The sequence below is a fragment of the Clostridium kluyveri DSM 555 genome, from assembly GCF_000016505.1.
In the GTDB taxonomy this organism is placed as follows: Bacteria; Bacillota; Clostridia; order Clostridiales; family Clostridiaceae; genus Clostridium_B; species Clostridium_B kluyveri.
In genome coordinates, this window is record NC_009706.1 from 3,167,942 (window position 1) to 3,225,612 (window position 57,671).

General features: G+C 31.1%; 53 protein-coding genes, 1 other RNA gene and 1 pseudogene (1 of these 55 cut by a window edge). 9 read left to right on the forward strand and 46 right to left on the reverse strand.

Features of this window, described 5'->3' with window-relative positions; translation table 11 throughout:
- Window positions 1-516: 516 nt before the first annotated feature.
- Window positions 517-1,566, reverse strand: coding sequence for a cell wall-binding repeat-containing protein (locus CKL_RS15120; RefSeq protein WP_012103451.1), 1,050 nt, complete (start codon window positions 1,564-1,566; stop codon window positions 517-519).
- Window positions 1,567-1,764: 198 nt separating this feature from the next.
- On the opposite strand from CKL_RS15120, the gene CKL_RS15125 reads away from it, so the two are divergent.
- Window positions 1,765-2,205, forward strand: a complete 441-nt coding sequence (locus CKL_RS15125) for a cell wall hydrolase (protein ID WP_012103452.1) — start codon at window positions 1,765-1,767, stop codon at window positions 2,203-2,205.
- A gap of 73 nt (window positions 2,206-2,278) precedes the next feature.
- A complete protein-coding gene (locus tag CKL_RS15130) occupies window positions 2,279-2,698 on the forward strand; it encodes a hypothetical protein (RefSeq protein ID WP_012103453.1) in 420 nt (139 codons plus the stop codon).
- 73 nt (window positions 2,699-2,771) lie between these two features.
- On the opposite strand, the gene CKL_RS15135 is transcribed toward CKL_RS15130, so the two are convergent.
- Window positions 2,772-3,671, reverse strand: a complete 900-nt coding sequence (locus CKL_RS15135; protein WP_012103454.1) for a tRNA 2-thiocytidine(32) synthetase TtcA — start codon at window positions 3,669-3,671, stop codon at window positions 2,772-2,774.
- Between the two features lie 79 nt (window positions 3,672-3,750).
- Window positions 3,751-4,716 (reverse strand): sensor histidine kinase, encoded by a 966-nt coding sequence (locus CKL_RS15140; protein WP_012103455.1) that lies wholly within the window; start codon window positions 4,714-4,716, stop codon window positions 3,751-3,753.
- A gap of 1,654 nt (window positions 4,717-6,370) precedes the next feature.
- On the opposite strand from CKL_RS15140, the gene CKL_RS15155 reads away from it, so the two are divergent.
- From CKL_RS15155 to CKL_RS15165, 4 genes are all read left to right on the forward strand, one after another.
- Window positions 6,371-6,796 (forward strand): hypothetical protein, encoded by a 426-nt coding sequence (locus tag CKL_RS15155; RefSeq protein WP_242649431.1) that lies wholly within the window; start codon window positions 6,371-6,373, stop codon window positions 6,794-6,796.
- Entirely contained in the window at window positions 6,783-7,439 is a 657-nt protein-coding gene (locus CKL_RS15160) for an accessory gene regulator ArgB-like protein (protein WP_012103459.1), read from the forward strand. The genes CKL_RS15155 and CKL_RS15160 overlap by 14 nt, the downstream gene beginning before the upstream one ends.
- Window positions 7,440-7,444: 5 nt before the next feature.
- Window positions 7,445-7,579 carry a cyclic lactone autoinducer peptide gene (locus CKL_RS20035; protein WP_081427999.1) on the forward strand — a complete coding sequence of 45 codons (135 nt, stop codon included), beginning with the start codon at window positions 7,445-7,447 and terminating at the stop codon, window positions 7,577-7,579.
- A 107-nt stretch (window positions 7,580-7,686) separates the two neighbouring features.
- A complete protein-coding gene (locus CKL_RS15165; protein ID WP_012103460.1) occupies window positions 7,687-9,540 on the forward strand; it encodes an ATP-binding protein in 1,854 nt (617 codons plus the stop codon).
- A gap of 42 nt (window positions 9,541-9,582) precedes the next feature.
- Here the strand turns inward: CKL_RS15165 and CKL_RS15170 are convergent, their stop codons facing one another.
- The 6 genes from CKL_RS15170 to trhA form a co-directional block, all read right to left on the reverse strand.
- Entirely contained in the window at window positions 9,583-11,295 is a 1,713-nt protein-coding gene (locus tag CKL_RS15170) for a methyl-accepting chemotaxis protein (RefSeq protein WP_012103461.1), read from the reverse strand.
- 250 nt (window positions 11,296-11,545) lie between these two features.
- Window positions 11,546-12,922, reverse strand: a complete 1,377-nt coding sequence (gabT, locus tag CKL_RS15175) for a 4-aminobutyrate--2-oxoglutarate transaminase (protein WP_012103462.1) — start codon at window positions 12,920-12,922, stop codon at window positions 11,546-11,548.
- Between the two features lie 146 nt (window positions 12,923-13,068).
- On the reverse strand, window positions 13,069-14,301 hold the full coding sequence (locus CKL_RS15180) for a PucR family transcriptional regulator (protein WP_012103463.1): 1,233 nt from the start codon (window positions 14,299-14,301) through the stop codon (window positions 13,069-13,071).
- Between the two features lie 289 nt (window positions 14,302-14,590).
- Window positions 14,591-15,145, reverse strand: a complete 555-nt coding sequence (locus CKL_RS15185) for a protein kinase (RefSeq protein WP_012103464.1) — start codon at window positions 15,143-15,145, stop codon at window positions 14,591-14,593.
- 256 nt (window positions 15,146-15,401) lie between these two features.
- Entirely contained in the window at window positions 15,402-15,962 is a 561-nt protein-coding gene (locus CKL_RS15190) for an MEDS domain-containing protein (RefSeq protein ID WP_012103465.1), read from the reverse strand.
- A gap of 210 nt (window positions 15,963-16,172) precedes the next feature.
- A complete protein-coding gene (trhA, locus tag CKL_RS15195) occupies window positions 16,173-16,820 on the reverse strand; it encodes a PAQR family membrane homeostasis protein TrhA (protein WP_012103466.1) in 648 nt (215 codons plus the stop codon).
- Between the two features lie 206 nt (window positions 16,821-17,026).
- On the opposite strand from trhA, the gene CKL_RS15200 reads away from it, so the two are divergent.
- A complete protein-coding gene (locus CKL_RS15200; protein WP_012103467.1) occupies window positions 17,027-17,698 on the forward strand; it encodes a DUF6483 family protein in 672 nt (223 codons plus the stop codon).
- A gap of 17 nt (window positions 17,699-17,715) precedes the next feature.
- Here the strand turns inward: CKL_RS15200 and CKL_RS15205 are convergent, their stop codons facing one another.
- The 29 genes and pseudogenes from CKL_RS15205 to hflX all read right to left on the reverse strand — a co-directional run bounded on the left by CKL_RS15205 (window position 17,716) and on the right by hflX (window position 46,817).
- Window positions 17,716-18,672: a DMT family transporter gene (locus CKL_RS15205; protein WP_012103468.1), complete on the reverse strand. Its 957-nt coding sequence runs from the start codon at window positions 18,670-18,672 to the stop codon at window positions 17,716-17,718.
- Window positions 18,673-18,732: 60 nt separating this feature from the next.
- Window positions 18,733-18,909, reverse strand: a non-coding RNA gene (ssrS, locus tag CKL_RS20040) — 6S RNA.
- 124 nt (window positions 18,910-19,033) lie between these two features.
- Window positions 19,034-20,806, reverse strand: coding sequence for an aspartate--tRNA ligase (gene aspS, locus CKL_RS15210; protein WP_012103469.1), 1,773 nt, complete (start codon window positions 20,804-20,806; stop codon window positions 19,034-19,036).
- An 86-nt stretch (window positions 20,807-20,892) separates the two neighbouring features.
- Window positions 20,893-22,143 carry a histidine--tRNA ligase gene (gene hisS, locus CKL_RS15215; RefSeq protein ID WP_012103470.1) on the reverse strand — a complete coding sequence of 417 codons (1,251 nt, stop codon included), beginning with the start codon at window positions 22,141-22,143 and terminating at the stop codon, window positions 20,893-20,895.
- Window positions 22,144-22,179: 36 nt separating this feature from the next.
- Window positions 22,180-23,628, reverse strand: coding sequence for a coproporphyrinogen III oxidase (locus CKL_RS15220; RefSeq protein WP_012103471.1), 1,449 nt, complete (start codon window positions 23,626-23,628; stop codon window positions 22,180-22,182).
- Between the two features lie 42 nt (window positions 23,629-23,670).
- Window positions 23,671-24,270 carry an MBL fold metallo-hydrolase gene (locus tag CKL_RS15225; protein ID WP_012103472.1) on the reverse strand — a complete coding sequence of 200 codons (600 nt, stop codon included), beginning with the start codon at window positions 24,268-24,270 and terminating at the stop codon, window positions 23,671-23,673.
- A gap of 81 nt (window positions 24,271-24,351) precedes the next feature.
- On the reverse strand, window positions 24,352-24,801 hold the full coding sequence (dtd, locus tag CKL_RS15230; RefSeq protein WP_012103473.1) for a D-aminoacyl-tRNA deacylase: 450 nt from the start codon (window positions 24,799-24,801) through the stop codon (window positions 24,352-24,354).
- A gap of 74 nt (window positions 24,802-24,875) precedes the next feature.
- A complete protein-coding gene (locus tag CKL_RS15235) occupies window positions 24,876-27,056 on the reverse strand; it encodes a RelA/SpoT family protein (protein WP_012103474.1) in 2,181 nt (726 codons plus the stop codon).
- 99 nt (window positions 27,057-27,155) lie between these two features.
- A complete protein-coding gene (locus CKL_RS15240) occupies window positions 27,156-27,674 on the reverse strand; it encodes an adenine phosphoribosyltransferase (RefSeq protein ID WP_012103475.1) in 519 nt (172 codons plus the stop codon).
- A gap of 186 nt (window positions 27,675-27,860) precedes the next feature.
- A complete protein-coding gene (locus tag CKL_RS15245; protein ID WP_012103476.1) occupies window positions 27,861-29,024 on the reverse strand; it encodes an RNA-guided endonuclease InsQ/TnpB family protein in 1,164 nt (387 codons plus the stop codon).
- Window positions 29,017-29,310 (reverse strand): annotated as a pseudogene (locus tag CKL_RS15250) (recombinase family protein); the annotation flags it as partial. The gene CKL_RS15245 and the pseudogene CKL_RS15250, both read right to left, overlap by 8 nt.
- Before the next feature lie 53 nt (window positions 29,311-29,363).
- Window positions 29,364-30,215 (reverse strand): DHH family phosphoesterase, encoded by an 852-nt coding sequence (locus CKL_RS15255; RefSeq protein ID WP_012103478.1) that lies wholly within the window; start codon window positions 30,213-30,215, stop codon window positions 29,364-29,366.
- Window positions 30,216-30,381: 166 nt separating this feature from the next.
- Complete coding sequence (secF, locus tag CKL_RS15260; RefSeq protein WP_012103479.1) at window positions 30,382-31,266, reverse strand: protein translocase subunit SecF; 885 nt, start codon at window positions 31,264-31,266, stop codon at window positions 30,382-30,384.
- A 1-nt stretch (window position 31,267) separates the two neighbouring features.
- Window positions 31,268-32,542, reverse strand: a complete 1,275-nt coding sequence (gene secD / locus CKL_RS15265; RefSeq protein WP_012103480.1) for a protein translocase subunit SecD — start codon at window positions 32,540-32,542, stop codon at window positions 31,268-31,270.
- Between the two features lie 149 nt (window positions 32,543-32,691).
- Window positions 32,692-34,062 carry a thioether cross-link-forming SCIFF peptide maturase gene (scfB, locus tag CKL_RS15270; protein ID WP_012103481.1) on the reverse strand — a complete coding sequence of 457 codons (1,371 nt, stop codon included), beginning with the start codon at window positions 34,060-34,062 and terminating at the stop codon, window positions 32,692-32,694.
- A gap of 77 nt (window positions 34,063-34,139) precedes the next feature.
- Window positions 34,140-34,277: a six-cysteine ranthipeptide SCIFF gene (scfA, locus tag CKL_RS15275; RefSeq protein WP_012103482.1), complete on the reverse strand. Its 138-nt coding sequence runs from the start codon at window positions 34,275-34,277 to the stop codon at window positions 34,140-34,142.
- Window positions 34,278-34,418: 141 nt separating this feature from the next.
- Entirely contained in the window at window positions 34,419-34,805 is a 387-nt protein-coding gene (locus CKL_RS15280; protein ID WP_012620866.1) for a TIGR04086 family membrane protein, read from the reverse strand.
- Window positions 34,806-34,860: 55 nt separating this feature from the next.
- Window positions 34,861-35,160 carry a preprotein translocase subunit YajC gene (gene yajC, locus CKL_RS15285; RefSeq protein WP_012103484.1) on the reverse strand — a complete coding sequence of 100 codons (300 nt, stop codon included), beginning with the start codon at window positions 35,158-35,160 and terminating at the stop codon, window positions 34,861-34,863.
- 52 nt (window positions 35,161-35,212) lie between these two features.
- Complete coding sequence (gene tgt / locus CKL_RS15290) at window positions 35,213-36,343, reverse strand: tRNA guanosine(34) transglycosylase Tgt (protein ID WP_012103485.1); 1,131 nt, start codon at window positions 36,341-36,343, stop codon at window positions 35,213-35,215.
- 14 nt (window positions 36,344-36,357) lie between these two features.
- Window positions 36,358-37,383 (reverse strand): tRNA preQ1(34) S-adenosylmethionine ribosyltransferase-isomerase QueA, encoded by a 1,026-nt coding sequence (gene queA / locus CKL_RS15295; RefSeq protein ID WP_012103486.1) that lies wholly within the window; start codon window positions 37,381-37,383, stop codon window positions 36,358-36,360.
- 49 nt (window positions 37,384-37,432) lie between these two features.
- Entirely contained in the window at window positions 37,433-38,485 is a 1,053-nt protein-coding gene (ruvB, locus tag CKL_RS15300; protein ID WP_012103487.1) for a Holliday junction branch migration DNA helicase RuvB, read from the reverse strand.
- Window positions 38,486-38,499: 14 nt separating this feature from the next.
- Window positions 38,500-39,090, reverse strand: coding sequence for a Holliday junction branch migration protein RuvA (gene ruvA / locus CKL_RS15305; protein WP_012103488.1), 591 nt, complete (start codon window positions 39,088-39,090; stop codon window positions 38,500-38,502).
- A gap of 172 nt (window positions 39,091-39,262) precedes the next feature.
- Complete coding sequence (locus CKL_RS15310) at window positions 39,263-39,859, reverse strand: hypothetical protein (protein WP_012103489.1); 597 nt, start codon at window positions 39,857-39,859, stop codon at window positions 39,263-39,265.
- A 53-nt stretch (window positions 39,860-39,912) separates the two neighbouring features.
- Entirely contained in the window at window positions 39,913-40,737 is an 825-nt protein-coding gene (locus tag CKL_RS15315) for a ComEC/Rec2 family competence protein (RefSeq protein WP_012103490.1), read from the reverse strand.
- A gap of 142 nt (window positions 40,738-40,879) precedes the next feature.
- Window positions 40,880-41,620 (reverse strand): YebC/PmpR family DNA-binding transcriptional regulator, encoded by a 741-nt coding sequence (locus CKL_RS15320; RefSeq protein ID WP_012103491.1) that lies wholly within the window; start codon window positions 41,618-41,620, stop codon window positions 40,880-40,882.
- Window positions 41,621-41,709: 89 nt separating this feature from the next.
- Entirely contained in the window at window positions 41,710-42,351 is a 642-nt protein-coding gene (locus CKL_RS15325; protein WP_041700852.1) for a YigZ family protein, read from the reverse strand.
- Window positions 42,352-42,469: 118 nt separating this feature from the next.
- Window positions 42,470-43,888 (reverse strand): aminotransferase-like domain-containing protein, encoded by a 1,419-nt coding sequence (locus CKL_RS15330; protein WP_012103493.1) that lies wholly within the window; start codon window positions 43,886-43,888, stop codon window positions 42,470-42,472.
- An 85-nt stretch (window positions 43,889-43,973) separates the two neighbouring features.
- Window positions 43,974-44,870 carry a nucleotidyltransferase domain-containing protein gene (locus CKL_RS15335; RefSeq protein ID WP_012103494.1) on the reverse strand — a complete coding sequence of 299 codons (897 nt, stop codon included), beginning with the start codon at window positions 44,868-44,870 and terminating at the stop codon, window positions 43,974-43,976.
- 168 nt (window positions 44,871-45,038) lie between these two features.
- A complete protein-coding gene (hflX, locus tag CKL_RS15340) occupies window positions 45,039-46,817 on the reverse strand; it encodes a GTPase HflX (RefSeq protein ID WP_012103495.1) in 1,779 nt (592 codons plus the stop codon).
- Window positions 46,818-47,029: 212 nt separating this feature from the next.
- Here hflX and CKL_RS15345 point away from each other — a divergent pair, with 212 nt between their 5' ends.
- Complete coding sequence (locus CKL_RS15345) at window positions 47,030-49,381, forward strand: transglycosylase domain-containing protein (protein WP_012103496.1); 2,352 nt, start codon at window positions 47,030-47,032, stop codon at window positions 49,379-49,381.
- A 136-nt stretch (window positions 49,382-49,517) separates the two neighbouring features.
- Here the strand turns inward: CKL_RS15345 and sigF are convergent, their stop codons facing one another.
- The 5 genes from sigF to CKL_RS15370 form a co-directional block, all read right to left on the reverse strand.
- A complete protein-coding gene (gene sigF / locus CKL_RS15350) occupies window positions 49,518-50,273 on the reverse strand; it encodes an RNA polymerase sporulation sigma factor SigF (protein ID WP_012103497.1) in 756 nt (251 codons plus the stop codon).
- 9 nt (window positions 50,274-50,282) lie between these two features.
- Entirely contained in the window at window positions 50,283-50,711 is a 429-nt protein-coding gene (gene spoIIAB, locus CKL_RS15355; RefSeq protein WP_012103498.1) for an anti-sigma F factor, read from the reverse strand.
- A gap of 14 nt (window positions 50,712-50,725) precedes the next feature.
- Window positions 50,726-51,061, reverse strand: coding sequence for an anti-sigma F factor antagonist (spoIIAA, locus tag CKL_RS15360; RefSeq protein WP_012103499.1), 336 nt, complete (start codon window positions 51,059-51,061; stop codon window positions 50,726-50,728).
- A gap of 593 nt (window positions 51,062-51,654) precedes the next feature.
- Window positions 51,655-52,482, reverse strand: a complete 828-nt coding sequence (gene speE / locus CKL_RS15365; protein ID WP_012103500.1) for a polyamine aminopropyltransferase — start codon at window positions 52,480-52,482, stop codon at window positions 51,655-51,657.
- A gap of 151 nt (window positions 52,483-52,633) precedes the next feature.
- Complete coding sequence (locus CKL_RS15370) at window positions 52,634-54,397, reverse strand: Eco57I restriction-modification methylase domain-containing protein (RefSeq protein WP_012103501.1); 1,764 nt, start codon at window positions 54,395-54,397, stop codon at window positions 52,634-52,636.
- A 145-nt stretch (window positions 54,398-54,542) separates the two neighbouring features.
- On the opposite strand from CKL_RS15370, the gene pdaA reads away from it, so the two are divergent.
- A complete protein-coding gene (pdaA, locus tag CKL_RS15375) occupies window positions 54,543-55,424 on the forward strand; it encodes a delta-lactam-biosynthetic de-N-acetylase (RefSeq protein WP_012103502.1) in 882 nt (293 codons plus the stop codon).
- 84 nt (window positions 55,425-55,508) lie between these two features.
- On the opposite strand, the gene CKL_RS15380 is transcribed toward pdaA, so the two are convergent.
- The 3 genes from CKL_RS15380 to CKL_RS15390 form a co-directional block, all read right to left on the reverse strand.
- Window positions 55,509-56,231 (reverse strand): WecB/TagA/CpsF family glycosyltransferase, encoded by a 723-nt coding sequence (locus CKL_RS15380; protein ID WP_012103503.1) that lies wholly within the window; start codon window positions 56,229-56,231, stop codon window positions 55,509-55,511.
- A gap of 1 nt (window position 56,232) precedes the next feature.
- The gene (locus CKL_RS15385) at window positions 56,233-56,886 is read right to left on the reverse strand and encodes a sugar transferase (protein ID WP_012103504.1); all 654 of its coding nucleotides are present in this window, start codon (window positions 56,884-56,886) and stop codon (window positions 56,233-56,235) included.
- A 71-nt stretch (window positions 56,887-56,957) separates the two neighbouring features.
- Window positions 56,958-57,671: the 3' portion of an acyltransferase gene (locus CKL_RS15390; RefSeq protein ID WP_242649432.1), read on the reverse strand. The gene runs 261 nt beyond the window's last position; 714 of the gene's 975 nt are visible here — the last part of the coding sequence; the start codon falls outside the window, past its right edge; the stop codon is at window positions 56,958-56,960.

The following is a 57,671-nucleotide window of genomic DNA, read 5'->3' on the forward strand; positions in this document are numbered from 1 at the left end:
ATTTAATAAAAAATTATTAAATATATATAATATATATTTTATAATATATACTTTCTTAAAATGTATGTCCAAGTACTATAAGTATATACACATACCTATGTACAATTTTAAATTTATATACTTAATACTTATACTGCTTGGTCAACATTTATGAAACAAAAATCATTATACCATGTAATTAACAATATATGCTACCAATTACATGCAATTTTAAGCTAATTTTTATAAAGATTTAACGTTTTTACGCTATTTCTAACAATTCATTCCTTATTATAGCATAATAAATCCATAATTTCTACAGTTTATATACTATGATAAATAATTTATTAATTAGAATTTGTAATCTACAATCCAATTATACAACAACATTTCTAATTTTTCCATACCTTAATTAATAGTAATTTAAGGCCCTATAAGAAATATATTCCTAAATATACTGCCTAAAAATAAAAGGCATAATTTAATTATACTTGGACTAATGATATATTATTCTACATAATGTGTAAAAATCCTCTTTTATTCAATGCCTATAATTTCTAAATCATCATTATTTTTAAGCACTGCTTCTATTTCTGAAGAAACAGAGGAAGTTCCACCTACTATTATTATATTGGAATCATCAGTTGCATTTGATAATATGTAACTATTAGCATTAGTTACCTGTGTACTTCCCGCACCTACTCCTGTAAGTACAAGTGGTGAACCAGTCTTGGCTGCAGCTGCTGATGCTACCAGTGCATCTGCAAATTGATCCTGGGTTGATCCTCCTGCGGCTACATATATATTTGTAAAGTCCAGTCCCCCATTTTCTTTAAAATAATTCAGCACTGCAATGTTGGTTGCAAATCTATCTGCAGTATCATTGGTTACTTTAGTTCCACCTACAGAGGCTACTACAGACTGGGGAAGTACTCCTTCTCCACCAACCGCTTGTATTGCCAGACTCTTTGAGGTTATTACATCTTTAACTACAGATGCTACCTCTTTTGTGGAAGCAAATAATACGGGATATCCTTTTTGCGCTGCAATGGAAGCCACGGAAAGGGAATCTGCATATCCATCCTGTCCATTTACCAGCATGGCAGTTTTTTGATTGCTCATTTCAAGTACTCTTTCAGCTACTTCTGCATTAGTACCCATTCTAGTGGTATCCGTAGTTCCTGCTATACGTTCTACTTCATAATTGTCCTCTAATGTATTTTCTATGTCTTCAGATACTACTCCTGTACCTCCTACTATGTATATCTTGGTGGCACCTAAACTTTTTATAGTTGAAGCAACTTCTGTTTCCAATGTTTGTCCATGAGTCAGAAGTATAGGTGCATTGAGCTGTTTTGCAAGCGGTGTTGCACTTACTGCATCTGCGTAGCCATATCCATTTACAAGTATTACATTATCACATTTGTTAAATAAATCTAATGCAACTTGGTTTGCAGTACCTATTCTTCCCCCATCACCTCCATCTGTTCTCTTTACTGCCGCTGCATACACGCTGCCACTTCCAATTGCTGCCGACAAAACCAATGCAGTTAGCATGGAACTTAAAAATCTTTTCTTATTTGCCATCAGTTTACCTCTCCTCCAATTAATTATTAAATATACATTATTTTTATTATATAACAATACTGCTTTTTTTTACAGACAATATACAATTTTTATACCGGATCTTTATTCCAGTTTTTCCTTTTGCCTATAAATAGTTGTAACTTTTTAAGTTTTTATAAATAAAATAATATTGTAAGCAAAATTAACGAGGTGAAATCTATGGCATTCTCAGACAGAGAACTTCTGGCGAGAATTATAAAATGCGAAGCAGGAGGAGAAGGAGACGTTGGTATGAGAGCTGTTGCAACTACCATTATGAATAGAGTACGTGTTCCTTATGGAGAATATCATAGAATAGGCCAGGGAGATATAAGACGAATACTTTATCAGGAAGGCCAGTTTGACTGCATGCGCTCACAAATCAGAGGAGTGACTAATCCCCAAACCATATGGTCAAATCCACCAGATCAAGTACATTATGACATAGCCGACTGGGCACTGGCAGGTAACAGACTATTTAATATAGGTTATTCCCTCTGGTATTTCAACCCCTATGCCCCCTGCCCCTGGCTTTTTCCATTTAACGGCGTAGGCTCTTTTCAGGTAAAAATACTGCAGCATTGTTTTTACAATCCAACGGAACTTTATGCACAAACTTAAACAGTTCACGATGCACAATGCACTATTAACCTTTAACTCTTAACTGATTAATAATAAATATGGAGGTATTTTAATGATTTCAAATTACCCTGAATACTTTAGAACTATGCCTATGACTCCTGAATTCACACCAGAAATGTGTGAGGAAATATCAGAAGATGATTTTATACAAGATACATTGAAAAATGGTGAGCTAAGACAAACTACACCTACACCTGCACCAACACCAACACCAGCGCCCACCACTTTTGAAATGGCTCCCGGTGCTCCTGTAACTCAAGATACAGATTTTGTTCAAGGGTACTTAAGAACACAAATAGGAAAAAGAGTAAGGGCAACCTTCCTTCTCGGCACCGGAACTCTACAGGATCGTACTGGTATTTTAGAAAGTGTGGGCATAAGCTATATAATACTTAGAAATGAAGAGACAAATACCAAAGAGATGGCAGACATATATTCTATAAAATTCGTAGTCATATTTGATAATCCATAAAGTGATCCTTAGTTTTGAGTTTGCAAATTGGGATAAAAACATTTAGACCAGCATTTATTTTTCTGCTGGTCTATTAACTATCTTTTATTATATCTTCAACATTTTCTTTTTCTTCATCATAGAATTCCAGATAAGAATGTAATTGCCCATTCTTCTTCCAGGCCAATATCCCATCCAAATTCACATTTTGCGCCGCATGAAAAATTGATTTGTCTATATCTTTAAAATTAACTTTCATTTTTTCTATCATATCTTTAACCTCATATCGTTTACTGCTGGTTTTTCCAGCGGCAACTATACATCCGCAATTTAGAGGGGATATCCCCGCATTTTTCATAAAGGCTTTAACATTGCTTTCCTCCACAAAATAAAGGGGTCTTATAAGCTCTATATTCTTAAAATTTTTAGATTTCAACTTTGGCAGCATAGTTTTAAAGCTCCCCCCATAAAACAAATTTAAAAGAGTTGTTTCTATTACATCATTGAAGTGGTGGCCCAGTGCAAGTTTGCTGCACCCAAGCTGCTGTGCCTTGGAATACAATGCTCCCCTTCTCATCTTGGCACAAATATAGCAGGGATAATCCTTTGCAATATTGTCTACCACATTAAAGATATGAGATTCAAAAACATGTAGAGGAATATTTAAATAATTGCAGTTTTCTATTAAAAGATTTCTATTGCTTTCATGATAGCCTGGATCCATTGCAATAAATTCTATATGAAAATTTACCTTCCAGTGCCTTTTAAGTTCCTGAAATAGCTTAGCCATGAGCATGCTGTCTTTACCGCCGGACACCGCTACCCCAACTCTGTCTCCCTCTTCTACCAGATTAAATTCACTAATAGCCCTTACAAATTTTGACCATATGCGTTTTCTATATCTTTTTGTAATACTGTGTTCTATTTCTTTTAATGGTTTTCTCTCATGAAAAGAAGTCTGTATTTTATATCCTGTTCCTTTTATTTCATCCATGCTATCACTCCGTTCTTTACCAGAACATTATAGCATTTATAATCGGTAATTTAAATCTGTTTTTCCCTGTAATAATAATTTAAATTTTAAAATACACATCTGCAAATTCCATATTAATCTGATCCATTTTATTTTTACAGGTGATTTCCCCACCATTTGTACAATCAATTTTGTCTGTATAATTCTCTTCTATAATTTTTACAGGAAGCCTTACGGTAAATTCACTACCCCCGCCCCTGCTACTTTTTACGCTAATTTCTCCTCCATGAAGACATACAAAGGATTTTGCCAGATAAAGACCTATACCGCTTCCTTGGTTTTCTTCCACAGTACTACCTGCTTGTCCAAATCTTTCAAATATAACCTTTAGTTTATCCTCCGGTATTCCTATTCCAGTATCTTTTACTACAATATATACATTTTCATCATCACATTGAACATTTACATATATTTTTCCTTCTGGTGGAGTAAATTTTACTGCATTAGATAGTAAATTCAAAATTATTCTCTCCATTTTATCTGAGTCTACAGCCATTATCTTTTCTTCCACGTTTGTATCAAAAATCAATTCTATACCTTTACTTTCTACATAAGGTACCAATGATAACGCAATATCTTCAACTATACTCACAACATTTTCATTGTGACAGTTTAATCTTATAAACCCGGAATCCAGTTTGCTTATATCCAATAAATTGTTTATAAGCTTCATCAGCCTGTAACAGTTTTCCTTCATTATCTTAAGATACTCATCTCGCTTATTAATACATTTCTGGTCTTCACAGCTTTTACACGCAGCCAGCACCTGTATCGCAGCAAAAATAACATTTAAGGGTGTCTTTAACTCATGGGATATGTCAGATATAAATTCTGTAATATTTTTATTAAGTTTTTGACTTTCATTTAGAAGTTCAGTATTTCTTTCCACATCACTTTTAAGTTTTTGAACCTGTTTCTCTAAGGTCATGCCGCAAAAAACACTTGTTCTTGAGGAATCCTCCAATAATTTTTCATTGATTCTACCTTGCTCACTAAAACTATTCATATTTTCACACCCATTTCCGTATCAATAATTATGTTTTTATAATTATATTAATAGTTATGCTATTATAGAACTTTTTGTAAGAACTATATTAACCCGACAACTAAATATAAGTAATTAGGCAATAATTAAACTGAATTTAATCTTTTAGAAAACACTTTTAAAATCACTATTCCAGAACAATACAATAAAACTTTACATCCACTGATAATTATACCATTTATACAATTAAAAATAAATATTTCAAAAGAATATTTTTCATTTTTTAAATGTTATGTATAAAATTAACATGAAATAAAAAGGTCATTATTCTCTATATAGATATAATTATGAAAATTCAAAAACTGCATTATTCAATTAAATACTTTTAGAATTTTAAGAAGGATTTTTTTTTTTTTGTAGAATCTATATATAACATAAGATGAAATAAATGTAGAATTTGTAGAAAATTATAGATTAATATTGCAATACTTTAATATTCGTAGAGGAAAGGACATATAAATTATGCTTAAACTTCACTGGATAGAAATTTTTTTAAGAAATATTCCTGAAACTTTTTTAATAACTTGGGGTATATGTGTAGTAAGTAAAACATATTTTAATTTAAAAAAATATATTATATCAACTGTTGGACTGAGCTTATGTATTTTTTTTATAAGAAGGCTTCCCATATATTGGGGTATTCATACATTCATCTCTATAATTTTAATAATAAGTATTATGTTTATCCAGGGTATTCCCCTAATCACTTCTTCGTATGGAACACTGCTTATGTTTCTTACCCTCAGTTTAAGTGAAGTTCTGAATATTTTAATGCTAATTGTATTTAATATTGAAATAAATTTGGTATATATGGATTCCATCACGGACTCCATCAGAAAATGTCTGCTTGGAATTCCCTCTCTTATTATAATGTTTTTATTTATTACATTAATTGACTATTTTAAAAATCAGCATAATTAATAATTTTAATTAAAATAAATAATAGTCTTAAAAATATATGATGAAAGGACGCAATAATTATGTTCAAACTTCACTGGATAGAGATTCTCCTCAGGGGCATTCCTGAGAGTTTTTTAATGTTAGCAGGAGTATGTGTAATAGCTAAAAAATCTTTACCTATAAAAAATTATATTATCTCAAGTATCTCGCTGAGCCTTTGCATTTTTTTTATAAGAAGACTTCCTGTTTACTGGGGTATTCATACATTAATTGTCATTGTTCTAACAATAAGTCTTCTAGTTATTCAAGGCATGCCCTTGATTTCTTCCTCATATGGCACATTGTGTATGCTTTTAATACTTAGTGGAAGTGAGGTTCTAAATATATTAATACTAAATATTTTTCATATCAAAACGACTTTATTATATGTGGATTCTATCGGTGCTTCTATTAAAAAATGTTTACTGGGAATGCCATCTCTTATTATGGTATTTTTATTTATACTGGTAATTTATCATTTTAAAAACAAACATATTAATTTATCAAAAATTTGATTTTCTTTTTAAAATATTAAAAATTTCATTTATTTTAATATTTTAAGAAGGAATTTTACTTTTTATGTAGAATTTTCACATATATAATAAGAAATATGGAAAGGATCTAATATATGTTAAAACTTCATTGGATAGAACTTTTTTTAAGGAGTATTCCTGAGATGTTTTTAGTCATTTGGGGAATAACTATACTAGCTAAGAAAGCTTTCAGTATAAAAAAATATATACTTTTAGGTATTATAATGGGTGTAATTGCCTTTTTTACAAGAAATCTTCCCATATATTTTGGAGTTCATACTATAATTATACTTATTTTTACTATAATTATTATGATAATTGCAGGAATACCTATAATTACTTCCATATATAGTACACTAATTATGTCCTTAATACTTTCATTAAGTGAATTTCTAAATATATTCGTACTAAATTTTTTTAACATAGATACAAGTATCGATATTGTTAACATTAATCCTATAAAAAAATGTCTACTTGGTATTCCTTCACTGATAATTTTATTTTTAGTAATTATTATCCTTCATTATATATTAAAAAGGGGAGAAAAAATAAAAAATGTATCTGACTGAAAAATTGGCAGCTTTCTTAGGTAAAAAGGCTACAATACTTTTGACTATAGACAAGGATAGAGAACAAATTATAGTATACGGTGCAATTAACCTAATTCAGACTATATTCTCTATTTTATGGATTGTGATTGCAGGATTTATTTTAGGAGTACTTTATGAAGCACTTATATTTTCCACTACAGCAAGTATTTTAAGAAAATATTCTGGAGGTGTACATGCTTCTTCTCCCAATAGATGTATTATAATAGGCACTGTTTTATCCTCTGCTGTAGGGCTTGTAATTGATAAATTTTCCTATGATATTTCTCTTACGAACACTATAGCTATGGGTATATTTTTCATAACAGCTTCATTTATAATAGTTATTCTAAAAGCTCCTGTAGACAGCATTAAAAAACCCATTACAAATACAAACATGAAAAAAAAGTTCAAAAAAAATTCTATTATTACATTAATAGTATTTTCTATAGTTATAGTAATTTTATCTACACTTTATGAAACAACCCTTAAACCTTATTACTTGAAAATTATACACAGCATTATTTTGGGTATTTTATGGCAGTCTATTACTCTGACAAAGATGGGCACAACAATCTTTGAAAAGGTTGATTTTATTTTAAAATCTACAACTGAAAGGAGTTAATATCAATGAAAAGTAAAATTATAAGAATATTTTTATCCTTGTGTGTATTAATGTGTACACTAATGGCTTTTACAGTCTCTGCTTCAGCATGTTTTTGGAGTTTTTATCAACCAGAAGAACCCGAGTGCTTGAGAAAATAAAAAATCTAAGCACACTTTTAAGTAAAAATTACTGATTTATGAAATTGGTAATTTTTACTTTTCAGAAACCGATATAAATATAATTTATGTGATAGGAGGACTTATCTATGAAGCCTGTTACAAAAGATATGTCTGTTATGTTATCCATGATAAAAATAGCCATAATAATATTTATTGCAGTTATTATATACATCAATTTGCCCAATTATTGGATATATTTATATATAAAAGAAAATATTAATTTCAGTTTATACACTACAGCTTTTCTATCAGGTATTCTGGCGCTAATTTGCATAATGTGGCTTATAATTAACACTAAAATAGAACGCTCCTCAAATGTGTTCAGAAAATCCTGGCTCATAGAGACAATACTTTTTACATTATTGATTTCTCTGCCCATATACATGTCTAATTCTTACGAAAATGAATATAAATACCTGTTTTTACTTTTAATAATAGCTTCAGTAATACAATATGGCTCCCGATATGGAATTATAACTGCTTTTTTTTCTTCCTTTTTTATACTGGGGGTGGATTTATTATATGCTCCCACTATAAATGATATAAATGTATACTTTCAAAAGGATTTGATACTGGTTGGAATATTCATATTTATATCCTGGATACTGGGTTACTACATGGATATAGAAGCCGAAAATAATAGAAATAAGGACAATAAATTGGACTTGTTAAACTGCAAATTGAAAGAACAGAATATAAAAAGAAAAAATATTGAATTTTCACTGTTTAAAAATGAAATGTGTTTTCATATGCTGTTTGAGGACTCCGTAAACTCCATTATAGTTCATGACAATGGAAGAATAATCTATGCAAATCAAAGTGCTTCCAGACTTCTAGGATGTGAAGACCCTTTAAAATTAAATGATAAGTCATTATATGATCACTATAGAGATGAAGATATTTCCTCCATCAGAAAAAAATATATAAATATCATAGATGAAAAACTATCTAAAATTGTAAATGAAGAAAATATACTGAACTGTAAAGGTAATACTATTTCTGTGAAAAATACTTCTTCATTTTTTATTTATGATGGCAAACCTGTTATACTGACTTTTCTGCTGGACTTAACCTCTCAAAAACAAATGGAAAGCTTAAAAAATACTGCTGAGAAAAATTTAAAATTATTAAATGAAACTAAAGAGTTCAACACTCTTATAATGGACTTTTTCATAAATATGTCCCATGAATTCAAAACGCCTATTAATGTTATATTTGTGGCTATTCAAACTATGGATATATATTTAAATAAATATGACAGTGAGGATATGAAAAAATGTAAATCTTATTTAAAAACCATGAAACAAAATTGTCTAAGACTTATAAGGTTAATAAATAATATAACAGATATAACCAGGGTAGACTCTGGATTCATTAGCCTTAATAAAAAAAACATGGACATAGTAAGTGTGGTAGAAGATATCACTCAATCCGTGGCTTCTCATATTGACTCTAAAAATATAGAGTTAATATTTGATACAAATACGGAAGAAAAAATTATGGCTTTTGATCCTAACAAAATGGAACGTATAATGCTTAATCTGCTTTCCAATGCCTTTAAATATACAAATTCTCAGGGCACTATATATGTAAACGTAGAGGACAGGGGGGACACTGTACTAATTACTGTAGAAGACGATGGAGATGGAATTCCCGAAGATAAACTTCAAGTTATATTTGAGCGTTTTGGTCAGGCCAATCGTTCCCTGTCCAGGGAACATGAGGGAAGCGGAGTAGGTTTATATCTTGTAAAATCTTTTGTAACCATGCACAATGGAAAAATAGAAGTTACCAGCGTACAGGGAAGGGGAAGTAAATTTTCCATAGAATTACCTGTGGAGATAATTGATAAAAATGAATTCGAAAATAACACACCATTTAAAACCAGTGTGGAAAAAATAGATATAGAGTTTTCTGATATATACTCCCTTACAAAATAGAAGAGTTTGCAGGTTTAATAAAAACCACAAACTCTTCTCTAATTAAATTTTAAATTTTTGCACCATTTCATTTAACCGTTGGGCCAGCTCTGCCTGACTTTGTGCGGTCATTGATACCTGACCTACAGCTTTTGTAGTTTCATCAATACCATTTTGTATTATCTCTGTATTCTCCCATGATTTTTGTGCAGTAGAGGCCATGCTTTGTGACGCCTCACTTACCTGGCCTATGGTGGCAGCCAGCTCTCCTGACATGGATGCCAGTTCCTCTGACATTTTGCTCACAAAATCAGAATCATTATAATATTCTACGCCCATACCTGCAAATGTCTCAAATTGTGGATTTACCTTTTCATTTATAAAGTCCAATATTTCCTCACTGCTTTTTGAAATATTTTTAAAAGCTTCCTGAACTTTTACTATAGTATCCTGAATGCCTACAACAGCTTCTGAAGACTGTTCGGCAAGTTTTCCAACCTCCTCTGCCACTACAGCAAAGCCTTTTCCATGTTCTCCTGCCCTTGCAGCTTCTATAGCTGCATTAAGAGCCAATAGGTTTGTCTGTTCTGCTATGCTTCCTATAGTATCTGCCATTTGTCTTATATCTTCCACCACTTTACCATCTTCAATGGCCTTTAAGGTATTTTGTTTTTTCTCTTCATATATTTTCTCTGTGTATTCCATGGCTGTTTTTCCTGTATTTTTTACATTATCTGCTCTTTCCTTGGCATGAATGGAATTATTGCTTCCCTCCATAGCCTTTTGTGACAATTCATTTACACTTGAGTCCACTTCCTCTATAGAAGCAGTTATCTGCTCAGATGCTGCACTGGTTTCCTGTATACTGTTTGCCACAGTTTTTAGTGAATTGTCTATACTCTGGGCCTTAGATGAAAGCTCCTCTGCAGTTGCAGATAACTGCTGACTGGAACTGCTCATATTTTCAGAGTCTTCCATAATATTTTTTACTAAATCCACTATATTTTTTTGTGCCTTGTTAAGGGATAAAGCAACTTGTCCAAATTCATCTTTTCTTGTTATATTGGTGTTTGAAGAAAAATCAAAATTTGAAAATTTATCTACCAATTCTTTAATTTTTAAAATAGGTTTGTTAATATTATTTGATGTAAGAATTCCAAGAATTATGGATAAAGCCGCACTGGCTAAAATTATTACAATCAAAAATATAAAAGAAGATTTATATTGGGCAATTCCATCGTCATAGTCTGTTCCAGCTGCCTTTACTTTTAAATCTATGTATTGATCAAGTACAGAAAACATTTTCGTTCTATAAGTTTCTGTTTGTCCAAATTGTGTTCTGCCATTTTCATAATCTCCCTGTTGTATGAACTTTATGTAATTTTCTCTGGCATTTCTCCACCCATCCAAATACTGCTGAAATTGTGTATACAACTCCTTGTCTTTATCATTTGTTATGGTAGATTTATAGTCAGATACAAGTTTTTCATCTTCTGTCTTTAACTTGCTAACATTACTAACAACATCATCCAAACTGCTTTTGTTAATTGGATCTAGAATAACAAGCATATCTGATCTGGCTTCCATTAGATTTGTCTTCAATTCCTGGAGAATGTTTGTACTTTTCAAATTTACATTATACATGTTGCTTAAGCTGGTATTTACTTTTCCTATTTTATTTATAGATATAATTCCCACCAAACATGTAAATAGTGTTATTACGATAAAGGACAACATTAATTTTTTAAAAATCTTTAAATCCGAGAACCAATTCATGATAAAAATCTCCTTTACATATTTTATTTTAAATTATTATAGCATATTAGTATTTAAACTTATAACTTAAATTTATAAAATTTTTTAATATAAAGTAATTCATGGGTTCAGGTAGAGTTTGCTGTAGAGAATCTATTTTAATATAATTTTTTACAAAAATAAATCGGTAGGCTATTATACCTACCAATTTATTATATATTATATAGAGTTTTTTAGATAGCAGTTTTTAATATACAGTTAATGACTTTAATTAGACTATACTTTTATATTCCAACTGATTTATTACTCCCAATTCACTTTCTATTGCCTCTTCAATTACATCAATACCATATTTCAATTGTTCCTGAGTTATTACAAGAGGTGGCAAAAATCTTATTACATTACTTAATAATCCTGCATTTAAAACTATTACTCCTCTTTTAAAACAATATTGTGTAATTTTTTTAACCAGCTCTGCATAGGGTTCCTTTGTGCTTCTGTCCTTTACAAATTCTATTCCTATCATCGCCCCAAGGCCTCTTATGTCCCCTATTACATCATATTTTTCTCTCATGTGCTGAAACCTTGCTGTAATGTATTTTCCAATTTCAAAGGCCCTGCCACAGAGATTGTCCTTATCTATCTTCTCTATAACCTTAAGAGCTGCCACACATCCCAGGGGACTTCCAGAATATGTGCCTCCAATCCCACCAACACAGGCAGCATCCATAATTTCTGCCTTTCCTACGACTGCACTTAATGGGAATCCATTTGCAATTGATTTTGACATGGTTATGATATCTGCCTCAACTCTAAAGTGTTCGTGTGCAAACAGCTTTCCAGTTCTCCCAAAGCCGGCTTGTACTTCGTCGATAATAAATACTATATCATTTTCATTACATATTTGCTGAATAACTTTAAAATACTCTTTTGGAGGTACTATAAATCCACCTTCCCCCTGTATAGGTTCTGCTATTAAACAAGCTATTTCATCTCTGGAATTCACAGTCTTTAGCATACTTCTAAGTTTTTCAGCACAGGCTATACCACATTCTGGATATTTGCATCCAAGAGCACATCTGTAACAATAAGCTCCTTCTGTTTTATAAGTTTGTGCAGCAAATGGTCCAAATCCATCTTTATATGGCTTGTATTTGCTTGTTATGGACATGGTCATGTTAGTCCTTCCGTGAAAAGAACCCCATAGGGAGATTACACCGGTTTTTTTAGTATAGGCTCTGGCTATTTTAATGGCATTTTCAACTGCTTCTGCCCCGCTATTTGCAAACATAGCCTTTTTTTCATAACTGCCTGGAGTAATTTCCACAAGTTTTTCTGCCAGAGTGATGTATGGTTCATACATGTTTACATGGAAACATGGATGTATATATTTGTCAAGTTGAGCCTTTACAGCTTCTACTACTCCCTCATCTCTATGACCTACATTTTGAACTCCTATGGCTCCTGCAAAATCAACGAATACATTTCCATCTATATCTTTTATAAGTGCACCTTTAGCCTCTTCTACAAATATTGGTGAACTACATCCTACTCCTTTGGCCACATATTGTTCTCTTTTTTTTATAAGTTCCTTAGATTTAGGTCCTGGTATTTCAGTTATAATTTTTGCATTTTTTTCCTCAATCATTTTAACGCCCCCATACACATTTCATGATAAATTAATATATTTAAGCCTGTAATTTATTTATTTAACAAATATATTATATACAATTTAACACATTATCACCAATATTCATATGTATAAAAAGGACAATTATATAACACAGCATTTGTTTACTTCATACAGGACAAAAAATTCTTTATTTTAAAAGCCATATCAAATCTAAATAAATGCTCCATATTTCTAAGATTACAGTTCAATATCTCCTCTATTCTTTTAATTCTATATTTTAGAGTATTCTTATGAATAAAAAGTTCCTCCGCAGTGTGTATTAAATTACAATTTTCATTAATATAAACCTTCAAAGTTTCAACCAGACTTGTAGAATTTTTACTATCGTATTCCATAAGTTCTCCTAATATTTCTCTAAGAAGTCTTTTCATTTCATCCTTTTTGCTCATATCAAACAATAATCTGTACATACCCATATCCTTATAGCTGCATACTTTATTTTTATTTCCTCCTAAAATTTTCAAGGCATTTTGTGCCTTATTCACACTGTCTTTAAGTTCTTCAAGTCTTGTCCAAAAGCTTCCTATTCCAATACTTATTTTAAGTTCCTCTATTTTTGAATTTATATTACTTAGAATTTCTTCTGCAATTGAATTTATTTTATCTCTTTCATATTTTTCCACAGGAAACATGATTACAATAAAAGTATCTTCAATTATATTAATGGATTTTTTATTTAGCCTATTCATTATATTGACTATAATCTCTTCAATCTGCTGTCTTGTCCTGGTTTCAAGTTCTTCATTCCACACTCCCCCCTGTTTAACGAAACTTATAAAATTATCTACATATAATACCATTGAACAATAAGTCTTTCCCGGATTGTATTTATAAAATTTAGATTTATTTACTTCATCTTCATCATAGTTTAAATCTCCAAAAATAATGTTTTTTATGAAACTATTCATTGACTCCTGTTCCATTTTATTCATAAAAATTGCCTTACATATACTTTGACTTATATCTATGAGCCTTACTTCAAAGGGCAATTCAAATATTGGAAAATCAAGATGATCTGCAAGTTCTATTATGTTTTTGGGAGTACTTGGAATATAAGGACCTACATTTATAACAAGTCCTGCTATGTTTTTGGAATTTAAATCTTCAATTAACTTATAAAGAATATTTATATCGTCCTTTATAAGTATTCCAGTTATTAAAATCAGTTCTCCTCCCTTTAACCAGCGTATATATCCTGGATTTTCCATAAAATGCACCCATTTTATAATCCTTCCCATACCTCTTTTTCCTGCTACCACTTTCAACTTATTTGCATAGGGTAATGCCCTTATATTCTCGCAATCTATTATCATAGTTTCATCATACACCTCCATATCATTCCTAACATATTTTAAAAGAACGCCCTTATTTTGAAATTTTCAAAATAAAGGCGTCTAAATAAATTTTCGAGATATATTATGAGTTATATTATCTAGAAGAGATATGTCATAACAATAAATTAAATACATTATTAAATTTATTATTATTCATTAATAATATTACCATTTTATTAAAATGTCAATAATCATTCTGATAATTTACTTATAATTTATTGAATTGTTATGTTAATCAGCATTTAAAAGGAGCTTACAATGGCTAAATAACATTGTAAGCTCTCTTCTTTTATATTACTCTATGGGAATAAACTCCAAAGTCCATATCAGGTCTCTCTTCATTCAATATTTTTATAAATTCTTGTAATAGCCCCATTTTTTTTAACTTTCTTAAAAAAGATTTTGGATAAGGTATATCCTGAACATAGCTTTTTCTTGGATCTATTAACATAAGTGATCCATCTTCTTGAACAAATAGATGAGGAAATCTCATTTCCAGCTTTGTAAAACCTAGCTTCTTCATATCATCAATAAGCTCTATCACTCTTATAACAAAGGACCTACTTAAACCATGCCTTATAAGATAATCTTTTACATTAGTTCCCCCCACGTATTCTCTAATCATATAATACTTGTCCATTTCATAAGCCTTGGGAAAGTGAGGACTTCCTTCTACAGATTTTAATATATCAAATTCACGTTTACAGCTGTGTGAACTATTGAATACTTTTAAAACTTTTTTGTCTGGCATTAAATATACTTGTCCACTATGCCCTCTCCCTAAATACTTGCAAGATCTTAAATCGACTGGGATACCTTCATAATGGTCCTGTAAATTTTTCACAATAACACCTCCTTTGTTTTTATGTAATATAAAAACAAAGGATTTAAAATACCATTAATATATACTATTACAACATGTTTATTATGTTACTATATTTATTTTTAGAATATTAAGTATCTTATACATAATTTTCATCATTTATGGTTAAACTTATAATGCCTTGATAATAAATAGTTCCCATATGTAATAACTCCATAGATTTAATCAATTTTATTTGAAATTCTCACTTAAAATAATCCTAGTTGTTCAACTAGGATTATTTTGAATGAGAGAGTCCACGGCAATTTTGCAGATTTCCATTATAGAGTCTATGGGAATGAACTCTATAGGATTCCAAGATAACCTCGTCATCTATTATATATTTGTGCTTTAAATAATCTTCGAAATCATATAGACTCATAAAAGAAGCCTTTAATCCCAAGATTATATACAGTATAGATTTATTAAAGTCCATAAAATATTCCCGGGAACTGCTTAAAATCATATAATCTGCCTGTATGATAAACCTGACTCCTGAATAACCATTTTCAACAATTTCATCTATATGCTTTGAAAGCTTTGCTCTTATTTCATTTAGCTTCAGTTTGTTATAACAGCTAATAATCTTATGTATACGAAAATTTTCTACATAACTAAATCCATATATATCTGATAAATAGCTTGCTAATTCATTGTATACCTCAGGAGCCATGCACACATATATTTTTTCATTTTTATCAATACCATCTTTAATATAGTTATACATATTCAAAACTAAATGCTGTAATCCAAAATAGTAAAAAGAAGAATTAAATCCAAAAATATTATTTTTATCCATAATTTTACCCTCTATAAATATAAATTTAATTTATACTTAAATATATTCTATACTATAGCTGCATACTCCTTTTAATATTTAGTAAATTTTTTTTATTTATGTGAATTTCATTATATTATCCAAAATAATTATATATTTTTTTCATATAGATGCCATAAATTCTATTTATTGCAATAAAAAATTCTTATGTTCTGTAAAACTTTGGCTTAATTAATTGGGAAATAAATATAAAAGTATGCAAAAGAAATGGCATGAGGTTCCCGCTATAACAAAAAGATGCCATATAGCATGATTGTAGGGTATTTTATTAAACATATATAAAAGAGCACCCAATGTATATATAATTCCTCCTGAGACCAAAAGAACTATTGCTGCTGTGGATAGCTTTACCAAAAGTATTTTTATGGCAAAAATTATTATCCAGCCCATAAATATATATATCAGTGTGGATACAACATCGTATTTACCTACCCAAAATACCTTCATTATTATTCCAAGCAACGCCATAATCCATACTATCCAAAATATTAGCCAACCCACAGAATCTCTTAAAATTGTCAGGGTAAAAGGAGTATAGGTTCCGGCTATTAAAAGATAAATGGAAGAATGGTCAATTATTCTAAAAACCCTTTTAGCTTTTGGGTTGGTTATGCTGTGATATAAGGTGGAGCCAAGATATAGTATAAACATGGAGATTCCATAAATTGTATAACTTATCACATACCATTTATCGCCCATCTTACTTGAAAATACGATTAAGAGAACCATCCCTGCTATAGATAAAAGTGCAGCTATACCATGAGTTATGGCATTTGCTATTTCCTCTCCTTTTGTATATAATTTAACTTCATTATACAAATGAAATCACTCCTTTAAAATTTAATATGTATATTATTATATGTAGTTTTGTAAACTATATGTACTATATACAATATTATCACATGAAATATTTACATTCAATACCTATTATTGATTTTCATCATATATTTATAGTAAATAAATTGTTTTTTTAGTATAATGTATGTATTAATATAGGTTTTGTGAAGATTTCAGGAGGTCTAATCATGTTAAAAAGAAGCATAACAGATGAATTAATTAAAAAATTTGAAGAATTGTTAGAACAGATAATTTATAATAAAAAAAATAAAAACTATACAAAAGCCCTGGACTTGATAGATGATGCCTTTAAGTATATATTCAGACTTAGTATAAAATTTTTCAATTCTTTTTCTACAGAAAACTTGCTTGAAATAATAAAAAGTGATGGAACCATAAATGCAGATAAATATATAATGATGGGCAAATTATTAAAAGAAGAAGGGGATATTTTAGAAAATCAGCATAAAGAACAGGATGCTTTTTACATATATGAAAAATCTTTAAATCTTTTTTTAAATGCCTTTTTAATTAAAAATGATCACTGTGATTTAGAAAACCATTTTTCAGATATTGACCCCATTATAATTAAGGTTTCCCCTTATAAACTATCCCGGGATATTGAAAATAGGCTGATAGAGTATTACTTGAAAGTTGGCAGCTTTGATAAGGCGGAGGATACATTATATGAAATACTAAAAGACAGTGATTTTTCTAGAGAGTGTTTAAAAAATGCTGTAAAATTTTATGAAACCCTACTTTTAAAAAGCGAAAATGAACTGAATAGAGGTAACCTACCCCGGGAAGAAATAATTGAATCACTGAATTCTTTAAATGAAAAATTATTAAAAAATGAATGATTGAAGCCCTTTAGGTTTCAATCATTTATTTTAACTTTATCTTCAATACCATTCTTTTTTTCCGTAAATGTAAATGTCATAAGTGAACCAGCTAATATAAATAACACCCCTATTATGGTATTAGCGGGCATACTCTCTCCTAGCAATATTAATGCAAGAATAGGAGCAAGAGCCGGCTTTATAAAAAATACTATAGATGCAGTGGACGCAGAGGTATTATCCATTGCAAGAAAATAAAATAGATATCCAAGTCCTGTAACAACTACACCTAAATATATTATAATGAATATATTCGAATGGGTTATGCCCTGAAATACCGGAATATCTGAAAGAATACGAAAACTGCTGTTTGAAACTGCATTTTTAAATATTGAAAGCTTAGAAATGCCTATTAAAATCAACATTATTATGTCTCCTACCAGGAATGTCATACAGTTCATAACTATACTTCCATATCGTGAAGATTTCATTTTACCTATTACACTATATATTGAAAATGTAAGGGCAGCTATTACACATAATATTATTCCTTTAACATCTCCACCCTGTGATGCTTGGAAGGGATTTAAAATGCATACTATTCCAATCAAACTTAACACCAGAGAAAAAATAGTGGACTTCTTTAAATCTTCTTTTAAGATAAAATAAGCAAAAGGAATTGTAAATACAGGATTTGTACTAAATATTATAGCAACAGTAGAAGCTTTTGTGTAGACTATGGCAAGTTGAAAAAAAGACATACTAATTACAACACATAAAAGTCCCGTTATAATAAAATACCCAAAATCTTTTCTATTTAATTTTATGCCTTTATTTTTAAGTACTTTAATGGTAGGTGGTAACAATATAAGTCCGCCTATTAAAAATCTTAAAAAATTCAGCTGAAATGGATTTATAACGTCAGCAATTACTTTACCTGCTATCTCCATAGTACTGAAGGTTATAGCAGCTAAAATAATATATAGATATCCCACTTTGTCATCTCCCTTATATTGTTTATGTAATTAAAAGTAAACATTTTTAATTAAAAAAATTAAAACCCCACCATGCCGCAGAATAAGTTATATTGAACCCGCTCTTAACAGGTGGGCATCTCCTTTTTGCTTCTTGTGCTCAAAATAAATTGAGTTTCATTCCACAAAAAGAGTGGGATTCCCTTTTATGAAATGTTCAGCCAACATTAACTCGTTCCCCGTACACAGTAGGAATATTAAAACTTTTTTATTAAATTTAAAATTACAACAAAAGTTATTTTATAATACTATTATACTACATTTTTTTAAATTTATCTTTAGTATAATCATATAATTTAACTTTAAATTAAAAAATATTTGATTATTTTACTTCTATTCCTAGATCCTTCAGCTGAGATTTATCCACTGAATTTGGTGCTTCTGTTAAAGGACAAAATGCATTTTGGTTTTTAGGAAAAGCTATAACATCTTTTATATTATCAGTACCCGCTAAAAACATTATCATTCTGTCAAATCCATAAGCAAGTCCTCCATGAGGTGGTGGTCCAAATTTAAGGGCTTCCAGAAAATATCCAAATTTATTCCAGGCAGTGTCTTTTGAAATGCCAATTGCCCCAAACATTTTTTCCTGAAGCTTAGTATCATGTATCCTTATACTTCCTCCACCCAGTTCTTCTCCATTTAACACTATATCATATGCCTTTGCTCTTACCTTTTCCGGATTACTTTCTAAATACTGTATGTCTTCATCCATAGGCATGACAAAAGGATGATGTTCTGCCTGATATCTATTCTCCTCTTCATTATAAGATAAAAGAGGAAATTCCGTTATCCATACGAATTTAAAATCATTATTTCCTTCCAATATACCCGTTTGTTTAGCCATGTGAATTCTGAGGGCACCCAAGCTTTCAAATACAACTTTATTTTTATCCGCTACTATAAGTATTAGATCTCCCTCTGCTGCTTCCATTTTATTTAATATATTCTGGGTATCTTCCTCTGTTAGAAACTTTGATATGGAACATTTGATTCCTTCCTTTTTATAGGCCATCCATATAAGTCCTGATGCGCCATAGGTCTTCACAAATTCAACTAACTTATCTAGTTGTTTTCTGCCAAGAGCAGCAGAACCGGTAACTTTTATGGCCCTTACAGAGCCTCCATTTTCCAGTGCATTTTGGAATACTTTAAAATCCACGCCTTTAACAACTTCACTTATATCATTTATTTCCATGCCAAACCTTAGATCCGGCTTATCACTGCCGTACTTATCCATAGCAGTTTTATAGGTCATTCTTTCTATAGGAAGCTTTACATCCACATCCAGTATCTGTTTAAATACCCTTTGAATAAGTCTCTCATTTAAATCCATTACTTCTTCCTGATCTACAAAGGAAATCTCCATGTCTACCTGGGTGAATTCAGGCTGTCTGTTAGCTCTTAAATCCTCATCCCTGAAACACTTTGCTATTTGAAAATATCTGTCATACCCAGAAACCATTAAAAGCTGTTTAAATAACTGTGGGGATTGAGGAAGTGCATAATATTTCCCCTTATAATTTCTGCTGGGTACGAGATAATCTCTGGCACCTTCTGGTGTACTTTTCCCAAGTATAGGAGTTTCTATTTCTAAAAATCCCTGTTCATCTAGAAAATCTCTTATGACTTTTGCAGTTTTATGTCTTAACATAAATATTCTCTGCATATCCGGTCTTCTTAAATCAAGATATCTATACTTAAGTCTTATATTTTCAGCTGCATCTAAATTTTCTTTTATGTATATCGGAGGAGTTTCAGACTCTGAAAATATTTTTATATATTCTCCTTTTAATTCTACCATCCCCGTTGGAATTTCCATATTAGGAGATTCCCTTTTTACAATGGTCCCTACTGCAGCTATACAGTATTCTGACTTTACACTATCTGATTTTTCAAAGGCCTCCTTATTTATTGCTTCCCCGAATACTATTTGAAGTATTCCTGTCCTATCTCTTAAGTCTACGAATACAAGACCTCCCAAATTTCTCTTTCTCTGAACCCAGCCCATAACAGTAATTTTATCCCCTATATTTGCTTCTGTTAACCCCCCGCACATACAGGTTCTCTTAAGTGTTTTCAATTCTTCTCCCATAATTATATCTCCATTATATACTTAAGCATATAAAAGATTTTCAACTCCTATCCTAATTATTATTTGAATATTTCAAGTTTTACAAACTACATTCTGGTTAAATTTAAAATTGCACTTAAATCTCCCAAACTGATTTCAAACTGCTGCCCGTCTTCCATCCTCTTGAATTTGGCAATACCAGATTCAATTTCATTTTCACCCAGTATAACTGTAAACCTTGCATTTATCTTATTGGCATATTTCATTTCTGCCTTTACACTTCTATTCATATGGTCATATTCACATCTTACATTTTTTTCTCTTAATTTATTTGTCAGCGTTAAAGCCTTTATTCTAGCCTTGTCTCCAATAATTCCTATATATAAATCTATATAGGGAAGTTTGGGTATTTCTATACCATTTTCACTGAGCGTAAGAAGTGTTCTTTCTATTCCCATGCCAAATCCCACTGCAGGCATTTTAGGTCCTCCAACTTCTTCTATAAGATAATCATATCTTCCCCCGCCGCATATGGTTATATTCTTATTGATTATTTCAAATACGGTTTTACTATAATAATCAAGTCCTCTCACTATTAGGGGATTTATTTTATATCCTATTCCAAGACCTTCAAGATACATCTTGAGACTTTCAAAATGCTCCCTGCACTCATCACACAAGTGGTGAAGCATCAAAGGTGCATCTTTAACTATTTCCCTGCAGCTTTTCTCCTTGCAATCCAATATTCTCATAGGGTTTTTATGGAATCTGGTTTTACAGGTATCACAGATATTGTCATATTGCTTAGACAAAAAAGTCTTCAATATATCATTATATTCCTTCCTGCACTTGGAACAACCTATACTGTTTATATTGAGTTCTATTCCGTCTACCCCAAGCTCCTCATAAATTCTCATGGCAAGACTTATTACTTCTGCATCCAGTGAAGCTTCTCTGGAACCAAAAGCTTCTATGCCAAACTGATGATGTTCTCTAAGCCTTCCCTTTTGAACATTTTCATATCTTAAAACTGGCGTAAAATAAAATAATTTTGTGGGCTGTGCCTCATTGTACAAACTGCCTTCCACAAAGGCCCTTACTGCAGGAGATGTACCTTCTGGTTTTAAAGTAAGGCTCCTTCCTGCCCTGTCTAGAAATGTATACATTTCTTTTTGTACTACATCAGTAGTTTCCCCTACTCCCCTTTGAAAAAGTTCTGTATATTCAAATACAGGCGTCCTTATTTCTCTATATCCATAAGAATCTGCTATATTTTTGAATTTATCTTCTAAATAGTGCCATTTATAAGACTCCGTAGGTAATATATCTTTTGTACCTTTGGGTGCTTGTATAGCCATAATGATTTACTTCCTTCCTAAATTTTTTTTGTTTGACTATGAAATTGGAAAGTTTCCATAAAGAGTGTTTAAAAGCATTATCTTTTTCTTTACCATTTCCTCTGTTCTATTTACATATTCTTTTACATCCTTTATATTTCCATGTCTTTCTAATCTGTTTTCCTCTAAAAATACTACTTTGGTAACAGCATCAGCTCCACAGCCTATTATAGTCTGCCTCTCTTCAACCATTTCTATATTATAGAGTCCAAAATTATACCTTGCAGCGTACCCTATATTCTCCATATTACCCACCATGTTTTTTTGTCTGTATAAATAATAAGGTTCCATATTTAAAGCTTCAGCAGCCCTGGCTGTTCTTTCATACATAAGATTTAATTCCACTGCATCTGGAGTTAAATATTTTGTATTATTTATCATATTTTCATAAAGTTTAGATCCTCTTTTAACAGACATGCCATGTACTGTCAAGCTATCTGGAGAAAGTTTTTCTATTTCAGTGCAAGTTTTGTCTATATGCTCAATCCCTTCTCCGGGAAGTCCCACAATTATATCCATATTTATATTGTCAAACCCACACTCTCTTGCCATATGAAATTTTTCTTTTATATCCTCTACCCTATGATTTCTCCCAATAAATTCGAGAGTACTGTCATTCATGGTTTGCGGGTTTATACTTATCCTGTTCACCCCATATTTTTTCATGGTTTTCAATTTATTTAAAGTCATACTGTCAGGCCTGCCGCACTCTACATTAAACTCTTTTATTCTATGTCCATATACAAAATTATCATATATTTCACAGATTATTTTTTTGAATTTTTCATCATCAACAGAAGTAGGGGTACCTCCTCCAAAATATATACATTCTATATTCAATTTATTTTTTTTAATATAGCTTGAAATCTGCCTTATTTCATAGATCAAACTTTCAATATAAGGTTCTACTAAATCCTTAAAATTTTCAATAGGATTGGAAGTAAAAGAACAGTAAAGACATCTGGTAGGACAAAAGGGCATTCCCACATATACACTTATATTCCTGCTGTGTGTATTCACCAGGTCTTTTTCCTTTGCTGCTACATTTATGCAAAGCTCTGCTTTGCGTCTTTCACAACAAAAATGATTACGAAAGTATTCAACTATACCTTCGTAATTTTCCCCTTTCTCTATAAGTTCCAGTGCTATTTTACTTGGCCTTATGCCAATCAAAGTTCCCCAGGGCAATTTTTTGCAGGTTCTATCACTAAAATATAGAAATATTATCTTTCTTATATTTTCCTTTTCTTTCAAACAGCTTTCAAATTTACCTTCATAAACTTCATTATCATGTTTTATTATAACTCTATCTATTAATATTTCTATATTAAAATCCCAATTATCCTTTTCTACAAAAATTATATTTGAAAATTCATAGAATAAATTTATTATTTGAAAAATATGATATCTATACCTCTCACAATTTAATTTAACCTTCACTTCCATCTCAGCAGCCCCTCCACCTATGAATGATTGGACCTAGAATAATTACAGAAAAGGATTATGCATCTTTTCCTCCCCTACAAAGGTCTTAGGTCCATGGCCTGATAACACTACAGTTTCATTTGGTAAAACTATAATTTTAGTTTTTATACTATCTATAATTGTTTCAAAATCTCCCCCTGGAAAATCAGTTCTTCCAATGGAGCCTTGAAACAGTGTATCTCCTGAAAATACTACTTTATCTGTTAAAAAGCTTACACCCCCCGGAGTATGCCCTGGTGTATAAATAGCCTTTAACTTTATATCTCCGATTTCAAATATCTGATTGTCTTTAATATAAAGTGGAGCCTCATTTCCTATATTTCCATATACAAAAGCTCCCTGCTGCACCATTTTATAATCCTTCTCACTTATTGCTACAGGGGCATTATATTTATTTTTCAATTCTACTACGGCACCTGTATGGTCTATATGTCCATGGGTCAGCAGTATATATTTCACTTTACATTTTGAATCCTCCACAGCTTTTATTATCTGCGGGGCATCTCCACCTGGATCAATTACCGCACACTGCAAGCTGCCCTCATCTATTAATATATAGCAATTAGTCCCATAAGATCCCACAACCAAACTTTTTATTTTCATAAATATACCTCCCTAAAATATTAGTTAGTGTAAAGTTTTCTACACTACTTGTTAAATTTTAATTAGTAACATATAATTCTATTAAAAAATTTTCTCACTGTCTACCATAATAGTTACCGGACCGTCATTTTCTATGGAAACCAGCATATCTGCTCCAAATTCTCCTGTTTGAACATTATGGACTGAATCTTTACACTGATCTATAAATTCATTGTAGACGCTCCTTGCCTTTTCTCCCCCTAAAGCTTTTATAAAGCTGGGTCTTCTGCCTTTTCTGCAATCTCCGTATAATGTGAATTGAGAAATTATAAGTAACTCTCCTTGAACATCCAGAAGAGATTTATTGAGCTTTCCCTCTTCATCTTCAAATATTCTGAGATTTAATATCTTATCTTTCATATAGGATATATCTTCTTTTTTATCTTCTACAGATATACCCAAAAGTACATTTAACCCTTTTCCTATTTCACCTATAATTTTTCCATCCACTTCAACTTTAGATCTTTTTACCCTTTGAACCACTGCTCGCATGTATAACACTCCCTTTAAGCTATCCTCAAATCAACAACAAAAGTATTATTTATTTGAAAGCAGCCAATTAATGATCAATTTTTTGTCCTATAAGCATAAATAATACCCTTTATTTTTCTAAACTTCTTTATTACCTCTTTAATATCTTCTCTATTTAATATTTTTAATTTTATATTGATAATAGATACTCCATTTTTAGGAGGTTTGGTATTTACAGCATACAACGTAGCCTTGCTCTGACTTATAATTTCTACTATTTCAGCTAGAAGTCTTTCTCTATTTTCCGCTTTTATTTGAATTTCTGTAATATATTCTGTCCCTTTAGGATTTCCCCAACTCACTTCTATCAATTTAGTGTCCTTATTTTTTAGAGGCAACTGCATATTTTTACAATCTCTTCTATGGATAGATACCCCCCTGCCTTTGGTTATATATCCTATTATAGAATCTCCAGGTACTGCATTGCAACATTTTGCAAATCTTACCAGTACATTGGTCTCTCCTTTTACAATCACTCCCGGAGATTTTTTGATTTTTTTATCTGTAGATTTATCCGCATATTTATTAAGCTTATCTTCCAGTTTACTCCAGTCCTCCCCACCTGGTTTGGAGATTTTTATATACATTTCCTTCATTTTCAGAACAACAGTGGATGGATTTATAGCACCAATTCCCACGGAAGCATAAAGATCATCTACAGAATTTATATTGTACTTTTTAAGTACAACCTCTATAATCTCTCCCTTTGCAATCTCACCAAAGTTATACCCCTGCTTTTTTGTTTCTCTTTCTAAAAGTTCTTTGCCTTTTACTATATTTTCTTCCCTTCTGGCTTTTTTAAACCAGGATCTTATTTTGCTCTTTGCCTGATTACTCTTAACTATATTCAGCCAGTCAATACTTGGTCCTTTGGGGGTATTTGACACAAATACCTCTACAATTTCTCCTGTTTTAAGATGATAGTCTAGTGGAACCATTTTTCCACTGACTTTTGCCCCTACACAACTGTTTCCTATATCAGTGTGTATTTTATAGGCAAAATCTATGGGAGTAGCTTCATAGGGCAAATTTATAACAGTACCCTTTGGTGTAAATACAAATACCTCATCTGAAAATAAATCTATTTTAAATCTTTCCATAAATTCTTCTGCATCTGAAGTCTCCCTTTGCCATTCCAGCATTTCCCTAAGCCATGTAAGCTTTTTATCTATATCCTCTGCAGTGTCAGCCCCTTCCTTATATTTCCAATGGGCTGCTATACCGTATTCTGCAGTTTTATGCATTTCAAAGGTTCTTATCTGTATTTCAAAAGGTTTCCCTTGAGGCCCTATAACAGTAGTATGCAAAGATTGATACATATTTGCCTTTGGCATGGCTATATAATCTTTAAACCTTCCAGGTACAGGCTTATATATAGTGTGTGCTATACCAAGGGCAGCATAACAATCTTTCATCGTACTTACTAAAATCCTTACTGCTGTTAAATCAAAAATTTGATCTATTGTTTTATTTTTCTTTACCATTTTTCTATATATGCTGTAAAAATGTTTGGGTCTTCCTTCAATATCCGTATTTATACCTGCTTTTTGCATATTTTCTCTTAACTTTTTTATTATCTGTTCTATATACTTTTCTCTTTCTACTCTTTTTTCTGAAATTTTTCTAACTATAAAATAATATTCATTTTGATTAATATACCTAAAGGCCAGATCTTCAAGTTCCCATTTGATTTTAGACATACCCAGTCTATAAGCTAGGGGAGCATATATATCAAAGGTTTCTTTTGCTTTTTCTTTTTGTTTTTTAACAGGTAGAAACTTTAGTGTCCTCATATTATGAAGTCTATCTGCAAGCTTTATAAGTATAACCCTAATATCATCTGACATGGCAAGAAGCATTTTCCTTACATTGTCTGCCTGCTGCTCTTCTTTTGTTTTATATTCTATTTTTCCAAGTTTTGTAACACCTTCTACTAAGTTTGCAACTTCCACACTAAATTCTCTACTTACATCTTCCCTGCTAAATTCAGTATCCTCTACTATATCATGAAGCAATCCTGCTACTATAGTACTTGTATCCATTCCCATTTCTGCCAGTATGCAAGCTACTTCTACAGGATGCATTATATAGGGCTCACCAGATTCTCTTTTTTGCTTTTTATGAGCTTCATCTGCAAAATAATATGCTTTTTTAACCATTTTTTCATCAATATTATTACAATTTTCATCTATCAATCTCATTAATTTTTCCAACATACTGATACTCCCTAAAATCAATGGCTGGTTTATAAACCAGCCATTATTTTTTGTTAATATTATATCCTATAGAAAATTATAATTTCAAATTTATACACTTTAAATGTCATATTTTATTAAAGAAAGTACATCATAACCTTTTAATTTCTCTCTTCCCTTTAAATCTGTCAATTCTATTACAAAATCTATAGTTACAATTTCTCCACCGGCTTGTTCTATTAACTTAACCACAGAAGATGTAGTTCCTCCTGTTGCAAGCAAATCATCTACTAAAGCTACTCTGTCACCTTTATTTATTGCATCCTTATGAATTTGAAGTACATCGCTTCCATATTCCAGGTCATATTTAATGCTTAAAGTATCGTAGGGCAATTTCCCCTGTTTTCTAACTGGAACAAAACCTGCTCCCAGGGTATAGGCTATGGGAGCTCCAAATAAAAAACCCCTGGCCTCCGGTCCCACTACCACGTCAATATTCTTATCCTTTAAATACCCAGCTATTTTATCTACTGCATATTTAAAAGCATCTTTATCCCGGATCAAAGTGGTTATATCTTTAAAACTTATTCCTTTCTTCGGGAATCCTTCTACTATTCTTATGTTATCCTGTAAGTTCAATTACAATTCCCCCTCAAAAACTTATATAAGCCCATTGACTGACGTACAAACTTTATAAATTTATAAAACTTATTTCCTTTTTCAATACACCCCATTTTGCCTAAGCTACTTTGGTTTGATATGATGCTCCAAAGGCTTAAATTCGGTCTCGTCAATACCTACATATTAGTAGTATCTTTCATGTGATTATCCTACTAATTTATAATTTGCTAAATTAATACTTGCATTTTTATCCCTATCAATTACAATCCCACACGCACATTTATAAATTCTATCAGATAGCTTTAAATCTTTTTTGATAGCTCCACAACATGAACATTTTTTGCTTGAAGGATAAAATCTATCAGCTTTTACAAATTCAATACCATTCCATTCACATTTTTCTAAAGTATTTATAAACTTATTGGATGATTGTTCTTGTATAGCTTTAGATAAATGTTTATTTTTTAATAAACCAGTCACGTTCAAGTCCTCAACAACTACTCTGCTTGGCTTGGTTTTCACTATAGCATTAGTAGTTTGATGAATATGATTTAAACGTATATTGGATATTTTCTTGTGTAGTAACTTAATTTTCTTTTCAAGTTTTATGATGTTATTTGTTTTATTCGGTTTTTCACTTTTTTTGAAGGCTTTTTCAGATTTCAACTTATCATATTTCCTTGAAATTTGCCTTTGAAGTTTTAGTAATCTTTTATTTAATTTCTTAACTTTTTTAGATTTATTAATGTTTTTAAAAGGTTTATCAATATTACTTACAACAGCTAGTTCCTTTATTCCTAGATCCACGCCAATACTCTCACCAGTGAGACAAAGCTTATGGGTATTTTCTACCTCAAAACCTAAGGATAAATACCAGTGGCGTCCGTTATGTTTTATTCTTGGATTAGTTACCTTTATTTTATCTTTTTTATAATTTCCTATGGGAAGTCTGCCTTCATCTTTCATCTTAATAAATCCTATTTTTTCTAATTTAATAAATTTATCTTTAACTACAAATTTATTATTTAGATGAAAAAATGAAGTTTCACACTTATTTTTCTTTTTAAATTTAGGATAACCATGTTCACCTTCAAAAAACTCCTCAAAAGCATCTCCTAAGTCTTTAAGTGCTTGTTGTGGTATTTCCGAAGACACTTCTCTAATCCAAGGATATTCTTCACTATTTCTAAGTTCGGTAAATATTTTTCTTAATTCTCCTATTAATAAAGATTTCTTATTTTCTTTATAATAGCTATTTAAGTAAGCTAATCCCCAATTGTAAGTAAATCTTGCAACTCCTGCACTTTTCCACATTAATATTTCTTGCTCTTTAGTAGGGTATAATCTAACTTTAATTCCTCTAATCATCTTCAGTAAGTTCCTTAATCATCTTTTTTGTCTTGTTGGCTCTCTTACCTTGAAGTCTGCAACTAAATACAGTTATTATTTGAACTAAATATTCCACAACTTCTTCTTCCTCAGTCTTTTCAGTATTATCTATAATTTCAATTTCAACATTTTTATAATCACATATATTCTTTATAAGTTCATAACCAAACCTAACAAGTCTATCTTTATACAATATTACAATTTTACTAACTTGATTTTGAAGAATAAGTTCAATTAATTCATTTAATCCTTTTACCATATAATTATATATTAAATATTTATAAACTTTCAAGTTATAATTGATTTAATAAATTCAATTTAGTATATCATTTCATTTTTTAAATATTTGGCTATCTGCTCTGCCCTATCTATACTTTCAGTTGTAAAAAGTTCTACTGCAATTCTGGCATTGTCTATATATCTTTTGCAGCTAATTGAAGATATTATTTTATTTGAAAGTTCACATATATTTTCCTGATTTATAGTATGAATCTTATTTACTTTCAATAAAGCTTTCACCCCATAATTATTGGTGTAGTTCAAGTATCGCATGCCTTCCCTTACCATGATTTCATTTTCCCCGGTTATATAACTCTTTTTAGAAAAAATGCCCAGGGTTACAAGGTCTAAATATTTACTTACATATTTCATATTATAATAAATGGATACAGCTTGACACAATTTAAATACAACCCCCACTGCTATAAGATCCTTAAATGGATATCTGCAGCCTGGCTGATTCGGATTTATAATAATTGTCTCTGGTAGAAATTTTCCACATTTATGGTAGTCTGTTATTATAACATCAATGCCCAGTCTTTTGCAAAGTTCTATCTCAGGCAGAGATTTAATTCCACAGCCCGCGGTTATTATAAGCTTTGCCCCTAAAAACTTTATATGATTTTCTATTATATCAGATTTTATACTAGAATCATTAATTTTGTCGGAAATAAAATACTCTACATCTGCATTTAAATACTTTAACACAAGTAACAATATAGCTACCGAAGCTATACCGTCTAAATCGCAGGTACCATAAATTACAATTTTTTCTCTTTTGTTTACAGCTTTTATTATTTTTTTCATGGCTTCCTCCATATCTTTCAAAAGAAAAGGGTTTTCCATGCCTAAAAAGTCAAAATCCTGTATATTATGCTTTTGCCACTCCATAACAAAATCCTCCAAATTAATCGAAAGCACTTATATTATAAATGATATTATCTTCTATTACAAATACAGTATGTCCACATTTTTCACAATAAAAAAATCTAGAGTTTTAATATACTCTAAATTTTTTATTTTATCTTATTAAGTATTATTTTTTTAGATAATAAGTTTACTGCACTGCACTGCGCAATCTTTTTTTTCTGTTTATCATACGCTTTTTAATTATAACCCAACATGGACTAGCTATACATATGGATGAATAACATCCTGTTATTACTCCTATGAGTATAGGCTCTGAAAAAATCCTTATGGAAGGTACCAAAACATATACCGATGCCAAGGTTATTACAACTGTAAGTACAGTGTTTATTGATCTTGCCAGAGTCTGAGTTACACTGGCGTCTGCAACCATCTCAGGCTCCTGCCCTCTCATGTACTTGTGATTTTCTCTTATTCTATCAAACACAACTATGGTATCGTGAACGGAATATCCCATAACTGTGAGTGTAGCAGCTATAAAATTAGTGTCTATAGAAATTCTAAATATTGCATAGACTGAAAGCATTACAAGTATATTGTGAACCAAAGATATCATGGCAGCTATACCATAGCTCAGTTCAAACCTTATACCTATGTATATAAACATAGCTATAATGGCTACTATGACAGCTTGTATAGCCTTAACTCTAGTCTCTTTTCCTATAACCGCACCTATATTTTCCTGATTTGTAAGACTGCTTTTTTTGTACTTGGCCTTTACATCTTTTACAATATTATTTACATTATCACTACTTAAAGAAGTAGACTTTATGGTTATGGATTTATTATCTGATTTAGTTGATTGAAAATCCTTTGAATATTTTTTTATTATACTATCTACATCTTCTTTATTAAAATTGCTGCCTAAATTTATCTCAACTATGGTACCGCCCTTAAAATCAAGTCCATACTCCAATCCTTTTGTAGCCATAGTAAAAATTCCAATTACAATTACTATAAGGGATATAGTAAACCATATTTTTCTTTTCTCGATAATTTTATATATAGTATCCATATTATTTTACTACCCCCTTTCTGAAGTCATGTACACCGAAGGTTCCAATAGTCTGTTTATGATTAAACCATCCCATATTGGCAGCAAGCTTCATGAGTGTTCTAGTAACAGTTATTGCTGTAAACATACTTAAAATTGTACCTATAATAAGCGTAAGGGCAAATCCCTTTACAGAACCTGTTCCAATACTATAAAGTATAAAGCCTGAAATAATTGTAGTTATATTTGAGTCCAGTATGGAAGTCATGGCCCTTCTAAAGCCTGCATCTATGGATGCCTTAATGGTTCTGCCGCTTTTGAGTTCTTCTTTGGTTCTTTCAAATATGAGTATATTTGCATCTACTGCCATACCAACTGTTAAAAGAAACCCAGCAATACCTGCCAGGGTAAGGGTGACACCTATGTTGGCAAAAGCAGCCAGAACTATGTATACATATAACGCCAGTGCTATGTCTGCAATAAGTCCAGGTAATCTATAGTAAAGCAGCATAAATAACATTACAAGTCCTATACCAATTTCACCTGCCAATATACTAAGAGGCAGTGCATTAGCTCCAAGAGAAGCTCCTACGGTTTTAACCTGAACGGGTTTTACTGTAACTGGCAGAGCACCGGATTTTATTAAATTTGCCTTTCTTTGTGCCTCTTTAAGAGTCATATTTCCGCTTATAATAGCCTTGCCATCGGTTATATGTGCATCTACCTGAGGATCGGTAAGAACTTCCTCATCTAAGTAAATAGTAATCTTTTTACCTATAAATTTTGCAGTGGCATCTGAAAATTTCTTGGTGCCGTCTTTATTGAATTCTAAATTTATTACAGCCTGACTGCTATTTTGAGAGTCAAGAGATGCAGTGGCATCTTTTACATCCTTACCTGTAAGTATGGTTTTATTATCAGGTCCTACAAATTTCAGTTCTCCGGTTTTAGCTACACCATCTGTTACCTCTTTGGCATCAAATTTACCGGGTATGTCAATTCTTATTCTGTTTTTACCTTCTCTAGCAACTACTGTTTCACTTACCCCTAATTTATTAACTCTTAAGGACAAAAGTTCTATTGTTCTTTCTATGGTACTTTCGTCTACATTTTTCCCTTGAATTTCCTCAAGTACAGAAACTCCCCCTTGAAGGTCAAGACCCCTAGTTATGACTTTACTAAAGGGTTTCAATTCATATCCACCTAAAGTCACCCCATATGCTCCTGAATAGGCTAAAAAACCTATTATAATCAAACACAGGAAGAAAACTATAGTGCTTTTCACCTTAGATTTCATTATTTATCCTCCTTTGCCACTAGACCAAATATTCTTTACTCTCATATATTCACATTAGCAATTATATTACTTAAAAAAAATACCGTCAATACATATAAGCCCGATTAAAATGCCAGATAGTATTAACTTTCTGTAAAAAATGTATAATATTAAGTATTGTTTGTCATACTTCTAACTTTAAGGGCAATGGCACATTCAATCCTCTTTTTCTGCATTTTACACCCAAGTTCATAAGGTACTTTCATATCTCCATTAAAATTATAATTATTTGCCTGACACCCCCCACTGCAATAAAATCTGGCCCAACATTTTCTGCACTGTGGCTTATTATATATGTGAGAATTTTTAAATTCACAGGAGATATCTTCTCTTAAATCCTTCCAATTATTTAAATTGCCCATTTTGAAGTCTTCATTTCCTACAAATTGATGACAGGGATATATATCTCCTTGAGGAGTTATTGCCACATACTCATGACCTGCTCCACACCCTGATATTCTTTTATATATACAAGGTCCTCCTGTAATATCTATGTTGAAATGATAAAATTTGAATTTTTTATCGCCAGGCTTCCATTTCAACATTTCCTCATATAATTTATCATATTGAGAGTAAATTTCAGGTAAATCTTCTTCTCGAAGAGATAGAGGATTATCAGAGGGAAGCACCACGGGTTCTACAGATATTTCTTCAAAACCTTCATTTTGAAGAAATTTTATATCTTCAAAGAAATCTGTATTTTTTCTGGTGAAGGTTCCTCTCACATAGTATTGCTTAGACTTGTCCCTAATTTCTATCATATGTTTAATTTTAGGTAATATGGTATTAAAGGTTCCTCCTCCATCTTTTCTTACCCTTATTTTATCATTTATTTCCTTCCTGCCATCTATACTAAGTACTATATTTCCCATATTTTTATCAATATATTCCATTATTTCATCATTTAGCATTACGGCATTAGTTGTCATGGTAAATCTTATTTTCTTGTTGTTTTTAACCTCTTGTTCCCTTGCATATTCCACAATTTCTTTTATACACTGGAAGGCCATTAAAGGCTCTCCTCCGAATAAATCTATCTCTATATTTTTTCTGGGGCCTGATTTTTCTATGACAAAATCAACGGCTTTTTTTCCAATATGTGCAGACATCAATGCTCTTGCACCTTTATATTCACCTTCATCTGCAAAACAGTACTTACACTTTAGATTGCAATCGTGGGCAACATTTAGACACAAGGCCTTTATAAATGAAGGAGTATTGTCTTTTAATACAATATCTTCGTATAGGTCTTGTGAATAAAGTATTCCATCTCTAACCAACTGGCATATTTCTCCATAAGCTTCTACAATCTCTTCTTTTTCATATTTATTTTTAAGTGATTCCACTACATAATTCAGTTCCGGTAATTTTTCGTCATCTAAAATATCATATACCAATTCATCAATTTCATGAATTGCACCAGAATTCACATCTATTACATAGAAATATGATCCCTGAATAAATTTATGAATATCTGCCAAATTTTTCTCCTCCTATCAAGTAGTTGTCATAATAAATTTTAGGCAGCAACTATTTTGTTACTGCCTAAAATTTTATGTTAGTTTTCACAAGCAAGGTTAGCAACTGTACAGGAAGTTTTACATGCTGATTGGCATGAGTTAGCACATTCCTTACATCCCGGTTTTTTTAAACTATCTTTTATATTACTACTATTTATAGTTTTTATATGCTTCATATTGAACTCCTCCATATGATTAAGTTATCTGATTGATTATAACATAAAGCGTATATAAAATAAAGTTTAACAATTTAGGTAGAGAAAAATATTCCTATAAGCAAAGCTCCCCTGAACCTATGAATTACCTCATATAGATATCTACAAATTAATTCCAATGATACCAGATAATGCGCCAACTATTATGGCAAGCAGAACCCTTGCAAATCCATCCGCACCCATAACCATAGAATTTCCTGAAATGATGGAAACTATATACAATATGGATAAATATAAAAGAGTTACTAAAATCCCTATAAGCCATCCCTTTTTTCCTATTTTCCTCACTGCATAAATAGAAGCATACATTATGCTAAGTATTGTAGTAATTAAGTAAAATATATAACTTGCCCTTGAACTAACTTCTACAAAAGTCATTACAACCGCAAAAATCAAGAGCAAAATAACTGTAATTATAAACCCTCTTAGAACCCCCTCCACTGCTGGAAGGTAATTATTATTCTTTTCCAAAATTAAAACACCCCCCATCTAATAGTATCTATGTAGATAAACGGTGCTTTATACCTGAATTTAAAACTTCTTTTTATTTTTTATCAATGTCAGTACTTTCCTGTTTCTTTGTTTCTGATAAAACATTCAACACTCCTGTTTTATCCAATTTTATTTTTACTCTGTCAGGTCCTGTTTGGATAGTTAAAACATTTTCCTGAATATGTGCAATTTTACCTATTATGCCGCCTTTAGTCATAACTTCATCATTAACCTTAAGCCCTTGCAGCATTGCATTATACTTTTTCCTTCTCCTGCTTTCCGGCAAGAATATAAGTAGATAAAAAAATGCTAGCACAATTATAAGCGGTGCTAATCTATATAATGAATCCAATATTTTCACCTCCTTCTATAAGATAAATTCTATCTATATTAAAAAAATCCTTTTAAACTGTTTCATTCCACTTTTCAAGCTTTTCCTTTTTATACTGTAAAAAATTCCCCTTATCAATAGATTCCCTTATTTCCTTCATTAAATTATTATAAAAATACAAATTGTGTATTACACAAAGTCTCATGGCAAGCATCTCTTTTGCTTTAAACAAGTGTCTTATGTACGCCCTGGTATAATTTTTACAGGTAGGACAACTGCACTCACTGTCAATAGGATTATCATCCAGTTCATATTTTGCATTTAAAAGATGTATTACACCATAGGATGTAAATACATGAGAATGTCTTCCATTCCTTGAAGGCATTACACAGTCAAAAAAATCCACTCCTCTTTCCACCGCCTCCAGTATATTAGCCGGAGTACCTACTCCCATTAAATATATTGGTTTATTTTCAGGAAGATTTGGGACTACCTTTTCTAAAACCCTATACATTTCCTCATGAGTTTCCCCTACAGCAAGGCCTCCTATGGCATATCCATCCAAATCCATGTCACTTATTATTTTTGCGTGTTCCATCCGTATATCATCGTGTACCCCTCCCTGATTTATACCAAAGAGCATCTGTTTATTATTTATGGTATGGGGCATGGAATTTAATCTGTCAATTTCAATTTTACACCGTTTAAGCCAACGGGTAGTTCTTTTTACTGAATCCTCTACATACTCTTTAGGGGCGGGATTCTCAACACACTCATCAAAAGCCATGGCTACCGTAGATGCCAGGTTGCTTTGAATTCTCATGCTCTCTTCCGGTCCCATAAATATTTTTCTGCCATCTATATGAGAATTAAAATACACCCCTTCCTCTTTTATTTTTCTCATGCCCGAGAGAGAAAATACTTGAAAACCTCCAGAATCAGTTAAAATGGGCCTATCCCAATTCATAAATTTATGTAGTCCACCAAGCTTTCTGATAACCTCATCTCCAGGCCTCAGACTCAAATGATAAGTATTTGAAAGTTCTATCTGACATCCAATTTCTTTTAAATCTTCAGTTGAAACTGCACCTTTTATAGCTGCCAGGGTACCTACATTCATAAAAACCGGAGTCTGAACTACCCCATGGGGTGTACTAAATTCACCTCTTCTGGAACTTCCATCTTTTTTAAGCAATTTATACATTTAAACACCTCACTTCACTTGATGAACATGGCATCCCCAAAACTAAAAAAGCGATATTTTTCTTTTACTGCCACATTATAAGCATGCAGAGTATTTTCCCTTCCGTAAAATGCACTTACAAGCATTATAAGGGTAGATTTTGGAAGATGAAAGTTCGTTATAAGTTTATCTACTACTTTATATTTATATCCCGGATATATAAATATATCCGTCCATCCTGACTGTTCTTTTACCCTGCCATTTTCATCTCCTATGGTTTCAAGTGTCCTGCAGGAGGTAGTTCCCACAGAAATTACGCTGTGACCACTTTCTTTCGCTGCATTTATCATATCAGCAGTCTCCTTTGACATAGAATAAAACTCAGAATGCATGGCATGATCTTCTATATTTTCCACTTTAACAGGTCTAAAGGTTCCAAGGCCTACATGCAGCGTTAAAAATGCCAGATTAACGCCCTTTTCACGGAGCTCTCTCAATAGCTCTTCAGTAAAATGAAGTCCAGCTGTAGGTGCCGCTGCAGATCCTTCTTCCTTAGAATATACAGTTTGATATAGCTCTTTATTCTCCAGCTTTTCCTTTATGTATGGCGGAAGAGGTATTTGACCTAGTTTATCTAGTATTTCTTCAAATACTCCATTGTATTCAAACCTAACTATTCTATTTCCATCTTCATTTATACTAACTACTTCAGCCTTTAACTGTCCACTGCCAAAATTAAATCTATTTCCTACCTTAGCCCTTCTGCCAGGCTTAACTAAAGTTTCCCAGGTGAAGTTATCCCTTCTTTTTAGCAGCAAAAACTCTATTTTACCCATGGTATCTTCTCTCACACCTATAAGTCTTGCAGGTAAAACTCTGGTGTCATTTAATACAACACAATCCCCTGGATTTAGGTAATATACTATATCCTTAAATATCTTATGACAAACTTTACCAGTTTTTTTATCCAGCACCATAAGCCTTCCTTCATCCCTTTGTTCCAGTGGCTTCTGTGCAATTAACTCCTCCGGCAAGTAAAAATCGAAATCTGTAACCTCCAATTAAGTTTCACTCCATTTCATCCTATGTAACATATTTTCACATATCAAGTTATACTTCACCATCAAATAAAGATGATTGTTTCAAATTTTTGTGATACGCATTACTGCTCTTCCTGGTTTTATTAAAGTGCTTATAAGCACTATCAGAGGCAATTCTTCCCCTGGGAGTTCTAATTATAAATCCCTTCTGGAGCAGATAAGGTTCATATACATCTTCTATAGTATCAAGTTCCTCTCCTATAAAATAAGCGAGAGTTTCTATGCCAACAGGTCCTCCATTAAAGTTGTCTATAATAGCTCTTAGTATTTTATTATCTATGCTGTCAAACCCTTCCTTATCCACTTCCAATAATTCCAGTGCTGCCTTACTGGTTTTTAAGTCTATTGTCCCATTCCCCTTAACTTCAGAGTAATCTCTTACCCTTTTTAAAAGTCTATTGGCTATTCTTGGAGTTCCCCTGGATCTTTTTCCTATTTCTACTGAAGCTTCAGGCTCTATTCTTATTTTAAGTATATTACAGGATCTAACTACAATTTCACTTAATTCCTCCTGATCATAAAAATCCATAGGACATAAAACACCGAATCTATCTCTTAAGGGGGCAGTCAAAAGTCCTACCCTGGTAGTAGCACCTATAAGGGTAAATCTAGGTAAATCCAATCTTATGGATTTGGTGGACGCTCCCTTTCCTATAACTATATCAAGTGCATAGTCTTCCATAGCTGGATATAGTATTTCCTCTACACTTCTATTCAATCTGTGTATTTCGTCTATAAAAAGCACATCCCTGTCATCAAGCCCCGTAAGTATTGCAGCCAAGTCTCCTGCTCTTTCTATGGCAGGTCCTGAGGTAATTTTTAGATTTCCGCCCATCTCAAGAGCAATTATATTGGCCAGTGTGGTCTTACCAAGCCCCGGAGGGCCATAAAACAGCACATGATCCAAAGCTTCTTTTCTATTTTTAGCGGCCTCTATAAATATTTTTAATTTTTCTTTTACTTTTCTCTGTCCTATATATTCCTTAAGACTTTTGGGCCTTAAGCTGTACTCACTTTCTGCATCGCCCCTAATATTAAGTGGAGTAACTATTCTGTCTTCCATACCCATCACCTAACCTAATTCATTAAAAATTTCAAAGCATTTTTTATCATTGATTCAATAGAATCATTGTTATCTATAGAAGCCACAGCTCTACCTGCTTCCTTTTCAGAATATCCAAGTGCTATAAGGGCTTCTAGAACTTCCATTGTCTCTTCTTCTTGAGAAACTTGTCTATGATCTTTTTCTTGGTTTATAATTTCTTCTGGTTTTATTTTATCTTTAAGCTCCAATATAATTCTCTGTGCGGTCTTTTTTCCTACTCCCGGAGCTCTTATTAAATTTTTTTCATCTCCAGATATTATAGCATATTTTAAATTATTAACACTGCTTATAGATAAGAGAGAAAGTGCTGCCTTTGCTCCTATACCATTTATAGTAAGAAGAAGATTGAACATATTAATTTCTTCTTTTGTTAAAAAGCCATATAGCCCTATAAAATCTTCTCTTACTATTTGCTGGAGATATAAGGTTATATTTTCATCTATTTTGGGAGTTTTGGCAATAGTACTTCCAGAGGTATTTATCTTATACCCTATACCGTTGTTTTCAACTACTATGTAATCTTTATTTACCCCTTTGTATATGCCTTTTATGTATTCATACATTTACAAGCTCCTCCAAAATCTGAACTGTTTAATTTCAATGTAACACATATTACTTTATCATGGAAAATAATTTAGTTCAATGAAATATTTTAAAATTAAGGTTCGTCCAAAATCTTATAACATAATAATTATATCATTAAGTGAAAACCAGAAAAAGCCCTGGAAGCTGCTATTATTCATAGTCTTCCAGGCGTGACTGTGCTTCTTCTCTTGTATTACACTGAAAATACTTATCTCCTTTAGTTAAAAGTTTAATATCTTCTTCCTTTAATCTTTTTGTTTTTATATCAGTTATATCCGTATTTTCATTTTCTATGAACATATTTCCCGCTTTATCTGTCTTATATATGGCAATAAAACCATTTTTTATACCCAGTACATATTTATTTGGAGCATACTTATCCACTTCTTTTACCAATATCACCTGTTGTGTATTAAATTTTTCTATTTTGTATCCTGCACTTTTATAGGTATCTTCAACCTCATCTTTACTTTTCCCAGACAGTTCTCCTGCTGATTCTTCTTTTTCTACCTGGTACTCTCCACTTTTGTCATATTTAGTTTTAAATATGATTTTTGCTTTATCCGAAACAACAGCAGTTACATTTGAATTTGTCTTTACAGTTTCTTTATTTTTTTCTTTCACTTGAAGTAATTCCTTTTTCATGCTGGCATTTTGAAATCCTGTTACACATATATAACAACTTAAACTAAAAATTAAAATAGTAAAAATAACTAATATTACTGTACGCAATTTTCTTCTATCCATAATATCCCTCCTTTTTTGAATATTATGGACAATTTATTGTAAAATTATACATGTTATTTTAACTTTATACTGGTATAATTTCTATCACAATATAAAATTTTATTTTTAATAAATATATTTCCCTGCTTGTCTGTTCTCCAAACTGTAATTCCCCTATTAATTAATCTATTTTCTACCACTTTATTAGGAGTACTTTTATTACTTGTTATAACGGCCACTTTTGGATTTATTCTTTTTAAAAATTCATCAAGGGTACTTGTATGGATCCCATGATGAGGAACTTTCAGTACATCACATTTTTTGAGCTTTCCAGAATTTATCATACTTTCTTCTTCAGCTTTTTCACAATCTCCTGCAAATAAATAAGTAAGCTGACCTACATTGCCCTGTAATACAATAGAATTATTATTTTCTATATTATTGTCTTTATGCAAGGGAACTACAGCTTCAAGATTTATACCCTGTGATTTTAGTCTCCAGCCTTCACCTATATATTCTACATGAATCCCCATTTTAATCAATCTATTCCTTATGATATATTTCATGGAGTTTTCATGTCCTGGCAGATATACTCTACCTACTTTTTTACATTGTATTATTTTTATTATTCCGTCATAATGATCACGATGGTAGTGGGTTAATACTATACCTTCTATTTTATTTACCTTATTTAAATCTAAATATTTTATCACTTTTTTAATATAATATTTGGCTCCTGTATCTATTAAATAACATTTACCTTTTACCTTTATTAAAGTGCAGTCACCCTGACCCACGTTTAAAAAATGCACCTCACATTTTTCATATCTTGCAGAAGCCATAGTATTCATATCTATTATCAGTATAAATATGGTAATAACTGTTATTATTTTTTTCATACCGGCTTACTTCCTCCATCACCTTTCTTAAAAAATGGCAACTTAAAATATATTTATTTTCCCCATTAATTCATTTCTATATTCTTTAAAATAAAAAAAGACGCCTTATAAAAACGTCCTTTTTACAGTGGATATATGTACTTTATCCTTCAAACTCATCAGGAAAATCTGCATTGTGATATACATTTTGAACATCATCATCATCTTCCAGCTTATCTATAAGTTTTTGAACTTTTCCCGCTGCATCCATATCAACGGCTACTGTGTTATCCGGTATCATTGTAATCTCCGCTGATATAAACTCAAAACCTTCACCTTCCAGTTTTTCTCGTACACTGCCGAAATCTTCTACAGTTGTAATTATTTCAAATACTTCCTCTTCAGCGTTAAAATCCTCTGCACCTGCATCCAATGCCTGCATCATCACTTCATCTTCATCCATGTCATCTTTTCTTTCTACTACTAATTCGCCTTTGGTCTGGAACATCCAGGATACACATCCATTAGCTCCTAAATTGCCACCTTGCTTTGAAAATATACTTCTCACATTACCTGCTGTTCTATTTTTGTTGTCTGTTAAAGCCTTGACTATTACTGCTACTCCATTTGAACCATATCCTTCATAAACTATTTCCTCATAGTTTACCCCTTCCATCTCTCCTGAACCCTTTTTAATAGCTCTATTTATAGTATCTTGGGGCATATTGTTAGACTTAGCTTTTGCTATAATATCTCTCAGTTTAGAATTAGTATCTGGATTTGATCCCCCATCCTTAGCCGCAATAGCCAATTCTTTACCTATTTTAGTAAATATTTTACCTTTTTTTGCATCTGCTTTACCTTTTTTTGCTTGTATATTATGCCATTTTGAATGTCCTGACATGTAAATTTCCCCCTAACTGCCATGTATACTTATTATCCGAAGGTATTATATCATATAAACCTAATTATATACAAATTTAGCTGTTTAATTCACTTAACAAGTCTATTGTCCATTTTAAAATAAAGCTCTTCATCCCCAACTATTACTTCGCACTTTCCACTTGTAACCTCTATAATTTCATTTATCAATTTATCCACATCTTCTACAACACAGTTTATAGATACCTTGACCTTATCGGCATATTCTATATTCTCTATATAAATTGATTTTTGTTCAAACATATATTGTAATTTCCCCAAATTATAATAATCTATAAATATATCTACAGGGGAACCCTGTACTTTTTCCACTATTTTACCTTGGTCAATTGCTGAGATTGCAGCTTTTGAGTAGGCTTTAATTAACCCTGCTTTGCCAAGCAATGTGCCTCCAAAATATCTGGTGACAACTATAACCACATCTGTTACCTTATGCTGTTTTATTATTTCTAATATAGGTATTCCCGCAGTTCCCTGTGGCTCTCCATCATCACTATACCTTTGTATATTCATTTTTTCTCCAATTATATAGGCATATACATTATGCGCTGCCTTAGAATTTTCTGATTTTATTTTACCTATAAATTTTTTAGCTTCATTTTCTGTACAGGCTCTTTTTATATTACCTATAAATATAGATTTTTTCTCTTCAAATCTAGAATTGGCCTCATCTTTCACTGTAAAATAACTCACAAATAACCCACCTTTCCCAATGCACAGTTCACAATTCACAGTTCACAATGCAATTTACAATTAGATTCCATATATTTTATCTAAAAGCTGGAGTGAGACTTCCAACTGAACCTCTGAATCACTTGATAATTTCACTTAATATTTTTACTCCATATTCTATTTCTTCTTCATTTGTATGAGAAAAACTTATTTTAAAATAATTCTTCCCTTCCAAAGCATTTTTGTAAAATAGAAGTCCAGGAGTAATTAAAATTCCTCTATCTTTTCCCTGTCTAAAAATATTTACAGAATTTAATTTTATATTTTCTTTAATTTTTAAATAAAAATGCAATCCTCCACCTGGTTTCAAAAATTCCACTTTATCCCTTAAATATTTCAATATGCACTTTTCCATATGAATGTACCTTTTTTTATAAGCACAATTTAAAGTTTCTATATAATTTTTCCATAATCCTTTTCTAATATATAAATCTAAAGCTCTCTGCATAATACTTGAGGTAGATATGTCCGTATTAATCTTAGAATTTTGGATGCTTTCCTTAAATCTTTTAGGGGGTATTAAATATCCAATTCTTATACCGGGCAAAAATATTTTTGAAAAGCTTTTTATATATACTACCCTATCATTATTATCTAAACTTTTAAAGCTATTATACCTTATACTGTTATCATAAATTAATTCTGAAAGATAATCATCTTCTATTATATAAAAATCATATATTTGTGCCAATTTCAATATTTGGATCTTTTTATAATTGCTGCAGCTTACTCCTGTAGGATTTTGAAAATAGCTCATAGTATAAAAACATCTTATGTTATTTTTTCTAAGTATTTTTTCAAACTTGTCCATATTAATACCATCTTTTTCGATAGGCACTTCAAAAATTTCTGTTCTTCTCCATTTAAATACAGACAAGGCTCCACTATAAGTTGGCTTTTCCACTATTACACTGTCATTTATATTTAATATTGCTTTTGAAACTAGATCTATACCCTGCTGCGCCCCAGAAATTATAAGTATGTCTTCTTTATCCACTTTTTTATTCCAGAAAACACTACTTATACTGCTTCTAAGGCCTTCATATCCTAAAGATTCCTGACAGATTAAAGCTTTAGCTCCATCTCTATCTAATACTTCGTTTAAAACATTTTTAAAAAAATCTATTTGAAAGAATTCCCCGCTGGGGGTTTCTCCTGTAAAATCTACATAATCTACTATTTCTTCATTAAATATCCTCTTTAGGGCTTTAGAATATTCCCTATTAAAGTTCTTATGTATGTCTTTTTTTTTGGCGTAAGTTCCACTTCCTATTTTTTGAATTGCATATCCCTCAGCCTGAAGCTTTTTATATGCATTTATCACTGTAATATTATTTACATTCAAAAATTGAGCTAATTTTCTTATAGAAGGCAATCTTTCTCTATCTTCTACCATATTGGTATCAATTAATCTTTTTATATGTTTTTCTATTAGTAAATATTTGGGGATTTCTCCTTCACTTAAATGTATAAAATATTTATTTAAGATAAAATTCACCTCCTAAAGCTTTAATCTATATATGTTATAAGCATGATACACTTATAAAAATATTTTTATTGATTAGTGTTGGCAGCATTAATAATTACATAAAATATACATTTTCTTTGGCCAAAATAGTTCCATCTTTCATCTTATAGTCCCTTGTATCTTTTTTAAGCAGATTTTTCTTCCATAAACTATTTAATATTTCCTCCATGTTTATATTGTAATTGTAAAACAATCTATCATTTTTTATATCTTCTGAACTTAAAAAGGAATCTTTTTCCCTCATATAATTTAAAAGTATTTTTGTAATATTTCTTATATTTTTATCTATATATTTTTTAAAATAATCCATGGTATTATTTATAGCTTCACCTATATCCGATTTATTAAAAAATAACTCCTCCACGCACTTTCTAAAATTATTATTTAAATTCATAGCAATGGTTACCGCATCTTTACTTATCATATGCCCAGAGGAATTTACATATAATTTTGAAAATTCCTCCACAGAACGTACTGCTGCAATATATGACGTATATACTACATCATTTTGAAGGTACTTTTTACATAATCCCATATTTTTAAACAGATCACCAAGATATACCATATTCCATCTTTCCCTATCTAAATCAGGATAATACCTGCCTATATCATATTGGGAGGTTATTTCCATATCTTTTGAAAATACCAATCTGGAAGAAGATATTATTCTATGGATAAACCCTCCCTTTAAATCTTCTTCGGAAGATTGCAAAAAATTACTCTTACTCATAAGTTTAACATGGATCGGTATACCTTTTTCCTCTGTATATATATCTTTTAAGGCAGTTCTTTTATTATCAAATACCACAAGCAAATCAATATCTGATTCATCCCACAGATCTCCACTAACCATGCTCCCAAAAACCATAACTGCCAGAACTGATTTATTGGCTTTAAATCTGTCAATAGCACTGTTAAAAGCTTTTTGATATTGCAATATAGTTCTTCCCATATTAATGTAAGCCTCCTTTTAAATTTAATTTCCGTAAACAAAGATTATTCTGAATTTTTATATATTATATAATATATTTTTATAAAAATACAAGTATGAAGATTTAGAGAGAGTCACTGCCCCTATGATATACTCTTTTTTAATATTTCAACTTTAAAATACAGTCTGTTATTCAATTATAAACTTTCTAAATTTGTTATATACTTCTTCGTCTACTAAAGCACTTATATAAGTTCCCTGTTCCCTATAATCTTCCTTTTCTATCTTGCAATTTCTATGTATAAAGGCTACTGCAGCTTGTTCTGTATAGGGAATTAAATATTCCACCTTTTTTATACTTTGAGGAAGCATATGGGATATTCTTTCTAAAAGTTCTTCTAAATTAATGCCCTGTTTAGCTGATATGTATATGCTTTCTACACCATTGTATTTATCCTTTATATCTTCTATTTTTTCTGTTTTGCCCTTATCTATTTTATTAAATACCAAAAGCACTGGTTTATCATTTATGCCGAGCTGATTCAAAACCTTATCTACTGACTCTATATGCTGATATGCATCTTCTGAGGATATATCCACCACATGAAGCAGTAAATCAGAATAATAAACTTCTTCCAGAGTAGATTTGAAAGCTTCTACCAGATCATGAGGAAGCTTATTTATGAATCCTACAGTGTCAGTTATTGTAATTGTTCTGCCATCTTTTAGTTCTACAGCTCGGGTAGTAGTATCCAACGTTGCAAATAACATATCTGCTTCAAATACTTTATCTTTTACAACACTTTCTTTTGGAACAGCTATTTCACACAACTTATTTCTCAAGGTAGATTTTCCTGAGTTGGTATATCCAACTAGAGACACATTGTATATTTCATTTCTCTTTTCCCTTTGTACTTTTCTTACTCCTTTTATCTTTTTCAATTCTCTATTAATCTCATATATTCTTTCTCTGATGTGCCTTTTATCTGTTTCCAGCTTCTTTTCCCCTGGTCCTCTGGTACCTATACCTCCTCCTGTTCTTGAAAGAACTATGCCAAGTCCTGAAAGTCTTGCCAACCTATATTTAAGCTGGGCAAGTTCTACCTGCATTTTACTCTCTTTACTTTTAGCCCTGGTAGCAAATATATGAAGTATCAATGTGGTTCTGTCTATTATCTTTATTTTCAAATTTTCTTCCAAATTTCTAGCCTGTGAACCTGATATTTCATCATCAAAAATTACCACATTAGCATTATGAACTTGAGCAATTAACCCTATCTCACCTACTTTTCCTTTTCCCACGTAAAAAGCTGTATCTACAGTAGTTCTTTTTTGAAATACTTTTTCTAAAACTTTTACATTACACGCTCTGGCCAATTCTTCTAGTTCATCTAAACTCTCTTTACTGTCCGTTCCCACGAGTATGGCCCTTTCTTCATACTCCTCCAGTGTATATATATTTTTTACCAACTCTTCTATTTCATTTATTTTTCTTAATACATTGTAATTAGCAGCTTCCTCCAAAGTCAGGTTACTCAAAACTTCACTTTCAACAGAATCCCCTTTAATACTTAAAAATCCTAAACTCATACCTGTAGGTCCCTGATCATTAACCCCTATGGCTGATATACAATCTAATTTCAACTTCATCAAAGCTGAAATATCTATTTTGGAAAGCTGTGAATTACCATTAGGATGAGTATGTATCATTCTAATTCCAGAAAGCTTATTTGACCATGTATAAACTTCAATATTTACACTGTTACTGTCACCTACTGATATATTTAAGACCTTTCCTTTTCTATTAATCAGTACACTTATTTCTCTATTTAAATGTATAGTATTTTTGCAGAGTATTTCTACGATCTCCATACTGCAAACACTATCTTTAGGTATTTTAATATCATATATTTCTTCTAATTCATCTAATATAGACTTTCTTATACCTTCTGTATTTCCATATATCAAAAAATCACCTCTATATTCACTATAATCAGATGCTATCAATATTTAATTTTACCATTTACCTCTCTAGTATACATTATATATTTATAAAGTAAAAACCATTTTCACATATTTATCTGCCAAAATTTCAAAAACCCATTTATATTTCATTAATACTTTAATTTATGATATAATAATTAAAATTAAAGTAACAATTTAGAGCGAGGAGGACAATTATGGTAAAAAGACATAAAAAGGCTCCATTTAAAACTTCCAAACTTATATTTATTATCTTATCTGGTTTATTATTGATAGCATTTGTATCAATAATTGGTGCAAGCCTGGCTATCATAAAAAATTCTCCAAAACTTGATGTAAACCAGATATTGAACTTAAATGAGCCTTCTGTTCTATATGATGACAGCAATGAGACCATGGACGTAGTAGTTACCCCCCAACAGAGAACAGTGATTTCTTTTGATAATATGCCCCAGAACTTAAAAAATGCTTTTATCAGTATAGAAGACGAAAGATTTTATAAACATAGTGGTATAGATTTAAAAAGAATCATAGGTGTAATATTTATAGATATCAAAAATAAGATTACAGGCAATGACAACCTTCAAGGAGCATCTACTATAACTCAACAACTTGTAAGAAACATATTTCTATCTTCTGATGTATCTTTTAAAAGAAAACTTCAGGAGATGTACCTATCTATAAAGCTTGAAAATAAATTAAGTAAAGATGAAATACTGGGAGCATATATGAATACGATATATTTAGGTGGAAGAGCATTAGGTGTTGAAGCTGCATCCCAACAATATTTTAGGAAATCTGCAAAAGACTTGAACTTAATTGAATGTGCCCTTATTGCGGCTATTCCCCAAAGTCCCTCTGTGTATTATCCCTATTCCGATAATGCTAAAAAAGATCCATCCATATATTTAAACAGAACTAAATCAGTAATTACAAAAATGTATGAAAATGGATACATTTCTCAAAGTCAGTATACTACTGCCATAAAAGACATTTCAGAAGGTAACCTAAATATTAAACCAGAACCTACTGTAAGTAATACATATAATTATGAGTGGTTTACGGTACCTGTTATCTCTCAAGTGAAAAAGGATTTAAAATCTAAATATAAGTATACCGATGAACAAATAAACAATTTACTTATGTATGGGGCCCTTAAGATATATACTACAATGGACAAGGACTTGCAGAGGAAAACAGAAGATACTATAACTAACAATAGTATTTTTCAAAATTCTACCACAGATGAAAATGGGATATTACAACCTGAAGCATCAGCAGTAGTTATGGATTATCATTCTGGAGAAGTAAAAGCCCTGGTAGGTGGTAGGGGAACTCAACCTGCTAGATCCTTTAACAGAGCTGCCTCTGAAAATTACTTAAAGGCTCCCGGCTCCAGTATAAAACCATTAACTGTATACAGTCCTGCCATAAATTCACAGCAGTTTACATCTGCCAGTATTTTTGAGGATTCCCCATTATCCAATGAAATGGCCAATAAATATGCCTCTAATGGTGAACCTTATCAACCTAAAGATGATGACTACATTGGAGGTAATATGACTTTAAGGACTGCTTTAATGCATTCTATAAATCTAGTTGCAGTTAAACTGGAAGATAAATTGGGTCTTGAAACTGCATCTGAATATGCAGAAAAATTTGGCATAACTTTAGATGAACATGATAGGAGCAGTATAGCAGCACTATCTCTTGGTGAGCTTCACCATGGTACAAATACCCTCACAATGGCTGCGGCCTATGGAGTATTTGGAAATTACGGTACCTACACAACTCCAAAGCTTTATACCAAAGTAGAGGATAGAAACAAAAAAATTTTATTGCAGAATAAAACCCAGACAAAAACCGTTCTATCCAGTCAAACCGCTTATATACTATATGATATGTTAAAAGGACCTGTCAGTGCAGAAGGTACAGGATATAATGCGAACTTTGGAAATATGGCTGTAAGAGGTAAAACTGGTACTTCCACTGATGGCAAAAACCTGTGGTTTTGTGGATTGACTCCATATTACTCTGCAGCAGTATGGATTGGTAATGACGATAATTCTGTATTAAATGATAATTCACTTAACAGTAATTCTGCAGCCAGACTCTGGGCAGATATAATGTCTCCTTTCCATGAAAACTTAGAATCGAAAGAACTTGAAATGCCCTCAGGAGTGGTAACTGCAGCAATCTGTTCTGAATCCGGTAAACTTGCCAGCTCCAATTGTTATAAGGATCTCACAGGCAGCAAGGTTTACAATGAATTATTTATAGAAGGTACCGTACCTACAAGTTACTGTAATATGTCCCACTCATGGAACATATTTGATGCCCTTCCTGATAAAAATAATAATAAAAATCAATACAAAAAAAATGACAATAAGACTACTGATACTAATAAAGACAACAAAGATAATACCAATACTGTGGATACTAATAATAATTCCCCTGAAAAAAATAATAATGACAAAAATAATTCAGAAAAGGAAAATGAAACTCATACAGGTAATTCCTCTGCAGAAACAACCGTTAAAAATAATTAATATATCTTAGTATATTAATCAAAATTCCACCTTAGTATTTTAAAGGTGGAATTAATTTTTGGGGTAATAATATTTATTTAGAAGATAACACTTTTTATAAGATGCTTTAATTCTTTTAATTATCACATTTTCAAGATTACTCACTTAAAATTTCTCTCATGGTTTTAAGTACTTTTTTTTCAATTCTAGAAACCTGTACTTGATTTATTCCTAACATCTTTGCCACCTGAACTTGAGTTTTATCCTTAAAATATCTAAGCATTATAATCTGCCTGGATTTTACATCTAAATTTCTCAAAGCTTCTTTTAATGCAATTCTATCTATGACTTCCACATCTTCCTTAGGGTTTTCACTTATTTTATCTATTAGAAGAACAGGAGAACCATCATCTTGATGTATAGTATCATATAAGTATTGCAAACTATTAGTAGATTCTGTGGCAAAAAGTAATTCTTCTGTTTTTACTCCTGAATATTCTGCCAGTTCTTCTATGGTAGGTTCTCTGTTCAGTTTTTTTGTAAGTGCCTCTCTGTCATAATGAAGTTTTTTAGCTGTATTTTTTATACTTCTGCTTACTTTTATCATTCCGTCATCTCGAAGGAATCTCTTTATTTCTCCTAGTATCATGGGTACAGCATATGTAGAAAATTTCACATTATAAGTTTCATCAAAATTATTTACTGCTTTCATAAGCCCCATACAACCTATTTGAAATATATCCTCATATTCATATCCTCTGTTTAAAAATTTTTTACTTATGGCTGAAACCAGGGGTAGATTAAGTTCTACTAGCTTGTTTAATGCTTCTTTATCCCCCTCTCTTGCACATTTAATTAATTTTAGATTATCATCGTAGCTATATTTAATTTTTTTTACTGTTTCTTCACCCATATCATTCACCTAACTTAATGAATTAAAAACTTTTTTCATAATCAATCTTGTCCCTTTGTTTTTTTCAGATTCCACTTGAAGAGAATCCATAAATGTCTCCATTACAGTAAATCCCATTCCTGATCTTTCCAACTCTGGCTTAGAGGTATAAAGAGGCTGCATGGCCATATCTATGTTTTCTATGCCTATGCCATTATCCTCTACTATTAAAATTAGTTCCCTTCCTTTAATACTAGCTTCAATTTTAACTATACCTTCTTTGTTTTCATAACCATGAATAATAGAGTTTGTCACTGCTTCTGAAACTGCAGTTTTTACATCTGTTAATTCATCTAGTGTAGGATCTAACTGGGATACAAAGGCCGCTACTGATACTCTAGCAAAGCTTTCATTTTGTGATTTACTAATAAACTCTATTTTCATACTGTTATCATACATAATTTATCCCCCCATTAAATATTCTGAATTGCTTCCTCAATATTGTCATAAAGTCCTATAATCTTAAACATCCCCGATAGTTCAAACACTCTTCTCACTGAGGGTGATACACCTACAATACATACCTTTCCTTTCTTAGCATTCAGCTTTTTATATCTTCCAATTACCACCCCTATTCCTGAGCTATCCATAAAGCTTACCTGTGAAAAATCCAATATCAACTTATTTATGCCTTCCACATCCAATTGATTATCAATTTTATTTCTAACTTCTTCTGTACTATGATGATCTAGCTCTCCTTCCATAATGGCTATAAGATTATCTTCCTTCACATAAAATTGTAAATTCATATACTACACAAAACTCTACTAAAACTACTATAAAAATAATCTGCCCCGACATAGTTTTAGCGTTAAAATATACTTTTAACTTTAATTTACCATATAACATATGAGCTCATGTTATATGACTAAAGTTTAATATTAAACTTTAGCATATGCAAAAATATTGCATAGTCCGAGTCAGACCTTCTTACCCCCCCTCTTATAATATCAATTCACAGTTCACAATTCACGGTTCACAATTAACAGTTTGCAATTAACAGTTCACAATTGCAGTGTTTATTCCCCACTTTAAAGAAGATGGGGCGTTAGCTAATTACAGCTTCCAAATGAAAAATTTTATATTTATTAAAATAAAATATGTGTTTTTAATATATTCTACACAGAAAACAGTTTCCCTCTATTTTTTTGTATTTTTATCGATATTTTATTCATATTATTGACAGTTAGTATATTTCTAAACATATGTTGAAAATTTTTAATAAATTTCAAGTATTTAAACCAAATAAAAATAATGAAAAGGTTATTGACGTGGTTTATCAATGTAAACCAAGTCAATAACCTTTTCATATATTTAAAACTAAATTATGGATTGTCAAGAACTATCTAGTTAAATCTTCCACAAACTTTGGGAGTACAAAACATGCCTTATGTAATTCTTTAGTATAATACTTTGTATTTATATTCAAGGTAGAAGATAAATCCACTTCTTTAGGATCATACTTTTTAGAGCCTATGGTAAAACTCCAGAATCCACTCGGGTATGTAGGTATGCCTGCCATAAACAATCTGGTAATAGGAAAAATTTCCTTAGCATCCTTGTATACCTGTTTTACCACTTCTGGCAAATAAAAAGGTGTTTCAGTCTGAGCTATGAATATTCCATCTTCTGTTAAACAGTTATATATTTCCTTATAAAAGCTTCCTCCAAACAATCCCTCTGCAGCACCAAAAGGATCTGTAGAATCCACTATTATAACATCAAATTCATTTCTATGCTGGTGGACATATTTTATTCCGTCGCCAATAAAAACTTCACATTTTGGATTATCAAGCTCACAGCTTATTTCTGGAAGATATTTTTTACACTCATAAACAACCTGTTCATCAATTTCACAAAGTACAACTTTTTCTACAGTTTCATGTTTCAATACTTCTCTTACAGTCCCTCCATCTCCTCCACCAACTATAAGTACTTTTTGGGGATTAGGATGGGTAAATAAAGGTATATGAGTTATCATTTCATGGTATACATACTCATCTTTAACTGTAGTCTGTACTATACCATCTAAAACCAACATTCTTCCTAATGCATAGGTATCTACTATAGCCAACTCCTGATACTTGGTTTTCTTTGTAACTAAAGTCTCTTTTATCTTATAGGTCATAGCAGCATCTTCAATTTGACCTTCTCTTAACCATAAATCCATCGATGAAACTCCTTTCCCGCCCTTTGATTTTAAGATTTGAAAACTTAAACTTCTTTTGAAACTAACAAAATCTTATTTATCGCAGCTACTATTATAGCAATAATATTATAATTATACAATGTACGATTCACAGCTCAAGTAATTCTTAGATTCATATATTTATACTATTTTCTATAAATTTAATTTCTTTATGTGTTAACTGAAAATAATCATAAAGTTGTTCCTGAAAATTATAGGACTTTGAAGAAATTATAGGAGGAATATACAATTTCATTAAATTGCTGGGATAGTATTCATATAAATTACATCCTAACTTTTTTCCAAAAGTCTTAAAATAAAACTCATAGATAGAACTATTTAATACATTTAAAAGAGTATTATAATCCACTAAATCATTTCTTTTTATTACCAAAGAATATATATCTGCACTAAAATAACTTCCCTTGTCTAAGGCAAATCTATTATTTTGAGATTTATAAGGGAATATAATTTTTTTATCCTCAAATATTTCGGCTTTTCTTCCCCATTGAAGCTCATACCACTTTCTTGTTCCCCTTTTACATTCTCTTCGTTTAATGAGTTTTTCTTTATATTGACCTATATATTCTATGGAATTTGGATATTGACTTTCATATTCTATAAAATTAGAATAAATTATAAATTTTTTATCCCCATCTATGCTGTTTTTATGTATATAACTGCTCTTTATCCAGGGCTTTATTATATTCAATTCAATTTTATTCTTTAATATAGTATCTCTATCCGCTATAAAAGCCCTGTCACAGCCTGTTATTATTCCCTGATAACTTTCACATATATCCTTTAAGGTAAAATTGCATTTTTGCCTTATCTTATTGATTATATTTTTTTCAAATTCACTGATAAAAACCCATCCATTATCATCTATAGAACTTTGAGGTATAAAAAATTTTTTATACCTTATTTTATCTTTATTTAAAAATAAAGAATCATAGAATTTATTTCTACCTTTTTTTTCACTTTTGTCAGGTTTTATAATTTCTATTTTATTATTAAGACCTTTTTTATTTCTGAAAAATATTATTATAGGATCTACTCCCACTCCTTTAAAAGGTCTTATCCCATAAAAATCTACAATTTTATATATGGTTGTATTAGTACTTAAGAATTCTCTCAGCTGCTTTCCACTACAAGCTTCACAAAAATATCTGGGAGTAATAAAAGCAGCTTTTCCTGCTTTTTCTAAAGATTTTAGTGATTTTTCAAAAAAACAGTAATAAACATCTGACTTATCTTTATATATATTTTTATAAACTCGTTTCAAAGTTTCAGAATACTTCTTCTCTATAGATTTATGTCCTATATAGGGTGGGTTTCCTATAAATATATCAAACTTTTTTTCTATGGCGTCTATTAAGAAATCCTTTAAAACAAAATTTTCTTTTTGAAATTCTCCACTTATTGAGAATAGATCTATATTTAAAATCTTAAGTGCAATTTCATCTATGTCAAATCCAAATAAATTATTACATACTATGTGGGAATTTATATTTTCAAGTTTTAAATTTATGTTATTCACATTATTTATTACCTCTATATTTTTAATAAATATATGCCTAAGATAAAAAAAGCACACAGAAAGTATGTTGCCACAGCCACAAGCTGGGTCTACAATTTTTACAAATGGATTATAGATTACATCCTTTTCCTCAATTAAATTTTTAATCATAAAATAGGAAAGTTCTCTCTGAGTATATACTATTCCAGCTCTTTTATTTATGCTTACCAGTTCATAATATTTTTGAGAAAAATATTCCTTCTCAGATATGTTAAACTGCTGTTTAAAATTTTTTATTATCTCTAGTTTTTCTTCTTTGGGAATTGGTGTCTCCATAAAATTATAAATTTTTTTAATACTTTCAATAAAATCATTCACACTTTTATCTCCATTTTTATGTAAATTACAATTCACTTGTCACTACTTTGATATGCCTAATAATTGAAATTATTCCTGTAAATTTTAAGTATAAGATATCTGATTAAGTATACCATAAAATATATATTGTAAGGTAGGTGATAAAATGAAAAAGAAATTTACATCAGTAATTTTATTATGTATAATTTTTTTATGTTTTTTTAACACAAAAAATTATTACAAACACAGGGCTATTTCTAAAATTAATGATACCTTAACTGTTAATAAAAATTTAAGTACCAGTGAATCCCGTACTGATTCCCAAAGCTTAAAAAATTTGGACATATCTAAATTAGACAGAAGTGAAAAAAACTGGTTTTTTAAACCTAACAACAGGGGTACTCCTTCTGAAGAACCTGAGGAAATTCTACAACTCTTAAATAAATATTCTTCATATTACCTGGGGGATACTTCCAAGAAAGTAATCTATTTAACTTTTGATGAAGGATATGAAAATGGATATACCCCCAAAATACTAGATATACTAAAGTCAAACAATGTTAGTGCCGCTTTCTTCGTTACTACTCCTTATATGAAAGACCATCCTGAACTTGTGAAAAGGATGGTAGAAGAAGGCCACTTGGTATGCAATCATTCTACACATCATCCTTCTATGGCAGAAGCTGCAAAAGATCCTGTAAAATTTCAAGAAGAATTCACTGTGACAGAGGATACCTATGAAAAGATTACAGGCAAACAAATGCCTAAATTTTTTAGACCCCCTATGGGAAAATACAGTGAGTTGTCCTTGTTCTATACTCAAAAATTAGGCTACAAGACAATATTTTGGAGCTTTGCCTATAATGATTGGAATATCAAAAAACAGCCTTCTCCTGTGGAATGTAAAAAAATGATAAGCCGTAGAACTCACAATGGAGCTATTATTTTACTTCATGCAGTATCAAAAACAAATTCAGAAATACTGGATTCTGTGATAAAAGACTGGAAGGATAAAGGATATATATTGGAAAACTTGAATAAAATTTAGTTAAAACCTTGATCACATAAGAGTTATAGATGATTTTCCCACATGTATTAATCAAGAAAAATTATCCATAACTCTTTATCATAGCTACTGACTAAATCTTTTATTACAGACTATTACCTTTAATAAAAATTTAGGTATTGAAGAAAGTCTTCTTATTCTCCAAGGCTCTTTAAAAACTCTATACAGCCATTCAAGTCCTGATTTTATCATCCAGGCTGGCGCCCTTTTGGTCTTTCCTGAAAAAACATCAAAACTCCCTCCTACTCCCATATATACCCTACAAGGAAGCCTATCCATATTCTCAGCTATAAAAATATCCTGTCTTGGCGCACCCATGGCCACAAACAGTATGTGGGCTCCACTCTCTTTTATATTCTGAATAATATCTTCACATTCATCCAAATCAAAATATCCATTATGACTCCCAGCTATATTTAAATTAGGATATTTAATTTTCAAATTTTTGATACAGTTTTCTAATATATTTTGCCTGGCTCCCAAAAGATATATGGGATTCCCCTCTTCACTACATTTTTCTATTAAAGCTTCCATTACTTCTATACCTGCTATTTTTTCCTTTACAGAGGGCCTCACTATTTTAGAAGCTAATACAGTACCTAATCCATCTGGAATTATTACAGTGCTTTTTGAAGTAAAGCTTCTTAAAAGTCTACTGTCATTCAGTCCATTATAAAGTATTTCAGGGTTGCCAGACACTATATTAACTTTGGAAAATTTCTCTATGTAATTTAAAAACTCCAATTTACTCCTGTTAAACACATCGAATTTTAATATCCTGGTAAACATACTAAAATGCTCCTTCACTTTTAAATACAGAGAAAATTGTTTTAAATAAAATTTTTATATCTGTCCATAATGAAAAATTTTTTATATATGTCAAATCATAATAAACAGTTTTGCCAAGCTCTATTTCCCCTCTTCCGCTTACTTGGGCCAGCCCGGTTATTCCAGGGGTAACTAGAAGTCTTTGTCTGTACGCCTCTGGATAAAATTTAACTACATCTGGTATTTCAGGCCTAGGTCCCACTAAACTCATATTTCCAAAGAGCACATTAAACAACTGGGGAATTTCATCCAAACTTGTTTTCCTTAAAAAAGCGCCAGATTTTGTAATTCTGCTGTCATTTCTACTTTGAAATACGAAATTTTCTAAATTTTCAGGTTTTATATCCAAAGTGATCTTCTTATCCGCATCCACTACCATAGTTCTAAATTTATATATTATGAATTTTTTTCCATCTTTGCCCACTCGAGTTTGTTTAAATATGGCAGGCCCTTTTGAATCTAATTTCACCCATACAGCCAATACTATAAACACTATACTCAGCACAATTATTCCTAAAAGTGAAATTATAAAATCAAATATTCTCTTTAAAAAAAATTGTATCTTTTTACACTTTATATCCTTATCCAAATCTATTTTTATATCTTCTGCCTGCATAATTTTATGTTCTGTAAAAAATACATCTTACAGAAATCATATATTCACCTACTTTCACTCTATAGAATATTCTATAATACCTTTTTCAACCTATTCAAGACCACAGCACCAAAAAATGTAACTATAAAAGCACTTAAAAAAAAGTGCAGATTTCCCATATTCCCATATTTTACTGTATAGTACTGTCCATATAAATACAGTATACCTGATTGGGATAAATAAATATCATAAGAAGTATTAGATATATACTTTATTATATCCATAAAAAATCCTTTTTTCCACCTTAAACTAAATATAAACAATATAAATAATGTAGAATATACAAGCACTGCCGGACGTTGAAATGTAGTAATGCAGTCTATGTCTTTATTATATTGATTACCAGGTATAAAATTATAAAGTACTATAAATATTGATAATAAAAACATAATTAAAATTACAGGTCTATATTTATTTAACTTTTCAGAAATACTTTCAATATTTTTCCCCATGTAGCCTCCCAGAGAAAAATAAAAAAGCCAGTAACATAAATTTTTCTTATTCCAGAACCACTGTTCTGATGCTTGGGCTTTAAAATAATAAAAATATATTAAGAAAAAAGAGGTAACAAGGAGACTCAAAAAAAGCCACCATCTTTTCCCCATAAATTTATATATAAAGGGAAATATAATATAAAATTCTATAATTAAAGGTACAAAATAAAAATGATAAAATACATTTCCGTATACCATATCACTTAAATCACTATATATATTAAAATTTTTAGTTATGATTAATACATATAG

Bases quoted from the DNA above. Each gene is read 5' to 3' on its own strand.
- CKL_RS15380 (WP_012103503.1), bottom strand. From the start codon at position 56,231: ATGTTTACCAGGATATTAAAATTCGATGTGTTTAACAGGAGTAAATTG.
- aspS (WP_012103469.1), bottom strand. From the start codon at position 20,806: ATGGGAGAAGAATTGAAAACACTTAAGAGAACCTGTATGTGCGGGGGG.
- CKL_RS15345 (WP_012103496.1), top strand. From the start codon at position 47,030: ATGGTAAAAAGACATAAAAAGGCTCCATTTAAAACTTCCAAACTTATA.
- CKL_RS15120 (WP_012103451.1), bottom strand. From the start codon at position 1,566: ATGGCAAATAAGAAAAGATTTTTAAGTTCCATGCTAACTGCATTGGTT.
- CKL_RS15170 (WP_012103461.1), bottom strand. From the start codon at position 11,295: ATGAATTGGTTCTCGGATTTAAAGATTTTTAAAAAATTAATGTTGTCC.
- spoIIAB (WP_012103498.1), bottom strand. From the start codon at position 50,711: ATGTATGATAACAGTATGAAAATAGAGTTTATTAGTAAATCACAAAAT.
- CKL_RS15245 (WP_012103476.1), bottom strand. From the start codon at position 29,024: ATGATTAGAGGAATTAAAGTTAGATTATACCCTACTAAAGAGCAAGAA.
- CKL_RS15255 (WP_012103478.1), bottom strand. From the start codon at position 30,215: ATGGAGTGGCAAAAGCATAATATACAGGATTTTGACTTTTTAGGCATG.
- CKL_RS15315 (WP_012103490.1), bottom strand. From the start codon at position 40,737: ATGAAAAAAATAATAACAGTTATTACCATATTTATACTGATAATAGAT.
- CKL_RS15190 (WP_012103465.1), bottom strand. From the start codon at position 15,962: ATGGATAAAAATAATATTTTTGGATTTAATTCTTCTTTTTACTATTTT.
- sigF (WP_012103497.1), bottom strand. From the start codon at position 50,273: ATGGGTGAAGAAACAGTAAAAAAAATTAAATATAGCTACGATGATAAT.
- CKL_RS15225 (WP_012103472.1), bottom strand. From the start codon at position 24,270: ATGAAAATAAAAAGTTTGGTTGTGGGATCTTATGGGACTAATTGCTAT.
- CKL_RS15335 (WP_012103494.1), bottom strand. From the start codon at position 44,870: ATGGGAAGAACTATATTGCAATATCAAAAAGCTTTTAACAGTGCTATT.
- CKL_RS15310 (WP_012103489.1), bottom strand. From the start codon at position 39,859: ATGGATAGAAGAAAATTGCGTACAGTAATATTAGTTATTTTTACTATT.
- speE (WP_012103500.1), bottom strand. From the start codon at position 52,482: ATGGATTTATGGTTAAGAGAAGGTCAAATTGAAGATGCTGCTATGACC.
- CKL_RS15125 (WP_012103452.1), top strand. From the start codon at position 1,765: ATGGCATTCTCAGACAGAGAACTTCTGGCGAGAATTATAAAATGCGAA.
- CKL_RS15160 (WP_012103459.1), top strand. From the start codon at position 6,783: ATGTATCTGACTGAAAAATTGGCAGCTTTCTTAGGTAAAAAGGCTACA.
- secD (WP_012103480.1), bottom strand. From the start codon at position 32,542: ATGAAATCTAAGGTGAAAAGCACTATAGTTTTCTTCCTGTGTTTGATT.
- CKL_RS15320 (WP_012103491.1), bottom strand. From the start codon at position 41,620: ATGTCAGGACATTCAAAATGGCATAATATACAAGCAAAAAAAGGTAAA.
- CKL_RS15140 (WP_012103455.1), bottom strand. From the start codon at position 4,716: ATGAATAGTTTTAGTGAGCAAGGTAGAATCAATGAAAAATTATTGGAG.
- hisS (WP_012103470.1), bottom strand. From the start codon at position 22,143: ATGGCTATACAAGCACCCAAAGGTACAAAAGATATATTACCTACGGAG.
- scfA (WP_012103482.1), bottom strand. From the start codon at position 34,277: ATGAAGCATATAAAAACTATAAATAGTAGTAATATAAAAGATAGTTTA.
- dtd (WP_012103473.1), bottom strand. From the start codon at position 24,801: ATGCGAGCAGTGGTTCAAAGGGTAAAAAGATCTAAAGTTGAAGTGGAT.
- pdaA (WP_012103502.1), top strand. From the start codon at position 54,543: ATGAAAAAGAAATTTACATCAGTAATTTTATTATGTATAATTTTTTTA.
- CKL_RS15135 (WP_012103454.1), bottom strand. From the start codon at position 3,671: ATGGATGAAATAAAAGGAACAGGATATAAAATACAGACTTCTTTTCAT.
- CKL_RS15280 (WP_012620866.1), bottom strand. From the start codon at position 34,805: ATGGGGGGTGTTTTAATTTTGGAAAAGAATAATAATTACCTTCCAGCA.
- spoIIAA (WP_012103499.1), bottom strand. From the start codon at position 51,061: ATGAATTTACAATTTTATGTGAAGGAAGATAATCTTATAGCCATTATG.
- CKL_RS20035 (WP_081427999.1), top strand. From the start codon at position 7,445: ATGAAAAGTAAAATTATAAGAATATTTTTATCCTTGTGTGTATTAATG.
- CKL_RS15385 (WP_012103504.1), bottom strand. From the start codon at position 56,886: ATGCAGGCAGAAGATATAAAAATAGATTTGGATAAGGATATAAAGTGT.
- CKL_RS15130 (WP_012103453.1), top strand. From the start codon at position 2,279: ATGATTTCAAATTACCCTGAATACTTTAGAACTATGCCTATGACTCCT.
- CKL_RS15220 (WP_012103471.1), bottom strand. From the start codon at position 23,628: ATGGAAGTGAAGGTTAAATTAAATTGTGAGAGGTATAGATATCATATT.
- ruvA (WP_012103488.1), bottom strand. From the start codon at position 39,090: ATGTATGAATACATAAAAGGCATATACAAAGGGGTAAATAAAGATTAC.
- CKL_RS15155 (WP_242649431.1), top strand. From the start codon at position 6,371: ATGTTTTTAGTCATTTGGGGAATAACTATACTAGCTAAGAAAGCTTTC.
- secF (WP_012103479.1), bottom strand. From the start codon at position 31,266: ATGGATACTATATATAAAATTATCGAGAAAAGAAAAATATGGTTTACT.
- gabT (WP_012103462.1), bottom strand. From the start codon at position 12,922: ATGATTGAGGAAAAAAATGCAAAAATTATAACTGAAATACCAGGACCT.
- CKL_RS15200 (WP_012103467.1), top strand. From the start codon at position 17,027: ATGTTAAAAAGAAGCATAACAGATGAATTAATTAAAAAATTTGAAGAA.
- tgt (WP_012103485.1), bottom strand. From the start codon at position 36,343: ATGTATAAATTGCTTAAAAAAGATGGAAGTTCCAGAAGAGGTGAATTT.
- CKL_RS15180 (WP_012103463.1), bottom strand. From the start codon at position 14,301: ATGGAGGTGTATGATGAAACTATGATAATAGATTGCGAGAATATAAGG.
- ruvB (WP_012103487.1), bottom strand. From the start codon at position 38,485: ATGGAAGACAGAATAGTTACTCCACTTAATATTAGGGGCGATGCAGAA.
- CKL_RS15165 (WP_012103460.1), top strand. From the start codon at position 7,687: ATGAAGCCTGTTACAAAAGATATGTCTGTTATGTTATCCATGATAAAA.
- CKL_RS15235 (WP_012103474.1), bottom strand. From the start codon at position 27,056: ATGTTGGAAAAATTAATGAGATTGATAGATGAAAATTGTAATAATATT.